Source organism: Deinococcus seoulensis (genome assembly GCF_014648115.1).
Classification (GTDB): Bacteria; Deinococcota; Deinococci; order Deinococcales; family Deinococcaceae; genus Deinococcus; species Deinococcus seoulensis.
In genome coordinates this window covers 167,415-223,881 of sequence record NZ_BMQM01000002.1, presented here as the reverse complement: position 1 = coordinate 223,881, position 56,467 = coordinate 167,415, and the positions used below count along the sequence as shown (strand labels likewise).

The following is a 56,467-nucleotide window of genomic DNA, read 5'->3' as shown; positions in this document are numbered from 1 at the left end:
GTCGAATTCGGCGGGGGAGACGTACCGCTCGACGGGTAGGTGGTGCATGGTGGGGCGCAGGTACTGCCCGAAGGTCAGGACGTCCACGCCGGCGGCGCGGCAGTCGCGCATGGTCTGCGTGAGTTCCTCGCGGGTTTCGCCCAGGCCGAGCATGATGCTGGTCTTGGTGATGACGTCCGGGCGGGCCTGCTTGGCGTGCGCGAGGACCTTCAGGGTCTGGTCGTAGTCGGCGCGGATGTCACGGACGGGGTGCGTGAGGCGGCGGACCGTTTCGAGGTTCTGCGCGTAGGTGTCCACGCCGCTGTCCAGTACCAGGTCCACGCAGTGGGTGTTGCCGCCGAAGTCGGGCGTGAGGGCCTCGACGCGCGTTTCGGGGTTGAGGCGTTTGATGGCCTGGACGGTCTTGGCGAAGTGGTACGCGCCGCCGTCCGGCAGGTCGTCGCGGTCCACGCTGGTCAGCACGACGTACTTCAGGCCCATGAGCTGCACGCTCTCGGCGACGCCCTGGGGTTCGTCCAGGTCGAGTTTGCCCATGGGGTTGCCGGTGTCCACGGCGCAGAAGCGGCAGGCGCGGGTGCAGATGTGGCCCATCAGCATGAACGTGGCGGTGCCGCGGCTCCAGCATTCGCCGATGTTGGGGCACATGGCTTCCTCGCACACGGTGTGCAGGCGGTGTTCCTTGACGATCTTGCGGACTTCCGTGAACACCTGCCCGGTGGGGATGGTGACTTTCAGCCACTCGGGTTTCTTCTCGCGGACCGGGACGCTGTCCTTGCGGTAGATGCCGTTCTTGATGAACTTGGGTTCCTTGGGGGTGGTCTCTTGGGTCATGGGTTCAGCTCCCGGCTGCCGCAGTGGCGGGCAGCGTCCAGTCGTAGGTGGCGAAGGTGTCGGTGAAAGCGCGGGTCAGGGCGTCCCTGGCGTCCTGCATGCTGGCCGTTCTGGGCTGGCCGCGCAGGTCGTACTCGCGCTGCACGCTGGTCATGTGCGTGTCGTCCAGGCCGCACGGGACGATCAGCTCGAAGTGCTGGAGGTTCGTGGTGACGTTCAGCCCCAGGCCGTGCAGGGCGACGTGGCGTTTGACGGCCACGCCGAACGACGCGATCTTCTGGTCGTACGTGCGGCCGTTGACCTCTCTGGGGTTCACGTACACGCCGGCGTACCCGGGGTTCGGGCGGGCGTCCGGGAGGCCCAGGTCGCGCAGCGCGGCGATGGTCGCCTGTTCCAGCAGGCGCAGGAAGTCCGCGACTTTCCGGCCGACGGGGAAGATGGCGTACGCGACCAGCTGGCCGGGGCCGTGGTAGGTGACGTCGCCGCCGCGTTCGACTTCCAGCACTTCTATGCCCTGTCGGGTCAGGTAGTCGCGCGTGACGATGATGTTGGTTCCCTCGCGGGCTTTGCGGCCCAGCGTGAGGACGGGAGGGTGTTCCACGAGCAGCAGCACCGGGCGGCCCCCGGCCACGACCCGCTCGTGGTGTTGTTTCTGAAGGTCCCAGGCGTCCCGGTACGGCGTGACGCCGAGGTCCAGAACGTCGAAGGGGGCGTGCGTCATGCGGCGATTGTACGCCGCGCTGCCCGGCTTTTATCGTGTCGCAGGCGGGTGTTCGGGACGTATTGACCAGCGACGCTGGTGAATCCTGCGCCCCGCGCTGGTCGGGAGCGTCCGGCCGGAATGGACGGAGCTGGTGAGGTCGGCCGGTGCCGGCACACCCGGCCCACCCCGCTCCCCGCGAAGCCCGGCGCGCGACTTGCCGAGTGCGGCCCGGAACCTGCTATACTCTTACGGTCCGGTCGACTGCCCCTGGCGGCGACCCGTTCACACAGGAGCACGAACGTCTCTGCCCGCAGACAGCGGGACGGTGGGACGGTCCGCTGCCCGAAGGAGCAAATCATGCAGCACGCAATCAAAGCGAACCGTGGCGCCATCCTGCGCGCCGTCGAGCAGCCCCACATCAAGACCGACGCCCCCGAATTCCGCCCCGGCGACACTGTCCGCGTGGAAACGAAGGTCGTGGAAGGCACCCGCACCCGCAACCAGGCCTTCGAAGGCGTCGTCATCGCCATCAACGGCTCGGGCAGCCGCAAGAGCTTCACGGTCCGCAAGATCTCCTTCGGTGAAGGCGTCGAGCGCGTGTTCCCCTTCAGCAGCCCCCTGCTGGCCAAGATCAGCGTGCTGGAACGCGGTAAGGTCCGCCGCGCCAAGCTGTACTACCTGCGCGACCTGCGCGGCAAGGCTGCCCGCATCAAGAACGACCGCAGCCGCGTGATGAAGGACGCCGCCCGCGCCCAGGCCGAGAAGGCCGCCAAGGCCGAAGCGGCCGCCGCCACCACCGAAACCCAGGGCGAGTAAACCCAACCGGTTTCACCGCGCCGCTCCCGCTCTGGGAGCGGCGCATTTTCGTGCACTTTACCGACCGTGCCGCGCTACCGTACCTGCGTGCCCACCGCACTGCTGGCCCTGGACCTCGACGGAACCCTGATCGGCCCGGACACGCAGCCCCCACCCGGCCTGCTGGACGAACTGCGGGCGTGGCAGCTGGGCGGCGCGCACGTCGCGGTCATCACGGCGCGCGGACGCCTTCCGCCACTGCTGCGGGACTGGCCGCTGCACAGCGTGTCCCGCTGCTACGGCGCGTGGCTGCGCTGCGAGGGCCGCGTGCTGTGGGAGCGCACCCTGCCGACAACGGCCGTCCACGCGGCCCTGGGCGCCCTCACGCCCACCGAGCGCGGCGGCCGTTGTAAGACCCTGATCGTCACGCCCGACCCGCGCGGCATCCTGCGGCACACCGACCCCGACTTCGAGGACCGCTGGCCGCACGCCCCCGCACCCCTGAAAGTCGTGCACGGCCAGCCGGACGCCGACCGCCTGGACGGGCTCCAGGCGCAGTGGGCGGCCATTCCGGGCGCGCAGGTCATCCGCGAACGCCGCGACCGACTGGTCCTGGTCGCAGCGGGCGCCGGCAAGGGTGAGGCGCTGCGGGACCTCGCCACGCACCTCGGCGTGCCGGCCGCGCGCACCTGGGCGGCCGGGGACGGCCCCGCCGACGCCGCCATGCTCCCGCATGCCCGGACCTTCCTGCGGGTAGGCGCACACCCGGCCCTGCACGCCGCGCACCTGAGCGCACCCGGCCCGGCGGATGTGCCCCCCGTCCTCGCGCGCTGCCGGGCGGACGCGCTAGGCTGCCGCGCGTGACCGTGACCCTGCCCGCCGACCTGCCCGTGACCCCGCCGCTCCTGATGGCCTTCGATCTGGACGGCACCCTGATCCCCGACGCGGGACGCGAGGTGCAGCCCGACGCGGCGCAGGCCCTGGCGCGGCTGCGGGCGCTGGGCGTGAAACTGGCCATCATCACCGGACGCGACACGCCGCCGTCGCAGGTGCTGCGCGTCATGCAGCCCGACGCGGTCGCCACCAACAACGGCGGCCGCATCACGGTGGGCGCGGACCTGCACGCCGAGGCGCGCTTCAGCGACGCGGACCTGGAGGCCACGCTGGCGCACGAACTGGACGGCGCGCGCGTGGTCCTGTTCACCGCCGACGGCCTGTACGTGGACCTGCCGCCCGGCGTGGAACCCGAACCGTGGATGGTGCTGCGCCAGTTCCGCCCCCTGGCCGACGCGCCCCGCGAGGGCATCCTGAAGGTCGGGTACTACCACCCGCAGGTCGCGGCGTTCGCCGGGCGGCTGCGGGCCACGCACCCGCACCTGGTCCTGACCGGCGCGCAGGACCCGTACCCGCACTTCCTGACCGTCACGCCGCAGGGCGCGCACAAGGGCGCGGCCCTGACCCTGATCGCGGACGCCCTGAACGTGCCGCACACGCAGACCGTCGCCTTCGGAGACAGCGACAACGACGAGGCGATGCTGGACGTCGCCGCGTACGCCGTGCAGGTCGGCTCGCTGCCCCTGCTGACCCCGCACGCGAACACCCGCGTGCCGCAACAGGCGGACCTGGGCGCATTCCTGCACGCCTGGGCCGACCGGCTGGCCGCGACCCGCTGATACGCAGTGGTGGCCCGGCGACCGCTGGGATCGACCGGGCCACCACTGCGTCCTGGCTTACTTCAGGGTCAGCGAGTCGAGAATGGCGCGGCCCTGCTCGATCACGTCGCCGGGCGTGCCGGTGGGCGTCATGAGGGTCGCGGTGTACAGGCGGTTGTTTTTCAGGGTGAACACCTGCGTCCAGCGGACGGTGCCGCCCTCGCCGTCGCCGGTGTACGTCCAGAGGATGGCGGGTTTGCCGCTGACTTTCACGGTCTTCTCGCCCAGCATCTTCAGTTTGGGCACCACGTCGGGCATCTTGCGGGCGTTCAGGTCGCGCACGTCGGCCAGCGTGGCTTTCAGGTCGGCGGGGATGTCCTGCACGACGACCGTGACGGTGGGGCGCAGGCTGCCGATCTTCTGGTACACGAACGCCACGTCGGTGCCGGGCACGTTCTTCAGGGGCGTCCAGCCGGCCGGTACGCGGATCGAGTAGCCTTTCTCGCTCGTGGCGGTGATGGCCTCGATGGTCCGGGTTTCCGGCGTGGCGGGGGCGGGGGTGGTCTGGGCGGACGCCGCGCCGGTCAGGGCGGGCGCGGCGAGCAGGGCGAGGGTCAGGAGGGCACGCTTCATGCGGCTCAGGGTAGTGCCTGAAGGTGAGCCGAATCTGACGCGCGGCCCGGCGTGCGCGGTCCACAGAACGCCACCCGGCCCGCCGACAGGTGCAGGTGGTGGGTCAGGCCCGCCGGGGCGTCGGACGCGCGGTGGGCGACGACCAGCAGGTGCGTGCCGCCGCGCACGAGGTCCGGCAGCAGGCCCAGGAACGCGGCGCGGGACCCGGCGTCCAGGAAGTCCAGGCCCTCGTCCAGGATCAGCAGGCGCGGGCGGTGCGCGACCGAGCGGGCCAGCAGCAGCCGCCGCAACTGCCCCTGCGAGAGCGTGTCGGCCGGGCGGTCCAGCAGGTCCGTGACGTTCAGGACGGCCGCCAGCCGGTCCACCTCGGCGTGCTGCGCGGCGTCCAGGGTGTGCGTGAACCCTTCCGTGCCGTCCCAGGCGCTGCCGATCACGTCCCGGCCCGTCCACTCGCGCCGCTGCCGGATGCCCAGTTCCGCGCTGACCAGCCCCACGCCGCGCCGCCGGTCGCTCAGCAGGTCGCGCGTCAGGAACGGCCGCGTCACCTGCCCGCCCAGCGCGGGGTGCAGTTCCCCGGCGATCAGGCGCGCCAGGGTGCTCTTGCCGCTGCCGTTCCCGCCCGTCACCAGCCAGTGCTGCCCGGCCTGCCACGACCACGAGACCGGTCCCAGGGCGCGGTGCCCGTTGCGGTACACGCTGACGTTCTCCAGTTGCACCAGCGTGGGTGGCAGGTCGCCGGTCGGCGGGGCAGGAAAGGTCGGCCAGTCGGGCGCGCTTCCTGCCGGGCCGTCCGACCGGGCCGGTGCGGGTCCGGCGCGCACCTGTCCGGTCTGCACGGTCACGGTCCGCCACGGCAGGTCCGGTGCTTCCTCCGGCCGGTGAGAGGCCAGCACGACCGTCACGCCCGAGGCGTGCAGTCCGGCAATCACGGCCCCCAGTTCCGCGCGGGCCTCGCCGCTCAGGCCGTCCGTGAACTCGTCCAGCAGCAGCAGTTCCGGCGCGGGCATCAATGCCGCGCCCAGCACCGCCCGCCGCCGCTGCCCGTGACTGAGGGTCCGCACGTCCCGCTCCAGCAGCGGCCCCAGCCCGGTCAGGGCCGCCACGTCGGCCACGCGCCGCTCCTCGGCGGGGGTGGCCTCCCACAGGTTCAGGCGCTCGCCGCGCGCTGCGCCCAGCAGCAGGTCCCGCACCGTCACCGCCCAGTCGCGCGTCAGGTAGAACGCCTCGGCGTCCGGCCCCACCACCGCCAGGGACCGCCGCGCCCGCACCGCCGAAGTCTGCTCCTGCCCGCCCAGCCGGTACACCCGCCGCCCACTGACCGGGGCGACCTCGCCCGACAGCAGCCGCAGCAGCGACGTCTTGCCGCCCCCGTTCGGGCCGCGCAGCAGCAGCGCCTCGCCCCGGCCGACCTCCAGCGTCACGTTCTCCAGCAGCGTGCGGCCCCCGGCCACCACCGTCACGTTCTCCAGGGTCACCAGCGCCGTCATGCCCGCGAGTCTAGCGGGCGCGTGCTACGACAGGGGCATGACCCGCACCCTGCACCTGATCAAGCACGGCCGCCCCCGCATCGACCCGCAGGTGGCCGCGCACGACTGGCCGCTGGCCGACGACGCCCTGACCGACCTGCCCACGCTGCTGGCGGCCCTGCACCCCCGCCCGGATCTTGTGGCGTGCAGTGTGGAACCCAAGGCGCACGCCACCGCGCAGGGACTGGCCGCCGCGCTGGGCGCACCGCTGCGGCCCATGCAGGGCCTGCACGAGCAACTGCGCTACACGGCCCCCTGGCGGCCCGATCCGGCCGCGTTCGAGGCGGATATCCGCCGGTTCTTCGATCACCCGGAGCAGGTGGTCAGCGGCGAGGAGAGTGCCCGCGACGCCCTGACGCGCTTCCATAACGCCGTCACGGCCGTCATGACCGCTCACCCGCAGCCGTGCGTGGCGGTCGTGGCGCACGGCACCGTCATCAGCCTCCTGGCCGCGCACCTGACCGGACGCGATCCCTGGACGGTCTGGCAGGCGCTGCCGCTGCTGGGCAGCGTGACCGTCGCGTGGCCGGATGCGCAGGGAACTTCCGGGCCGGGCGGCGCGTAACGACCTGTACACAGGAGGCACCATGGGATTCACTATTTTTGTCAGCGTCTTGCTGCTGCTGGTCATCATCACGCTGTTCGCCGGGGTCAAGAGCGTCCCGCAGGGCTACCAGTGGACGCAGGAACGCTTCGGGAAGTTCCAGCGCACCCTGTCGCCCGGACTGAACATCATCATTCCGTACATCGACCAGATCGGCCGGAAGGTCAACATGATGGAACAGGTCCTCGACGTGCCCAGCCAGGAGGTCATCACCCGCGACAACGCGCTCGTCACCGTGGACGCCGTCGTGTTCTACCAGGTACTCGACGCCGCCAAGGCCAGTTACGAGGTCGGGAATCTTCAGCAGGCCAGCCTGAACCTCACCATGACCAACATCCGCACCGTGATGGGCAGCATGGACCTCGACGAACTCCTCAGCAACCGCGACCAGATCAACGCCCGCCTGCTTGGCGTGGTGGACGAGGCCACCGCACCCTGGGGCGTGAAGGTCACCCGCATCGAGGTCAAGGACATCAAACCGCCGGCCGATCTGGTCGCCAGCATGGCCCGCCAGATGAAAGCCGAACGCGAGAAACGCGCCAACATCCTCGACGCCGAGGGCTTCCGGCAGGCCGCCATCCTGAAAGCCGAGGGCGAGAAACAGGCCGAGATCCTGAACGCCGAGGGCCGCCGCCAGGCTGCCTTCCTGGAATCCGAGGCCCGCGAACGGCAGGCGCAGGCCGAGGCCGAAGCGACCCGCATGGTCAGCGAGGCCATCGCCGCCGGGAACGTGCAGGCCATCAACTACTTCGTCGCGCAGCGCTACGTGGACGCCCTGAAAGACATCGCCACCGCCCCCAACCAGAAGACGCTGATCCTGCCCGTCGAGGCCGTCAGTGTGCTCGGCAGCCTGCAGGGCATCGCGGAAGTCGCGCGCGAAGCCTTCGGCGGCCGCAAGGACTAGGCGCGTGGACTGGCTGCCCACCCTGGAACGCGTGCAACCCTGGCACTGGTGGGTGCTGGGCGCCCTGCTGCTGATCCTGGAAGTCGCGGCGCCCGGCGTGTTCTTCGTGTGGCTGGCACTGGCCGCCTTCGCGCTGGGCCTCGTGGTGTTCGTGCTGCCCGTCCCGGTGGCCGTGCAACTGCTGCTGTTCGCTGCCCTGAGCGTCGTCAGTGTCCTGCTGGGCCGCCGCTACCTGAGCCGCCTGCTGCCCGACTCGCCCGAGGCGGCCACCCTGAACCTGGGCAGCACACGCCTGGTCGGGCAGACCGTGACCGTCACGCAGGCCATCGAGAACGGCGTGGGCCGCGTGCGCGTCGCGGACGGCGAGTGGCGCGCCACCGGTCCCGACACGCCCGCCGGGTCCCGCGTGCTGATCGTCGCGGCCGACGGCGCGACCCTGCACGTCCGTGAGGTCAACGGCAGCTGGACCTGAGCTGACTCAGGGAATGCGGCACGCGGCCAGGGCATCTGCTCTGGCCGCGCCTGCTGTTCCCCTTTCCCGGTCTACGCGCCGCGCCGCGCCGGGTACAGCCAGGACCGCAGTGCCCGCGACAGCAGCGGCAGCACCGGCCAGTTCAGGAACAACGTGGACAACGAGGCGGTCGCCAGCGTGGCCGCCCAAGCGGGCCAGTCGCCCGTCACGGGCGCCAGCAGCCACGCGAACAGCATGATCTGCGGGTACACGCCCACCACGCCCACCAGCACGTTCTTCCACAGCGGCGGCGCCGGCAGCCGCGAGGGCCGGTCGAACCACGCCTCCAGCCCCTGCGCCTCGCGGTACTCGACCTCGCCCGCTGTGAAGCGGTCCAGTTCCGTCAGCGCCTCGCGGTAGGCGGGCGATGACCGCCACGCCTCCAGCGACGCCCGGTCCCGGAAGCGCACCAGCGTCACGTACTCCGCGACCGGCCCGCTCAGGTCCCGCAGGACATGCAGCCCCACGAACCCCGGCTGCGCCCCCTGAAGGACGTGCAGGCGGCGTGCCCAGGCCTCGTACGCCTCCAGCTGCGAGCGGCGCACCCGCTCGGTGACGACCAGGGTAATGCCCGTCCCGGTCGGGGGAGCGCTGGTGGGTGAAGGATCGGGAGTGGCGGGGTCAAGGTGAGCAGACATCAGCCCCGCAGTCTACCGTATCCGGCCTCCACGCCCCATCCGGGCATACAAGAAACCCCCGCCCGAACAGGGGGCGGGGGTCGCAGCAGTCCGTGATTCAGCGCTTGCTGAACTGGGGAGCGCGGCGGGCCTTCTTCAGGCCGTACTTCTTGCGCTCGACTTCACGGGGATCGCGGGTCAGCAGGCCCTTGGGCTTCAGCTGGGTGCGGAAGTCGGGGTTGACCTTCAGCAGCGCGCGGGCAATGCCCAGTTTGATGGCGTCGGCCTGACCGGTAGGGCCGCCGCCGACAACGGTGATCACGGCGTCGTAACGGCCGGCAGTGCCGGTCTCACGGAACGCCTGGAGGGCGTGCACGGCGCGCAGCAGACCACGGAAGTAGGTCTGGAACTCTTTGCCGTTCACGATGATCTTGCCTTCGCCAGGGCGGAGGAACACGCGGGCCACGGCGGTCTTGCGGCGGCCGGTACCGTAGAACTGTTCAGGTTGCTGAATCGCCATGATTATTTGACCTCGAGCGTCTGGGGTTTCTGGGCGGCGTGGGGGTGCGTCTCGCCGGCGTACACCTTCAGGCGGGGGTGCATGGCGCGGCCCTGACGGCCCTTGGGCAGCATGCCGAACACGGCGTGCTCAATGACGCGCTCGGGGTGCTTCTTCAGCGCCTCGCGGGCGGTTTCCGTCTTCAGGCCGCCCTGGTAGCCGCTGTAGCGGGTGTAGACCTTGCCGTCGAGTTTGTTGCCGGTCAGGGCGACCTTCTCGGCGTTCAGCACGACCACGAAGTCGCCCTGAATCATGTTCGGCGTGAAGTCGGGGCGGTGCTTACCACGAATGCGGCTCGCAATCAGCGTCGCCAGGCGGCCCAGGGGCACGTTCGCTGCGTCGACAACGACCCAGTTCTGCTCGTCATTTTTGGGGATGTAGGTTTTCACCGTGAAACTCCATGAAGATGGGATTTGGCTGCGACACACCCCGCTCCGACGGGGAGACGAAAACGTGTGTGTCCGGGTGCCTCCCGGTCGCCTCGGCCCTACCAAGCACGAGACACTAAAGGCAAGGCTATCAGATTTGGGGGCCTGGGGGCAAGCGGTGAAGATGGATTCTACGTCCAACGTTGGATGGGAGACTGTTCAAGCCGCCAGTTCGAGTACTCCTCTGGCGGATTCCCGGTATCGCAGACGTGTTCGGGCAGGAACGCAACCTCCACGCCGGTCTGCAGGTAGTCACCGGAAGCAGTCGTTCTAGGGATAGAGTCGAGGACGCCCATGTATACGTCCCCCTCCTGCCGCGAGACGATGACCCACATGCGCTCTGTTCCGAGCATTGGCCTGCCATGCTCCTCAAACCGGATGTCGAACAGGAGTTTCGCGGCCTGTCCCCGCTGGAGACTGGACCGGACCTGAAGGGTCGGAATCCAGAAGGTGTCGGGGTTCGCCGCGTGACGTTCCTCGGCAGACAGGAGCTCAAAGCCGTCCCGTTCGTGGTCGGGCCATCTCATCCCTGGCTTTCCACCAGGGCTTCCATGCCCAGGCGGTAGCCCAGGAAGCCCAGGCCGCTGATCTTGCCGCGGCACACGGCGGCCGTGACGCTCTTATGCCGGAATTCCTCGCGGGCGTCCACGTTACTGATGTGCACCTCGATGACCGGCAGGGGTTGCCCGGCGATGGCGTCGCGCAGCGCGTAACTGTAGTGGGTGAGTGCGCCGGGGTTGATGACCACGCCGCTGAAGCCCTGTTCCTGCGCCTCGTGAATCCATTCGATCAGTTGACCTTCGTAGTTGCTCTGGCGGCAGGTGACAGAGGTGCCGAGTTCCGCGCCCCAGCTTTCGCACTGCCGTTCGAGGTCTTCGAGGGTCTGGGAGCCGTACACGCCGGGTTCACGCAGGCCGAGGCGGTTGAGGTTGGGGCCGTTCAGCACGAGCAGCATGGCTTCAGCCTACCGCCCCGGCGGGTCAGGTGAGCGCGGGGTTGTGCAGCGGGGCGGCATGTGTGGTCACGGGGGTCAGTCCCAGGTCCGCGAGGTCCGCCTGCCAGCCCGTGAATTCGTTTCTCAGGACGCTTTCGGGCATGCGGGTCAGGTACGGGTCGGCCAGGGCGCGCAGCAGCACGAAGCGCACGCCGTCCGCGTCGGCTTTCTTGTCGCGTGCCATGAATGGGGCCACGTCCTCGTAGGTCAGGGCAGGCAGGGGAGACGGCCGCTGCCAGCGCAGGAACGCCCGCGTGTGAGCAGTCAGGTCCTCGCCGCCCAGCGCCAGCGAGAGCCGCGCGGCGTAATGCAGGCCGTACCCGACTGCGTCGCCGTGCGAGACGCCGTGGTGCGTGACGGCTTCCAGCGCGTGCGCCAGCGTGTGCCCGAAGTTCAGGTAGGCCCGCTCGCCCCGCTCGGTCAGGTCGCGGGTCACCACGCCGGCCTTCACGGCGATCGCGTCGGCCACCGTGTCTTCCAGCAGGGCGCCGCCGGGCCGGAATTCGGGGTTCAGCACGCGCGCCAGCAGGCTGGGGTCGCTGATCAGGCCGTGCTTGAACGCCTCGGCGGCGCCCTCGCGGAAGACCGCCTGCGGCAGGGTCGCCAGGGTCGCCGTGTCGCACCACACGGCGCGCGGCGGCCAGAACGCCCCGACCAGATTCTTGCCTTCCGGCAGGTTCACGCCGGTCTTGCCGCCCACGGCGGCGTCCACCATGCCCAGCAGCGTGGTCGGCAGGGTGTAGAACGCCACGCCGCGCAGGTAACTCGCGGCCACGAAGCCCGCCAGGTCGGTCGCGGCCCCACCGCCCAGGCCCACCACGGCACCGTCGCGGGGGATGTTCGCCGCTGCCAGCCGCGACAGCACGCCGCTCAGGACATCCAGCGTCTTGCAGTCGTCGCGGGCGGGCACCTCGACCGTCACGGCCGGGTTCAGGGCGGCCTGCACCTGCGCCACGAACTCACGGGGCAGGTCCGCCGGGTGAATGAGTGCCACGTGCCGTTCGGGGACGCTCAGGCCCGCCAGCAGGTCCGCGCCGACCGTGACCGTGTAGGGCTGCGCGCCCTGTCCGGCCGTGCCGACCTCAATCCGCCGCACGGTGATCCCCGGCCGTTCCGTCGGACGGCGCCGCCCAGGTGTGCTGCGCGTCCGCCCAGTCCCACAGCCGCTCGATGATCTCCTCGACGATCTCCTCGCTGGGGCGCCCGTCGCTGTGCACGTGAATGGTGCCCTGCCGGTACACCGGTTCGCGTTCGTCCATCATCGAGCGGATGGTCGAGAGGGGATCCTCGACGCGCAGCAGCGGCCGGTCGCTGTGCTTGGTGCGCTGGTACACCGTTTCCGGCGTGGCCCACAACACCACGACCGGGCCGCGTTCCAGCAGTTGACGGCGGTTCTCCTCCTGAATGAAGGTCCCGCCACCCAGGCTGATCACCGCGTGCTCCAGGCGCGTGACGCGGTGCACGACCTCGTGCTCGCAGGCCCGGAAGTAACCCTCGCCCTCCTGCGCGAACACCTCGGGGATGGTCTTACCGACCACCCGCGTGATCAGCTTGTCGGTATCCACGAAGTGCAGCGCCAGCGCCCGCGACAGCTCCCAGCCGATGCGGCTTTTCCCGGTCCCCATGAAACCGGCCAGCGCCACCCACGACACGGGGCGCTCGATGAGGCCGGAACTGAACATGGGGGACAGTGTAAGGGAATCCCCGGCGAGCGGCGTGACGGATGCACCCTCCGTGAGCGCTACCTCCGGCGGAAGCTCCCGCAGGTGCCCGCTCAGGCCTTCCTCCAGGCCCGCCAGGAAGGCCGCCAGCGCCCCCGCGCCTGCCTGCTGCGTGTCGCTCAGCACGCGCCCGCCTCAGTACGCCTGGGCGAAGGCGCGGGCCGCCGCCACGCGCTCCTGCAACTCGGGCAGGGTGTCGCCGCCGAACTTCTCCAGCATCGCCTCGGCCAGCACCCACCCGATCGCGCACTGAAGCACCACGCCCGCCGCCGGGACGGCCGTCGTGTCACTGCGCTCACGGGCCGCGTCGGACGGCTCGTGCGACACCACGTTCACGGTCGGCAGCGGCTTCATCAGCGTGGCGATGGGTTTCATGGCGACCCGCACGATCAGCTCCTCGCCGTTCGTCATGCCGGCCTCCAGGCCACCCGCGCCGTTCGTGTCGCGCGCGTACGTCCCCTCGCGGTAGTACACGGCGTCATGCACGCCACTGCCCGGGCGGGTGGCGTTCTCGAAGGCCCGGCCGATCTCCACGCCCTTCATGGCCTGCACGCTCAGGCACGCCTGCGCGATCCGCCCGTCCAGCTTGCGGTCGTAATGCACGAACGACCCCAGCCCCACCGGCAGGCCCCGGAACCGGACCTCCAGAATGCCGCCCAGCGTGTCGCCGTCCCTCTTGGCCTGATCGATCCGTTCACGCATCTGCGCGGCGGCGTCCGCGTCCGGCGTGCGCAGGTCGCTGTCCTCGATGGCGTCCAGCGCGTCCCAGGAGAACGCCTCCCGCGTCTCGATCCCCGCGAGGTTCGCCACGTAGTTCGCGCCCTGCACACCCAGCTCGCCCAGCAGTTTCAGGGCCACGCTGCCCACCGCCACGCGCGCCGCCGTTTCACGCGCACTGGCGCGCTCCAGCACGTCCCGCAGGTCCTTGTGCCGGTACTTGATCCCGCCCGTCAGATCCGCGTGACCGGGCCGCGCGTCCGTCAGGGCCTTCTTGCGCGGCTCGCCGCCCGGCTCGGGCGACATGATCTCCGTCCAGTTCCGGTGATCCTTGTTGGCGATGGCCAGCGTGACCGGCGCGCCCGTCGTGCGGCCCGCCCGCACCCCACTCAGGATCTCGGCCTCGTCCGTCTCGATCACCATGCGCCGGCCCCGGCCGTACCCGCCCTGCCGCTTTCGCAGCCACGGGTCGATGTCCCCCTTGCCCAGATTCAACTGCGCAGGCAGCCCCTCGATGATGGCCGTCAATTGCGGCCCGTGCGACTCCCCGGCGGTCAAGTACCTCATACCACCGGACTGTAGCGCCCCCCCGCGCCCCGCACGGCAGGCATGACCAAACAAACACGCCCCCCGCACCGCAGTGGCAGGGGGCGCCGTGAACGGGAGGGGTTACTTGACGACGTTCCCGGTGATGACCACCAGCAACTGCGTCTTCTCCTTCTTGGTGCTCTGCGTCCCGAACAGCCCCCCGACCACCGGGATGGTCGACAGGAACGGCACGCCGTTCTTCTGGGTAGACTCGGTGTCCTTGAGCAGCCCGCTCAGCAGCAGCGTCTCGCCACTCTTGAAGGTCAGGGTCGTCTGGGCCTCGCTGTTCGTGAACTGCAACAGGTTCGGCACGGTCGATTCCGTGATCGTCGTCGAGAGGTTATTGATCTGCCCGCGCACGCGCATGGTGATCGTGCCGTCCGGCGCGACCTGCGGATCGAAGAAGTCCAGGTTCACGCCGTAATCGATCTGCTTCTGGATGGGGGCCACGTTCGCCGCCGTCGACGGAATGTTCAGTTCCAGCCGCCCGCCGCTCTTGATGGTGGCCGCCGCCGACCCCGACGCGTTCTGCGTGGCCGAACTGCCCAGCGAACGCTGACCGCTCTGCATGGTGATCGCGCCGTCGTACACGCTCTTGCTCAGCCCCTGACCTTCCAGGGTTTTGAGGGTCGCGCCCAGGTTGAAGCCCACCAGACTGCGCGTCGGATCGAAGGCCGCGCCCAGCCCGCCGCTGCCCGCACTGACCGTGAAGCCCCCGAAGCCCGCCTTCCAGTCCATGCCCAGGCTGCGCGTGGCGGTCTCCGTGATCTCCTGAATGCGCACCTGCACGTTGATCTGCGGCACCCGCTGATCCAGGTTCGGGATCAGTTCGGCCACCTGCGCCACCTGATCCGCCGTGCCCCGCACGATCAGGGTGTTCGTCCGCTTGTCCGCAATGATCGACACCGTGCTGGCCGCGCTGCCCGTGGCCGCCGCGTTCGTCCCGCTGGCCGCAGCGGTGCTGGACACGGGGTTCAGCGGCGCGTTCGCCAGCGGCCCCGTCGTGTACGGCTGCCCGGTCGTCGGGTCGATCAGCGTGGCGTTCGGTACGATCGAACTGGCTGTCAGGTCACGCGCCAGGGTGCCTTCCAGGGTCGCCTTGACCTCCTCGGCACTGGCGTTCACCAGCTGGAACACCTGCTGCGTGATCTTGGCACCGGCCACCACGGGCGCCACCCGGTCCACCTGACCCAGCAGCGCCAGGGAGGCGTCCAGCTGGTTCTGCGGTCCCGTCAGGACCAGCTGCCCGGTCTGACCGACCGGCGTGACCTTCAGGCCCGGGTACTGCGCGGCCAGCAACGCCACGATGTCCGCCTGCGCGCCCTTCACGGCGTACACGCGCTGCACGGTCTGCGTCTCAGTGCCGGCGGTGGTCGTCCCTGCGCCGGGCGTGCTGTCCAGTTGCCCCAGCAGGCGCGTGACCTCGGCCACTTCCTTGTTCGTGCCGCGGATGATCACGCTGTTGCTGCGCACGTCCGGAATGATCCGCAGGGTCGCGGAATCCAGTTTCACGTCCGCCAGGGTGCGCAGCACGCCGGTCGTGTTGCCCTGCGCGTCCTTCTGCGGCGTCTCGCTGTAGGTGGGCGTCCCGAAGAACAGTTTCACCTGCTGCGAGGCCTGCGTGGCGTCCGCGTTCTTCAGGGTCACGGTCCGCTGGATGGGCGTGTTGCTGACCCGCAGGACCGGCTCGCCACTCAGGCGCACCACATCGTAGCTCAGGCCGTACACGTCCATCAGCAGCGGCCAGACCTCATTGAAAGGCTTGTTCTGGAAGGAGTACACGACCGGGCGGGCCGTGCCCGTCGCGGCGGCCGTACCGGCGGTGCCGGTGCCTGCCTCGGTGGCGGGGGTGGGGGCTGCCGTACCGGCCGCCGAGGGCAGCGCGTCCACGTTGGTGTCCAGGATCAGGCCGTACCCGGCCGCCTTGGCCAGCGCGGCCAGCAGGCTCGACAGCGGCCCGCCGTACCGGCCGATCTCGATGGTCACGTTCGCGCCGGACAGCGCGCTGTCGGCCACGGTGGCGTCGGCCGCGCCGCTGGTCTGTACGGCCGGGGTGGCGGGAGAGGTCTGCGCGGCGGCCATGCCCAGCGCGGCGGTCAGCAGGAGGAATGCGAAGCGTTTAGTCATGGCTCACCTTTTATCCAGTTCGAGTGTCTTCGAGTTGTTGCCCAGGCTCAGCGTGGCGCTGGTCGCCGTGACTTCCTTGACGGTCACCTGCGTGTCGGGCAGCGTCTGACCGACCGACACGACCACGAAGCCGTCCTTGCTGCGGAAGATGGCGGTGTTCACGGGGCCCAGCACCACGGCGTTGAAGGCCAGGTCCTGCGCCTGCACGAAGGAATCGAGTTCATTCAGGGTCGGGACGCTGGTGTTCCCGCTGCCCAGGTCCGTGATGACCTGCGGCGTGCCGGGCCTGGGCGTACCCGTGACGGGCGCGGAGGCCAGCGTGCCGTCGCCAGCGCCGGTGCCGGTACCAGCGCCGGTACCAGTCGCGGTGCCTGCCGCGCCGGTGGTGCCGGTCTGGGGGGTCAGGGTGGGCACGCGGGTCACGCTGGGCACGCTGACACCCGCCACCGGGGGTTTGATGGGTGCGGGGGTGGGCGTGACGCTGCCGTCACCGGTGCCCACGCCGTTGCTGCCTGCACCGTTGCTGCCTGCACCATTGCTGCCTGCACCGTTACTGCCCGCGCTGTTCCCCGGCGTGATGGCCACAGGCTCGCCACCGGGAATGGGTGTGACGACCACCGGCGAGGCTGACGTGCCGGTACTGCCGTCCCCGCCAGGAATGGTCGGAACGGGCAACGGACCGGCCCCCGACACGGAACCGCTGCTGCTGCCGGGCAGCGGCGTGATGGCCAGCGGACCGTCCGCCGACCCGAAGGAACTGGGGTTCGTGGGCACCGCGACCGGTTCGGGCAGCGCGGCGCTGGGCGTGACGACCGGCGCGCCTGCGGGCGCGGTCACCGGGCTGCCGTTCCCGGCCGCCGCGTTGGCGTCCAGTTGCAGGGGCCGGAAGGGGTTGTTGCCGGGCACGGCCGCCAGTTCCGTTTCCGGGTTGATGCCGGACGGCGTGGGGGGCACGTCGGTGGTGGCCTCGCCGTCCGTGCCGGTCCCGTCGGTGGGGAAGGGCGGGATCACCTCGACCTGCACGGGCGCGTCGGGTTGCACGGCCACGCCGGGCGTGGTGGCGGCCGGCGTGCCGTCCTGGCCGGTTGCGGGGGTGGGCGTCACGGGAATGGTGTCGTCCCCCGGGCCGGTGCCGGTCACGACCGGCGGTTGCGGCTGGTTGGCCAGTTCATCGCTGGCGCTGCGGTTGGTCAGCAGGTACCACAGGCCGATCAGGGCGACCATGAGCAGCAGCAGCAGCAGCAGCTTCATCTCACGGGAGAGTTTCACGGGCGCTCGCGTCACTGGGTGCCTCCTGCCGGAGCGGCGTTCGGGGCGTCCGGAGCCTGCGGCGTTCCGCCGGCAGCCGGGGCCGCCTGGGCCGGATCGAAGGTGTAGACGGTCAGGGACAGCGTGCCTTCCAGCGTCGGGTCGAAGCTGGTCGCGGTCGGCAGTTGCAGGCTGACGTTGTTCACGGTCGTGAAGCGGCTCATGGTTTCCACCGAGCGCAGCATCTGGAACAGCTGCGCGAAGCGGCCGCTGACCGACACGTTCAGCCCGATGGGCCGCACCCCGGCCGGCAGGCCCGTCGCGTTGCCGCCCTGCACGTTGAAGCTGTTCATGGTGGCCCCGGCGGCGCTGGTCGTCAGGCGCAGCTCGTCAAGCACCCCGCCGAAGTTCGCGGTCTGCGGCAGCGCGGCCAGGAACTCGTCCTGCTGCACCTTCAGCGCCGCGACTTCCTCACGCAGCGCCGGGACCCGCTGGGCGTTCGAGCGGAGCGTGATCACGCGGCTGTTCAGGGTGTCCAGTTCGCCCTGCAGGTTGCTGATCTCGGTCTGCCGGGGCGTGAAGCGCATGGTGAAGTACAGCGCCAGAACAATCAGGCACACGCCCAGCGCCGCGAAGAACAGGTTTCTGGGAGAGAGTTTAGTTAACACTGCCGCCCCCCTGCGTGGTCCCGGCAGGCGCGGCCGGAGCGGCCGGGGCGCTGCCCGGCGTGGCCGGATCGGTGGCGGGCGCCGCCGCTGCCTGCACGATGCCCACGCTGGCGTTGAAGGAGTACTGCCCGGTTTCGCCGTCCGCCTGCATGGACCGGAAGTTCACGCCGAAGTTCGGGTTGGTCTCGAAGGTCCGCAGGAACGTCACGACCGCCTGCTGACTGGACGCCGACCCGGTCAGGTCGATCTCGCGGCTGACGTTCTTGCCGCTGTACACGCCGGTCTGCTGGAGGCTGCCCAGGGCGTTGGCGTCCAGCGACTTGATGGTCATGCTCTTGACCGACACGCCACTGCCGGTCGGCAGCTGCGCCGTGAACGCCGCGAGGTCGTTCGTCCAGTAGGTCTTGCCTTCACGTAACTGGTTGGCGATCGAGGTGATCTGCTCCAGCTGGGTCTTCTCGCCTGTCAGCTGCCGGTATTCCCGGTCGGCGGGGGCCAGCGCGGCCGCCTCGCCGTTCAGGCTGTCGATCTGCTTGCGCAGGTCCCCGGCGCGCGTGGCGGTCATGACTTCCGGAATGAGGATGGCGGCGACCGTGACCGGGATCAGGGCATACGTGGCAAAGCGCCAGGCGCTGGGTTCCGACTGCTTGCGGTACTGCTGCGGCAGCAGGTTGATTTCAACCACGGGTGGTCACCCCCCGCAGCGCCAGCCCCAGCGGCACGGTGAACTCGGGTGCGTTCGCCTGCAGGTACCCGGTGTCCACGTTCGCCTGATCGGTCTGCACGGTCAGCCAGGGGCTGGCCACCTCGACCCGGAAGCCCAGCGCGTCACTGATCGCGGCGGCCAGTCCGCGCAGTTTCGCGCCGCCGCCCGCCAGGAAGGTCCGGTCGATGACCACGTCGCCGCTCTGCACGCGGTAGAACTCCAGGCTGCGGCGGATCTCGGTGATCAGGTCGCCCAGCACCGGGCGGATCACCTCGAACACGCGCGCCGGGCTGTACTGCTCGCGGGCCATGTCGAAGTTCAGCAGGTCCTCCTCGTCCTCGGTGGGCGTGGTGGCGGTCGCGTACCCGAGTTTCACGTCCTCGGCGGCGCTGAAGTCCAGGTCGAAGGCCTTCTGCAGCGCGGTCGTGAAATCGTCGGCGGAGACGTTGATGTTACGGGCCATCAGGACGCGGTCGCCGCGTACGAGGTTGATCACGCTGCTGCTCGCGCCGATCTCCATGACCAGCGCCACCTCGCCCGCCTCGGTGTAGTTCGTGCCGGTCAGGGTGCTCTTGGTCAGGTGCTCGCCCAGCAGGTTGCCGCGCAGGGCGCGCAGCGACGCGAAGCTCTTGAGGTCCACCACGGTCGGTTCCAGACCCGCGAGGCGCAGCACCTCGATCTGCCGCGCGATCGCCTCGGTGGGCGCGGCGGCAATCACGACTTCCATCTGCCCGTCCTCGGGGATGGTGCTCAGGTCGTCGAGCAGGTCGAAATCCAGGCTGACGTCGTCGATGGGGTAGGGAATGTAGCGCTCGGCTTCCCACTTGATGGCTTCCTGCAGGTCCTTGCGTTCCATGCGGGGCACCATGATGTTACGCGTGACCGCCACCTGGTTCGGAACGGCGGTCACGGCGTAGCGGGTGGTGATGCGGTGTTCGGCCAGCAGGTTCTTCAGTTCGGTGGCGACCGCCTGCGGCTCGACCACCAGTCCGTCACGCATGCTGCCGATGGGCGTGGGCACCATCACGGCGTGCTGGAGGGACGGCGGCGAGCCGGGGCGCAGGGCCACGACCTTGATGGCACTCGTGCCGATTTCCACGCCCAGGGCGTTCGGGCGTGGGTTCAGTAGGCGTTGCAGGAAACTCGACATTCTCCCTCCAGGATCACGCGGATTTTAGCATTCACTCATCTGGCGTCGTGCAGACCCAGAGGGAGCAGAGGTGGGAAGACGGAAGTGAGGCGGCTGGACGGGCATGTAGGCACCATGCAATCACCTTCACGCTTACGGAACTCTGACACCCCCGAACGACACCGGAAACTGCGTGCAGGACGCCCCCGAACCCTCTGGGATGACCGTGGCTCAGCCGGAACGCGCCGGGAACGGCGACGCCCCTGAATCCACCCCGAACATGAAGGCGGGCTGAGGGAAGTCCCATGCAGTACACCACAAAGCGCGGCCTTCATCTTGCTCACGCGCCTGCCATTGCCCCACCCCCCCGGTCTGGCGCGCGGCCCGGCACGCAAAACGGGCGCCGGAACAGACGGCCCACCTGCACCCGGCAGCAGCGATCAGCTGCCCTGTTCGGCCCGCGCCAGATCGGGACCGAAGACCCGCACCCCGCCCGACTCCTCCACCGTCACGATCAGCGATCCCACCCGGCCCACCCGGCCCGGCCCGTGCGGCACGCTCGCCACCACCCGGCCTGTCACGTCCAGCCGCTCCAGCTGACCGCCCAGCAGTCGGTACGTGCCCCAGGGCGTTTCCACCTGCGGCGCGGCGCTGCCGACCACTCCGTCCGGCGTGACGCTCAGGAACGCCGCGCCGCGCGACAGCACCGCGCCGTCCGGCACGCGCCGCACCTCGCCCCCCACCAGCAGGTAGTCCCGCCCGTCCCCGCCCGTCACGGCCCCCGCTGCCCGGAACCCCACGCCTGGCAGGCCGGATGCGGGGGCACCCGCGAAGGTCACGGCGCTGCCGTCCTCGCGGTACACCTGCGCGCCGCTCAGGGCCGCGACCGGCCCCACCGGCACCGTCCGGGCCGCGCGGTCCAGCGTGACGATCACGCCCAGCCCCGGCACGGCCGCCCAGGCATCCCCGGCATTCCAGGCGACATCCACGGCCGCCGGAAGGCGCGGGCACTCGGGCCGGAACGACGGCGCGCGCGCCACGCAGGCCCGCCCGCTCGACACCCACGCCACGCCCTGCTCACTGAACGCCGCGCGGAACGTCGCCCCGGCCGGAAGCTCGCCCAGCGCGGCGGGCGCGCAGCCAGCCACCCACAGCGGCAGGAGCAGCAGGACAGGCAGGGCACGCGGGCGGCCAGAGCGGGAAGCGCGGGAAACCATGCCCGCATTCTGACCCACCGGCCCGGACCTCCCGTGAGGGCGTCCTGCGGCCCCGCGCGCTTACCCCGCGTCCCGCGCGGCCAGCAGGGCGCTCACGACCACGTCCAGCCCCACGCCCTCCTGCGCGCGCCGTTCGGGCGTCCAGCTGATGCCCCGGCTGCCCTTGACCAGCAGCACGTCACCGTCACGCACCTCGGCCAGCAGGGCCTCCACGAGTTCCGGCACGCTCGCGAAGGCCCGGTCACCCAGCTCGGCCGCGAACGCCCCCACCCCGAACGTCAGGTCCGCACGGGAACGCGCGTACTCGCCCACCCCGGCATGCAACTCCCGCTCGGTCGGCCCGAGTTCCAGCATGCGCCCCAGCACACTGATCCGCCGCCCCGACCAGCCGCTCAGGGCGTCCAGCGCCGCCCGCACCGCCACCGGCGACGCGTTGTACGCATCGTCAATCACCGTGAACCGCCCCGGATGCACCCGGTACCGGCCACCCGGCACGCTGACCGCCGCCAGCCGCGCCGCCGCCTCCGAGAGCGGCACGCCCGCCTCCCGCGCCAGCACCAGCGCCAGCACCGCCGCCTCGGCCTGCACCCGCGCCGCCAGCGGCAACGTGACCGGCACCCCCGCAAACCGGAACGACGCACCGTCCGGCGAGACCGTCAGTGCCTCGCCCGCATGCGTGACCTCCCCGAACCCGTAACTGTCCACCCCCGGATAGAAGTCGGCCGCCTGCGCGCCCACCAGCCCCCGCACGGACCGGCCGTCCACGCCCCGCAGGATCACGCCCTTCTCCCGAACGATGCCCTCGATGCTGCCCAGCTGCTCCAGGTGCGCCGGACCGATACTGGTGATCACGCCCACATCCGGGCGCACCAGATCCACCAGTTCCGCCATCTCACCGACGCGGTCGATGCCCATCTCGACCACCAGAGGCCGCCCCGACCCACCACACTCGATCAGAAAACAGGCAATCGCGGGCATGGTATTGAACACCGGCATGAACTGCGCGTCCAGCGCCGCCGCCACGTAACTCTTCGCCGTGGTCTTCCCGGCACTGCCCGTCACGCCCACCACCAGCGGACTGCGCGCCCGCTCGGCCCGCGCCCACGCCAGCAGCGCCCCGTGCGCGTCCGGCACCCGCACCGCACGCGGCACATCCAGGTCCGTCAGCACGAACGGCGCACCCGCCGCCAGCGCCGCCTCCACGAACCGGTTCCCGTGCATCGACTCACCCGGCAACGCCACGAACGCCACGTCCGGCGACGCCTCACGCGAATCCCACGTCAGCCGCCGCGCCGGGCGGGCCTCCGGGTGAACAGCAGCGGAAAAGGGCAGCGCGCAGAAGGGATCAACCATGACGCACCAGCATACCGGCCCGGCCCTATCCTGACCCGCATGACCCACCACCTCGGCACTGGCAACATTCACACCGTCTGGGACGGCACCCTGGCACCCGCGCTGACCATCGACAGCGGCGATACCGTCACGCTGGACACCCTGGACGCCTCGGACGGCGGCGTGGCCCGGCGGGTCGCGGGCGGGGAACTGAACGCCCCGGACGACCTGCGCGCCCTGATCGTCGCGGACGCCCACCCGGAACGCCCCGGCCCGCGCGGGCACCCGCTGACCGGTCCCGTGCACGTGCGCGGCGCGCAGCCCGGCGACGCCCTGCGCATCGAGATCCTGGACGTGAGAACCGCCGCGTGGGGCTGGACCGGCTGCCGCCCCGACGGCATCGGGCTGCTCGACGCGGCGCTGGCCGCCGAGGGCCTGACCCCCTACACGCACTTCTGGGACCTGCGCGCCGGCACGCACACCGACTTCCTGCCCGGCATCCGCCTGCCGCTCGCGCCGTTCCCCGGCGTGATCGGCGTGGCGCCCGGCGCGCCCGGCCCGCACCCCACCGCGCCGCCCCGGCAGGTGGGCGGGAACATGGACATCCGGCAACTCGTGACCGGCAGCACCCTCTGGCTCCCGGTCGAGGTGCCGGGCGCGCTCCTGTCGTGCGGGGACCTGCACGGCGCGCAGGGGGACGGCGAGGTCAGCGGCACCGGCATCGAGACGGCCGGGCAACTGACCCTGCGTGTCCACGTCGAACCGCAGGCCGGAATCACCACCCCTGAGTTCGCCACGCCCACCAGCGGCGGCCACAGCCGCGCGTGGCACGCCACCACCGGCCACCACCCGGACCTGATGACCGCCGCCCGCACCGCCCTGCGCGCCACGCTACGCCGCCTGCAAGCGCGCGGCCTGAGCCTGGAAGACGCCTACGTCCTCGCCAGCGCCTGCGTGGACCTCAAGATCAGCCAGATCGTGGACGCCCCCAACTACACCGTCAGTGCCTTCCTGCCACTGGACATCTTTGGGGAGGCGGAAGGCTGACCGCAGAAGGCTGACAGCGGTCGGCGATCCGGGTGTGCCTGATCATGCTCCCGGCGCGGGTGATCATGGGCCGCTCACGGGGGCTTTTCTACGCTGTCCTCAACTCGGCGGGCATGCCGGGAAGGAGGCAGGACTCATGCTGAACACGCGAAAGGGACTGAGGGCCGTGGTGGGTGGGCTGGTCACGTTGACGCTGCTGGGTGCGGCGGGCGCGCAGGGTCTGATGGCGCAGGGGACGGTCAATCCGCTGCAGCCGGTGCTGAACCCGAACGTGCTGCGCGCCGTGCTGGGGCCGCCACTGCTGGTGCTGCCGGACGACGGCGCGGTGACGCTGGTATGGCCCGGTGACGCGCGGGCGGCCGGGTACGACGTGTACCAGGGTGGGCAGAAGCTGACCGCGCAGCCCCTGCGGACCGGCAAGGCGGGCGGGCCGATGTCGTTCCGGGTGAAGGGCCTGAAGAACGGGCAGCGGTACGACTTCCGGGTGGTGGCGCTGGGTGATCCGAAACTGGCGGCAGCGATGTCCCCGGCTCCGGCGTCCGGCGGGCCGCTGGTGTGCGCGCGCTACCCGGTGCAGGGCACGGACATGGGCGTGCAGTCGCAGAACGTGCGGGTGGGCGGCGCGGCGACCGCGCCCATGACCGTGACCGTGAACGGCATGAACCTCGCCGCGTCGGGTGGCGGGCTGTACCAGGGCACCCTCCCGGCTCCCGTGGCGGTGGGTGCGCCGCTGAACCTGCTGACGCGGGTGGGCGAGTGCCTGGTGTTCGCGTCGGACGTCGTGCCGGAAGCGCCCGCCCTGACGGCCCCGGCGGCGGGCGGTAGCCTCGCGGCGTCGGCGGCGCTGCCGGTCTCGTGGACGTCCGCCAGCAACCCGCAGCGGTTCGTGGTGTCCGCCACCTGGGTGACGGGCGGGGCGGGGCACGCGTGGCGGTCCGGGGACCTGCCCGGCTCGGCGCGCAGCTTCAGCATCCCCGCGGGCGCGCTCCCGGCGGGGCAGACCGTGAAGGTCCGGGTGTACGCGTACAACGACGGGACGTTCGTGGGGAGCTTCACGCCGGACTCGCGCATGGCGATCCGGAACGGGAACGAGGCCGGGCGGGACGTGACGGTGCAGGCCGCCGCGCCGAACCCCCCGGCGGTCAGCTGGGGCGACCCGCACCTGATCACGCTGGACCAGACGGCCCTGGAATTCCAGGCGGTCGGGGAGTTCGACCTGACGCAGGCCACCACGGACGGGTTCCGCGTGCAGGCCCGCCAGCGCCCCTGGGGCAGCAGCCGCGTCGTCAGCGTGAACACGGCGGTCGCCACCCGCATGAACGGGCAGAAGGTCGGCGTGTACGCCGGAATGATTCCCGCGCTGCGGATCGGCGAGGCGGGCGTGCGCACGGACGTGCCCGCCGGGGGCCTGGACCTGGGCGGCGGGCACCGCGTCACGCAGAGCGGGAACGTGTACACCCTGGAGTTCCCTGGGGGGGAGCGGCTGGCCATCACCAACAACGGCGGGTACCTGGACGCCCGCCTGACCCTCCCGGACGCCCGGCGCGGACGGGTGCGGGGCGTGTGGGGGAACTTCGACGGCGTGACCACCAACGACCTGACCACGCGCGGCGGCGCGGCCCTGAGCAGCCCCGTGACGCCCGCCGACCTGTACGGCACCTTCGGGAACTCGTGGCGGGTGCCGAGCGCCGCCGAGTCGCTGTTCGTGTACGACACCGGCGAACGCTTCGGAGGGTTCGACGATCCGGCCTTCCCGTCCGCGCCAGTGGTTGTCCCGGCCAGCGCCGCAGCCGGGGCCGAGGCGACCTGCCGCGCAGCGGGCGTCACCGATCCGCTGCTGCTGGACCGCTGCGTGACCGACGTGGCCCTGACCGGCAACGCGCGCTTCGCGGCGAGCAGCGCCGATACGCAACCGGCCCGCGATCAGGTGCGCCTCGCCCTGCCGGACCTGACCGTCACCGCGTTCAGCGCCGCGTACAGCGGCACCTGCGCGGGCGGCGCGCCCCTCGTGAACGCCCGCGTGACCGTCCGGAACGTCGGCGCGGCCCCCAGCCCCGCCCGCAGCGACGTGGGCCTCGCGCAGGTCGTGGACACCCGCGACGAGACCCTGAGCGCCGGGTACCGCGGCAACGGCGTGGGCCTCCCCGCCCTGGCGCCCGGCGAGAACGTGACCGTCACGGTCCCCGTGTATTACCCCACTGCGCAGCCCACCACGGCGCCCGGCGCGCACACCTACGCCGCCCGCGTGAACTTCGGCGCGTACTTCCCGGAAGCCAGCACCGCCAACAACCGCTTCACGAGCACGCAGACCGTGACCGTGCCCGCCGGGGACTGCCGCTGAACAGGGGAGTGGGCCGTAGAGAACAGGAACAGCAGGAAGCAGGGAGCGTCGGCGGTGACCTTCGCTCCCTGCTTCTGTCCCTGAAGGGTGCAGCGGCAGCGGGTCAGGCGCCCGGCCCACTGCCCACTCACCCCACGGCGCTCACTCCAGCGTGACGAGGTAGTCGTACAGGTCGGGGCCACCGGCGTGCGCTTCGACCTCGACCATCGGGAACGCGGCGCTGATCTTCGCGCTCAGGGCGTCCAGGTCCTCCTGGGTGGTCTGGGGACCGCCGAAGACCGTGACGATCTCCTGCCCGGAGTAGTGGCGGTTGAGCATCTCCATGACGCTGTCCTCGGGGGTGCCGCCGCTCTGGGTGAGTTCGTCGTCGATCAGGCCGATCACGTCGCCCTCGGCGATGTCCAGGGTGCGGCCGTCTTTCACGGTGATGTTGGTGGTGCGGCTGGCGCGCGTGACCTCGAAGGTCGTGACGGCGCGCGCCGCGTCGGTCATGCCGTCCACGAGGTCGGCGGCGGGCACGTCCGCGCTGAAGTTCAGGGCGGCCCCGATGCCCTGCCCGAGCGTGCGGGTGGGGATCACGACGGCGCGGCCTTCCATGAGTTCCATGGCTTTCTCGGCGGCCATCAGGACGTTCTTGTTGTTCGGGAGGATGATGACCTGCTCGGCGCTGACGCTCCGCACGGCGTCCACGATGTCCTGCACGCTGGGGTTGGCGGTCTGCCCGCCGGACACGATGCGCGCCCCGAACGACCGGAACAGTTTCACGAGGCCGTACCCGTTCGCCACGGCGACCAGTCCGCTGGGCGGGATTTCCTCCTCGGCGCGGGCGGACGCTCCGGCCATGCCGAGGATCTCGGTGTGCTGCTCGCTCATGTCCTCGACCTTGGTTTTGAGCATCTTGCCGTGACGGCCGACCGTGGCGAGCAGTTCGTCGGGCTGGTTGGTGTGAATGTGGCCCTTGACGTACCCTTCGGCGCCCACGACCAGCAGGCTGTCCCCGAACGGGCTGACCAGTTCACGGATTTCCTCGATGGGCGCGGTGGCGTGGCTCATCAGGAACTCGGTGCAGAACCCGAATTCCTCGTTCTCGAACTGCTCCTGCGCGTAACTGGTGATCTCGGGGGCGGGGGGCAGCGCCTCGCCGCGCAGCGCGGCCAGCATGCCCTGCACGAGGTACAGGTACCCCTGGCCGCCGCTGTCGATCACGCCCGCCTGCTTCAGCGCGGGCAGCATGTCGGGCGTCTGGTCCAGCAGTTCCTGCCCGCGGAACAGCGCCTGTTCCAGCACGCCCTCGGCAGTGTCGGTCTCGCGGGGCAGCGCGGCTCCCTCGGCCACGCCGCGCGCGACGGTCAGGATGGTGCCCTCGACGGGTTTCATGACCGCGCCGTACCCGGTCTTCTGCGCCGCCTGGAACGCGCGCGTCAGGGTGGCGGTATCGACTTCCCGCGTGTCCTTGATGGTATCCGCGAAGCCCTTGAGCAGCTGCGAGAGGATCACGCCGCTGTTGCCGCGCGCGCCGAGCAGCGCGCCGTAACTGATGGCTCGCGCCACGCCGGGCATGGAGTTCTCGTCGCAGGTGTCCAGTTCGCGCCGCACGGACTGCATGGTCAGGTGCATGTTCGTGCCGGTGTCGCCGTCCGGGACGGGGTAGACGTTCAGGGCGTTCACCTGCTCGCGGTACACGCCGAGCCAGTCGGTGGCGTAACGCAGCATGTGCGCCAGGGTCGCGGGGGCCAGGGTCGCGTGCCCGGCGGGCTGGGGGGCCTGGTCAGACACGCTGCACCCCGACGGCATGCACGCGGATGGCGGTCAGTTCGGTGCCCGCCTGGGTTTTCAGGGTGTGTTCCACGCGTTCCACGATATTGCGCGCGACCGTGGGAATGCTGACGCCGTACGCGACGACCACGTACAGGTCCGCCGCGAACCGGGTGCCTTCGCGGCTGATCACGACGCCGTCACTGACGTTCGCGCGCCCCAGCACGCGGCTGATGCCTTCTTTCAGGTTCGCGGGGGCCATGCCCACCACGCCCGGAATCTCGTGGGCGGTCAGCCCGATAAGCGAGGCGAGGGCCGCCTCGGTAATTTGAATAGAGCCAGTCACAGTAAAGGGAAGTATACCGCCCGGCCCGGAACCCGTGCGCGGCCCGCCCGTGAAGGCGCGCTGTCCGGCAGGCCGGAACCCACGCGGCCCCGGCCGTGTTGTACTGCGCGTATGCCCCTTGTTCAGAAGCTGGAACGCCCCGACCTGACCCTCTCGTTCGTGGCGGTGGACGACGCCGACCGCGTGACCCGCGACCTGAAGCCCGGCGAGGTGCGCCTGCGTGCCCGCCGCGACTCGCACGACGAGGCTGCCGCCCTGGCCCCCGCCAGCGCCGACGAGGCCCGCGAGGTCGGCGCCGCCCTGACCCGACTGGCCCGCGACCTGCGCGCCGCGTCCGTGCAGGTCGCCGCGACCCCGCACGCCGCCGCGCTGGCCGGGGCCGCCCTGAGCGCCGCGTGGCAGGACGCCCGTTACCGCGCTCCGGCAGACCGCCCGGAACTGACCCTGGCCCTCGACGACCTGAGCAGCGCGGACGCCGCGCGCTTGACCGGCCTGCACGCCGGCGTGACGTTCGCCCGCACCCTGACCAGCGCGCCCGCGAACGTCATGAATCCCGCCACGCTGGCCCGCGAGGCCCGCACCCTGGAAACCCTGGGCCTGGACGTGGACGTCTGGGACGGCCCGGACATCACGGCGCGCGGCATGGGCCTGCTGGCCGCCGTCGCCGCCGGGAGCACGCACGGCCCGCGCCTGATCCGCGTGACCATCCCCGCGCGCGGCGAGGCGACGCACACCCTGGCGCTGGTCGGGAAGGGCATCACCTTCGATACCGGCGGGTACTCCATGAAACCCCCGGCCGGGATGTACGGCATGAAGAACGACATGGGCGGCGCGGCCGCCGTGCTGGGCGCCATGCGCGCCCTGGCGGACCTGCGCGCCCACATCCCAGAAGGCACCGAGGTCCGCGCGTACGTGGCCGCCGCCGAGAACATGGTCGGCCCGGACGCCATGCGCCCCGGCGACATCTACCGCGCCGCGAACGGCCTGAACGTCGAGGTCACGAACACCGACGCCGAGGGCCGCCTCGTGCTGGCCGACACCCTGACCGTCGCCTGCCAGGAAGGCGCGACCGAACTCGTGGACCTCGCCACCCTGACCGGCGTGAAGATCAGCGCGCTGGGCAACGACATCGCCGCGCTGTTCAGCAGCGACCCCGGCCTGACCGACCGCCTGAAGGCGGCCGCGCAGGCCGCCGGGGAACTCGTGTGGGAACTCCCGCTGCACCAGCCGTACCTGAAGGCCTTCCGGAAGGGCACGCTGGCCGACCTGAAGAACAGCGACATGCAACCGGCGGGCGGCAGCATCAAGGCCGCGCTGTTCCTTCAGCAGTTCGTCACCCGCCCCTGGGCGCACCTGGACATCGCCGGGAACGCCGCCCGCGACGAGAACGCCACCGGCTGGGGCGTGGGCACCCTCGTGGAGTACGTGCTGGCCCGCTGAGCCAGAGGGGAGTGGGTCGGGGGGTGACTGGGCTGGGGGGTGACTGGCCCGCTCCCCGGCCCGCCGCGCGGCTACATGCTGGGGTGCAGGCGGCCGCGCAGCATCAGGCGCATGCGCTGGCCCAGGCGTTTGTACGCGGGCGGGGCGTGCCGCGCGCCGAAGTCGATGGTGGCCTCCTCGCTGCCCACGTCATGCCCGTACTTCTGGGTCAGGAAGTACCGGTGGTCCATGATCCACAGGTACAGGTCCGCCTCGGTCCGGCCGGGGAAGCGGGTCATGACGTCGTGCTTCTCGATGTTCTCCACGATGCGGGCGTACATGCGGCGGTACCAGCTCTCGACGGCCTCCTCGAACGTCACGGGGGGCAGCCCGGCCCGTTCGGGTTTGCGGTCCAGGAAGTACTGACGGGTACGGATGTGTTCCAGCAGCCGCTCGTACCGGCCGGGCGTCGTGAAACGGATGTCCCGGTGGCCCGGCACGACCCGGTCCAGGTTGGTGGCCTTCAGGAACTGCGCGTACTCGCCCTTGATGATCAGGGTCTTGAGGGTGTCGTGCTCCTCGGGCGGCACGGCGACGTGCAGTTCGATCACGTACGCGTCGATGTACTTCTGCCCCTGGCGGCGCGCGACGGACACGCGGTGGTTGCCGTCCTTCACGAAGTACAGGTCCCCGACCTTGTACACCTGGATGGGCGGCAGTTCCTTGCCCTGAAGCTGCGCCGAGCGCACGCCGATCCAGCGTTCGTCCAGGTGGCGTTCCTTGGGCAGGTAATGCCGGTCGAATTCACGGTAGCGGTCCACCGACCCGATGATGTGATCCACCTCGATGGTCTGGAGGCCGCGCTGGAACTCGCCGTCCGGGGCGAGGTGACGGACCCACTCGAAGGGCAGCAGTTCGTTCGGCTGGCGGCGCAGGATGCCCAGCAGGTCACGGACATCACCCAGGAAACGGGCGCGCTCGACTTCGTGCTTGGCCTGATCAAATGCGGACATGAGGCTCAACTCTCCTTGCGCCCGCAGGTGGGCGCGACTGGGCCGGGAGCCTGCCGTCATCCAGGGGAACAGAGAAGGCCCCGGTATGCCCCACAGTTTACACCGCGCCCGGTCACGCGCGGCGGTACCCCTGTCCCTACTATGGGCCTGCGCGTCACCCGCCCGTCAGGGGGGGCGGGCCGGGCGCGCGGCGCGTCTATCGGAAGCCTTCATGTGCGCCCCGGATGGTGTGCTGCGCCCTGTGCGGCGCGGGGGCCCGGCGTGTTGAATGCGGGCATGCTCGGGAAATTCTTCAAGAAACCGGCCGACGACATGGGAGGCCGCGTGCCGCCCGGCCAGACGCTCACCACCCGCTTCCCGGTCCTGACGTACGGCCCCACGCAGCACTACGCGCCGCAGGACGTAGTGATCCGCGTGACCGGACTGGCCGACGAGAAAACCCTGACCTGGGCGGACCTGATGGCCCTGCCGCAGACCACCCTGACGTACGACATCCACTGCGTCACGCACTGGAGCAAACTGGACACCACCTGGACCGGCGTGCGCGTCGTGGACCTGATGGAACACCTGCAACTGAAACCCGGCGCCACCCACGTCATGCAGCACTCGGTGGGCGGGTACACCACCAACCTGAGCCTAGAGGACTTCACGCGGCCCGAGAACCTGCTGGCCCACACCTTCGACGGGCAACCCCTGGACGCCGAGCACGGCGGCCCGCTGCGGCTGGTCGTGCCGCACCTGTACTTCTGGAAGAGCGCCAAGTGGCTGACCGGCCTGGAATTCATGGCCGCCGACCGGCCCGGCTTCTGGGAGAAGAACGGCTACCACATGCGCGGCGACCCCTTCATCGAGGAACGCTACGACGACGACTGAACCCGAATTGCCCGCAACAGAACCCACGGGCGACCTGACCGGCGCGGGTGAGTACCTCGTGCCGGACGTGCTGCGCCCCGGCCTGACGCTGGTACTCGTCGGCACGGCGCCCAGCCGCATCAGCGCCGCCGCCCGCGCGTACTACGCCAACCCCGGCAACCGCTTCTGGCGCACCCTGCACGCCGTGGGCCTGACCCCGCGCCTGCTGGACCCGCAGGAGTACCCCCGCCTGCCGGACTACGGGATCGGCCTGACCGACGTCGCCAAACGGCACAGCGGCGTGGACGCCGCGCTGCCCGCCCACGCCTTCGCGCCCGACGAACTGCGCGGCAAACTCCGTCAGTACCGCCCAGGGCTCGTGGCGTTCACCAGCAAACGCGGCGCGGCCGAAACGCTGGGCGTGCCGACCGCCCGCCTCGGGTACGGCCCGCAACCGGACCCGCTGGAAGACGCGGAACTGTGGGTGTTGCCCAGCACCAGCCCACTGGCACGCTCGCACTTTCAGCTGGAACCCTGGCAGGCGCTCGCGGCACGGGTCGCGCAGCTGCGCCGCGAACAGCCCGCCCCCATCCGGCCGTAGGCCGTTGCAGTCAGTGACGCTGCGTCAAAGTGCTGGGGTGGCCGCGCGGATGATCTGAGAGAATGCGCCCCATGACCCGCTCCTTCGCCGTGGACCTCCGGGGCCTGATCGACCTGCTCAGCGAACACCTGTACGCCGGGCCGGAAGTGTACGTCCGTGAACTCATGCAGAACGGCGTGGACGCCATCCGCGCCCGCACCGACCTGGGCGACACCTTCAGCCCCGCCCTGACCTTCGACGTGCAGGAGGGCCGCCTGACCTTCACTGACAACGGCGTGGGCCTGTCCCCGGACGACATTCACACCTTCCTGGCGACCATCGGCCGGTCCTCCAAGCGCGGCAGCGTGGAATTCATCGGTCAGTTCGGCATCGGGCTGCTCGCCTGCTTCCTGGTCAGCGAGGAGATCGAACTGGTGTCCCGCTCGGCGCGCGGCACGCCGCCCGTGCGCTGGGTGGGCCGCGCGGACGGCTCGTACACCCTCCTGACCGGCGAGGACGCCGCGCTGCCCGCCGGGCCGGTCGGCACGCAGATCACCCTGCGCGCCCGCCCGGACCGCGCCGCGTTCCTGCTGCCCGACCGGGTGGCTTCCTGGGCCGCCGAGTACGGCGCGCTGCTGCCCTACCCCGTCACCCTGGTCGGCCCCGCCGGGTCTGTGTCCCTGAACGCCACGGGTGCGCCCTGGCTGGACCACTCGCGCGGTGAGGAGGCCCGCCGCGCCGCGACCCTCGCGTACGGCGAGGCGCTGCTGAACGCCCCCCCGCTGGACTTCGTGGACGTGAACACCCACGCCGGGGCCGTGCGTGGTGTGGCGTTCATCCTGCCCTGGACCCCCAGCCTGGACGCCCGCGGGCACCACCGGGTGTACGTGCGGCACATGCTGCTCTCGGAACAGGAGGAGCAACTGACGCCCCGCTGGGCGTTCTTCGTGAAGACCGTGCTGGACGCCGGGACGCTGCGCCCCAATGCCGCCCGCGACGCCCTGCGCGACGACGCCGACCTGCACGCTGCCCGCGAGGAGATCGCCGGGACGCTGCGCGACTGGCTGCTGGAGCTGGCGCGCGAGCAGCCGGGCCGCCTGCGGGAACTGATCACGCTGCACTACCTGAGCATCAAGGCGCTGGCCGCCGAGGACGACGACTTCCTGACGCTGTTCCTGCCGTGGCTGCCGTTCGAATCCAGCGCCGGACGGCAGACCCTGCCGGAACTGCTGGGCCGCAGCGGCGGGGAACTGCGCTTCGTGGCGGACCTGAACCTGTACCGGCAGGCGGCGCAGCTCGCGGCGCCCGGCGGGCCGCCTGTCATTCACGCCGTGTACACCTACGACCACACCCTGCTGGAACGCTACGGCGCGCTGAACCCGCAGGTGCGCGTCACGCGCCTGAGTGCCGCCGATCTGGTGCAGGACCTCGCGCCGCCCACCCCGGCCGAACGCCGCGCGACCGCCACGCTGCTGGCCGCCGCGCAGGACACCCTGGCCCCGCTGGACGCCGGGGTGCGCCTGAGTCACTTCGAACCGGCCGCGCTGTGCGCCATGGCCTTTCCCGGCGCGCAACGCGACCTGCACCGGACCCGGCAGACCGTCGGGCCGTCCGGCGGGCTGTGGGCGGACCTGCTCGACGACCTGAAGGATGTCGGCGACACCTACGCCATGGACGTTCACTTCAACCTGAACCACCCGCTCGTGCAGCGGGCCGCGCACCTGCCCGACGGGCCGCTGCTGCGCCGCGTGCTGGGCATGCTGTACGTGCAGGCCCTGCTGCTGGGCCACCACCCCCTGACCGCCCGGGAACTGGAGTTGCTCAACGGCGGTCTGCTCGACCTGATCGGCGTGGCCCTCGGCGACCCGGATGCCAGCCGTCCCGCCCCGCACCTGAACTGACCTCCACCCGCATCCACACAACCGCATCCGCACACCCCAACAGGAGTCCACCATGACCGTCCACACCACCCTGGAAGAGGCGCAGAACCTCCCGCACGGCCCGCAACGACTCGCCCTCGTCGAGGAGGCCGTCCGTCAGGCCGACCTGAGCGGCGACGGCGCGGCCGCCTACGAGGCCCGCAAGGAACTGATCTACTCGGCCAACTACGCCGGGCAGAGCGAGAAGATGCTCGTCGCGTTCGCCTGGTGCCGCGCGTACCTCGACAAGCACGAGGCCGAACTGGGCGCCTGGGAGCAGCACAGCCTCGCCTGGCGCCACAAGTGGGTGCTGATCGCCACGCACCACTTCCCGCAGATTCCGCTGGAACGCATCCAGAACCTGCACCGCGACTACACCGAACGCATCCGCGCCCTCGGGGCCGGCGGGGGCACCGTGCCGTACTTCGAACTGCAACTCGCGCTTCACCGCGGCGACGTGAACGGCGCCCGCACCGCCTTCAACATCTGGCAGTTCGCGCGGCGCGACCACCTGAGCGACTGCCCCGCCTGCGAGGCGCAGACCATCGCCGACTACCACGAGTTCACCGGGGACGACGCCGGATGCGCCGCGCAGGTGCAGCGCATGCTGGACCGCGGCATGAGCTGCTCGCACATCCCGCACTCCACGCACGGCATGGTCCTCCCGGCCCTGATCCGCCTGGGCCGCTGGGACGAGGCGCGCCGCCACCACGAACAGGGCCGCGACCTCGTGGCAGGCGACCCGGACCACGTGACCGCCCAGGCCCGTCACCTGGAGTACCTGAGCCTGACCGACCCCGCTGCCGCGCAGGACTGGTACGCCCGGCACGTCGGCTGGGCCGAACGCACCACCGAACTCGACACCCGGCTCGACTTCCACCTCGCGGCGGCCCTGCTGTTCAGTGGCCTGCGGGCCGCCGGTCAGGACACCCTCACCCTGACCCTCCCGCAGGACCTGCCGGGCCACCGCCCGGACGGCACGTACGCCACCCGAGAACGATTCGAGCATCACGCCGGGGCCGCCCGCACCCTCGCGGAGGCGTTCGACGCCCGCAACGGCCTGCCGTACCACGCCCACCGACTGGAACGCACGCTGGCCCTGGCGGACCTGCCGCGCCCCACACCCGCCTGACCCTCAACCGTGTTCCAGGCAGGAACGGCCGGACCGGACGGCACGTACTGTGGGGTATGGCGTCCCGCACCCCCACCTCCCGTCCATCAGGCCCGGCCCGCCGCGTCGTGCGTGGCGCAGCGGGAGCCGCCCGCACCCTGGTCCGCGCGGCCCGCCGTGACCCGGACGGCCCGGCCGACCCCTGGAACACTGGGGCGGCCCTGCAACCCACCGTGCGCCGTGCCGGGAGCCTGCTGGCCCTGACCGTGATCGGCTTTCTGGTCATGGGCATTCTGGTGCCCCTGGCGATCCTGCTGGGCATCGGCGTGGCGAGCGGCAGCGACGTGGCGGGCTGGCTGCTGGCGCTGGTCCTGCTGCTCCTCGTCGCGTTCGGCGTGTGGGTGTTCGGCCGCGCCCGCACCCTGACCCGCCCGGCCCCCGTCACGCTGGACGCCGCCGCGCCCCCCGAGGAGTGGACGCTGCTCGAAACGTACCGCCTGCACGAACGCCGCCTGCCCACGCCCACCCGCCCGGCCCTGCAATCGGCGGTGCAGGCCACCCGAGAGGCCCTGCGGGTCACGGCGGGCGGCACCCTGACCCGCGACGCCTTCGACGCCCGGCAGGCCGCCCGCGAGGACCTGCCGGAGCTGCTGATGGCGTGGCAGAGCGGTCCGCGCCGCCCCGAGGACCTGACGCGCGAACTGCAGGTGATCGAGGCCCGCATGCGGCAGGTCACGCAGGCACAGGCGGCCGGGCAGGACCGTGAAACGCAGGCCCGCGCCCGTTACCTGCGCGACAAGTACGCCCCAGACGATTCCAGCGACGACTGATAGGGAGTCCATTCGTTTCGCCGACAATCCGGAACTTCACCGGCCCTGCCAACTCCACGTCCGGCAGCCCGCTTCGGCTCAGATTGAACAGTCTTTGCAGCCCATTCAGTCGGGCTCCGTATGAGACTCGCCTCTGCGTCAGCGCAAGAAACGCTGCATGACACCGCAAGCCCCCTGCGTTCCCTCCGGTACGTTTGTCCGGCCGGGCCGGGGAGAGGATAGGGCATGAGTCGTCACGCCCTGCCTGCTGCCGCCGCCGTACTGGCTGCCCTGATGTTTGGCGGCCTGTCCAGCGCCGCCGGTCAGGCTGCGCCGCCCGCCTCCCTGCCTGACCTGCCCGCCCCGCAGGACGTTCTGGCGCTGGATTCTCTGGCACTGGACTCTCTGGCGCTGGACTTCGATCCTGGTGTGGTCGCCCTGACCGACCCGGCCCAGCCCACCCTGGACGCCGTGCCTGCCCGGCGCGTGGTGCGGCCCGGCGTGACCGTGCCCGGCACCCCTGCCAGCCTGAACGCCAGCATCACCGTCCGCTACGGGCCGGACGTGCCGCAGGCCGTGCTGCTGCTGATGCCCGGTTACCTGGGCGGCGCGGGCAGTTTCGACCGGCTGGCGCGGCAGATCGTGACGTTGCACCCCACCTGGGCGGTGTGGGCCGTGGATCGCCGCAGCAACCTGCTGGAGGACCACTCGGCGCTGCTGGGCCGCGACATTCCCACCCTGCAACGCATCGTGAGGAGTGGCCTGCCGCCCCGCACGGCCGCCAGCGTGCCGTTCATGAAGGACTGGGGCCTGGACACCACCCTGCGCGACTGGCACGAGGCCGTGATGGAGGCCCGCAAGCTCACGCCGAACGTGTTTATCGGCGGGCACTCCATGGGCGGCACCCTGAGTGGCCTGTACGCCGCGTACGATTTCGGCGGGATTGCCGGTGAGCGCGACGTGCGCGGCCTGGTCATGCTCGACGGTCTGCCCGGCCTGATGAGCGGCACCCCCCTGACCGCCGACGAGTACGCGCAGGCGGCCCGCAACCCACTGGGGCCACTGCCGGGCCTGAACGGCCTGACCCGCGACCCGTACGTGCAATCGGTCATATTCAGCCCGAAACTCGCCAGTCGCGCCGCCGCGCAGGCCCGGCTGGCGGCACTCGCCCCAGACGCCCCCGCGCCCACCGGCGGCCTGACCCTGTTCCCCGCCACCAACCTCGCGGCCGCCATGACGCAGCTCGAACAGCGGTACGCGCTGCTGCCCTTCCTGACCCTGAACACCGGACGGGCCACGAACGCCAGCGAGGCCCCCAACCTGGGCGCGCAGCTGCTGGGCGCGTCCTTCCCCGGTGCGGGGGACGCCCGCTGGATCGTCGGCCCGCAGGATCCTGCCCGCCCGGTCGGCTGGCAGACCGACCCGGCCGCGCCCACCGACCCGCAGGATTTCGCGCGGCGGTTCGTCACGCCCCTGAGCGACTACAGCGAATGGTATTTCCCTAACCGCCTGACCCTGGACCTCGCCGCCGCCCGCACCGACACGCGCGGCACGCCCTTCGAGAAGACCCTGCCCGTCTGGCACGGCTCCCAGATCACCCTGCCGATCCTCGGTGTGGCCGCCGCGCAGGGCGTGACCACCGAGGCGCAGTACCGCCAGTACGCCGCGACCACCCGCGCGGCCCTGACCACCCGCACCCTGCCGGACGCCGCACACCTGGACATCACGGTCACGCGCGGCGATCAGGTGGCCCGCTGGATCACCGACTGGATGCAGCCCCTGACCCGCTGAACCCCCACCTCATACGGACTCCGATTGAATGGCTTATAAAGCCGTTCAATCCGAGCGGAGCGAGTAGGAGCAAAACGGGTTCCGGACGTGGAGTTAACAGATCGGTGGTGTTCCGATCTGTTAACGAAATAAACGGAATCCGTATCACACGGAAGACGCGCAGGCCCCCGCTTTCTTGCGGGGGCCTGCGCGTTCAGGCAGGGGAGAGGGAGGCTACCCCCCGGGTCAGTCGAGATCCAGCAGATCGCTGTCGCCGGAGTTCACATACTGCTCGATGTACCGCAGGTAGCCCTGCCGCCCGGCCTCGCGCGTCCAGGTTTTCACGCTGCTGCGCAGGCGGCCCAGGCCCAGCCGGAGTTCCTCGGCGCTGGGGTGCTCGCCGGGCTGCTCCAGCATGGTGGTCAGGTTGCGCAGCGCGGCGTCGTGTACTTCGGCGCGCAGGCCGTCCAGTTTGCCGGGCCGGAACGGGTGGTTCGTCGCCTCGGCCCGGTAGCGGCGCATCAGTTCCTCGAAGGCGCTGTCCACCTGCGCGTCCGTCAGGTCCGGGTGCTCGCCGTACACGCCGAGGACCGCGAGTTCCACGGTCATCAGGTACGGCAGCAGGCGGTCGTCCGGGACGCTCATTTCAGTTTCGCCTGCAGGTACGCGGTCAGTTCGCTGATCTTCACGCGTTCCTGCGCCAGCGTGTCGCGGTCACGGACGGTCACCGTGTCGGTCAGGGTGGCGTCGTCGCCCTTGCCGACCGTGTCGAAGTCCACGGTCACGCAGTAGGGCGTGCCGACCTCGTCGTGACGGCGGTACGCCTTGCCGATGTTCCCGCTGTCTTCCAGCAGGATGCGGCCCAGGCCGAGTTTCTGCAGGTCGTTCTTGATGCTCCGGGCCAGTTCGACCAGTTCGGCCTTGTTGCGCGCCAGCGGAATCACGGCCACCTTGATCGGCGCGAGGTGCGGCCTGAGTTTCAGCACGATGCGCTCGTTGCCGTTCTCCAGCGTCTCCTTGGTGAACGCTTCGCTCAGTACGGCCAGCAGCGCGCGGTCCACGCCCGCCGACGGCTCGATCACGAACGGCACGACCGGCTTGTTCGTCTCCGGGTGCGGGATGGTCAGCTTGGCAATACTGTCCAGGTTCTCCTCGACGTTCGCCACCAGGCCCAGCTCACTCTGGTTCTTGGTGTGGGATCCGAGGTCGTAGTCGCTGCGGTTGGCGATGCCCTCGATCTCCTCATGGCCCAGGGTGGGGTAGTCGTACATCAGGTCGTACGTGCGCTTGGAGTAGTGCGCCAGGTCTTCCTTGGGCACGTCCAGAATCTCGATCTTGCTGCGCGGCACGCCCTGCGCTTCCCACCAGCTCAGGCGCTTTTCCAGCCAGTGCTCGTGCCACTCCTCGTCCGTGCCGGGCGTGCAGAAGAACTCGATTTCCATCTGTTCCAGCTCCCGCACGCGGAAGATGAAGTTGCGGGGCGTGATCTCGTTCCGGAACGCCTTGCCGATCTGCGCGATGCCGAACGGCAGGCGGCGGCTGGTGGAGTCCACGACGTTCTTGAAGTTCGTGAAGATGCCCTGCGCCGTCTCGGGCCGCAGGTAGCCGTAACTCTCGTCGTCCGCGACCGGGCCGATGGTCGTCTTGAACATCATGTTGAACGGCTTGGGTTCGGTCCAGTCGCCGACCTCACCGCTGAACGGGTCGCGCACGCCCGCGTCCTTCAGCGCCTGCGACGCCTGAGCGGGGTTGGCGTTCAGGGCCGCCACGACCGCCGGGAAGTTCTCGGCACTCTCACCCATCGCCGCCGCTACTTTCGCGATCACGTCGGCCTTCTGGTCCTTCACGAGGTGATCGAGGCGGTACCGCTTGTTGTTTTTCCTGTTGTCGATCATCGGGTCGCTGAAGGTCGCCTCGTGCCCGCTGTGACGCAGCACTTGCCGGTGCATGATGATGCTGGCGTCCAGGCCTTCCATGTCGTCACGCTCGTACACGTTGGAACGCCACCACGCGGCCTTGATGTTGTTCTTCAGTTCCACGCCCAGCGGACCGTAATCGTAGAAGCCCTGAAGGCCCCCGTAGATCTCGCTGCCCTGGAAGATGAATCCACGGCGTTTACACAGGCTGACGAGTTCTTCCATCGAAGTTGCTGGCATACGTGCTCCTTTTCGTGCGGGTACAGGAAAACGCCCCAGACGGCGGCCTTGTTCCGGCACTCGCTCGTCTGGGGACGCATGAAGTCACGCGCGGTTCCACCCCAGTTCCGGTCACCGCTGTCTGCGGCCCGACCGGCACTTTTGTGTCTGTTGAAGCTCCCCGCCGCCCTTCACGCGCGCCTCGCCCTGCCTGACTCTCACCGTCTCAGGCTCGCTCCCTGGGGGCACTCGCGTTACTCCTGCGGATCAACGCCCGTTCAGTGTGCGCCAGTCCGCCCCGGAGGGTCAAGTCAGGGCCAGCAGGTCAGGGTCAGCGGCTCAGGGCTGGGCGGGCCAGGGGAGGTCCGCGCCGCCCACCACCCACTCTGCGGGCACCGGCACGCTCTGCAACACTCCCACCGGCGGCAGGCTGGAATTCACGGTCCGCGTGAACGACACGGCGTTCCACCCGCGCAGCAGGTTCAGCCCGAACGTCACGTTCCCCCGCACGGCCGCGCCGCCCGCGTCCCGCAGGCCCGGCAGGACGCACGCCACCGTGCCCGACACCTGCACGGGCCGGTCGCTGAACAGCAGACCCCCACTCGCACGGACGGTTTCCTTCGGCACGCCGTTCACGCTCGTCACGGACCCGCTCAGGGGTGCAGCCGCCTGGGCGCCGACCGTCACGCCCGCCCGCACCGCGCGGGCGTCCGGCACGCTAAACGTGGGCGGCGCGTCGCAGCTCAGACCCAGCACCCCCGCCGACAGCGCCGCGCCCGACCCGGCCGCCAGGGTCGGCAGCGGCAACGTGAACGCCCCCGCCCCGGTCAGCGTGGCCCGCGCCAGTTCCGTACCCGCCTGCGCGTCACTCAGCAGCACGGTGCCCGCCCCGCCCGCCCAGGGCTGCGTGAGCGGCCCGCTGCTGCCCTCGCCCGCGTACTGCGCGGCCACGCCCTGCACCCCGGTCAGCCCCGGCGGGAGCGTGATGGTCACGTCAAGGAACTGCTCGGCGGTATTCCCGGCCCCGTCGGTCGCCTCGGCCCCGTAACGGTACGTGCCACCGCTGCCCAGCGGGTCCGTCCACTCGAACGGCGCGGACGTGTCCGTGCCCAGCGTCCGGCCGTCCCGCTTGAAGGTCACCTGCGTCACGCCCGAAGCGTCACTGACGCCCGCCAGCAGGTGCACGACCCCCGGCGCACTCTGAGAGAGCGGCGTGCCCAGCCCCAGCGTCACCACGGGCGGCACGTCATCCCGCACGGGCACCGAGGGCGGCGGCGTACAGGCACCCAGCGCGGCGCTCAGCAGCGCGGCGCAGAGCGTACCCCGGCGTCCCACCGGGAGGACAGCAGGAAACAGGACCGGGAAGAAAGTCATGCCACGAGTGTACTCCCGGTCATTCCGGGCAGATGAGCCGCGCTTCATGCGGCCTGCCGTCTGTTTCGTTGACGACCCGGCCGGGCACCGGGCTGCCGACTCCACGTCCGACAGCCCGCCCTGCTCCCACTCGCATCCGCTCGGATGGAGCGGGTTCCGCAACCCCTTCAATCGGAGTCCGTGTCAGAGGCCACCCCCAGGCGGCACGGTCCGGCAGGAGACTGTCAGGCTTGTCGGGCCGGGATGGTCCCGCAGGTCGTATCCTGTGCGTTATGCCTGTTGCGGAATCCCGTCCGGAAACACACCCGGATTTTGAACTTGAACGTGAGCACCTGTCCCAGACGGTCGCGGCCATGATCCGTCAGATCGAATTCTGGGAGGACCGGGACCGGCAGATGGGCGCGGACCTGGAAACCAGCATCATCCTGGGCGATCAGGCCGAGGAGTTCGCGGCGATGCTCTCGCCGCACGTGCACCAGCCGTTCTTCGGGAGCCTGAAGGTGCGCGTGGCGGGCCGCGAGCAGACGCTGTACGTCGGGAAGCACGGCTTCCGGGACGTGAAGGGACCGTACTCGGTGGTCAGCTGGGACAGCGAGGTGGGTAGCCTGTTCTACTCGGACGCGCTGGGCTGGACGCCCCGCAAGGGCAGCGCCGGGGTCATCAAACGCCGCCGTCAGCTGGACGTGCACAGCAAGAAACTGCTGCGCGTGACCGACCTGTACGACGACGAGCACGGCGGCGACACCGGCGGCCGCGAGGAGGTGCTGCTGCGTCGCCTGCAGGAGGACAGCACCGCCGGGATGCGTGACGTGGTCGAGACGCTGCAACCCGAGCAGAACGCCGCCATGCGCGCCCCCGCCGGGACGCCCGTGATCATTCAGGGCGCGGCGGGCTCCGGGAAGACCACCATCGGCTTTCACCGCCTGACCTGGATGACCAACCCTGACCGGGGCGTGCACCGCGCCCGCCCGGAGGCGTGCATGGTCCTGATGCCCAACCGGGTGCTGGCCGCGTACGCCGCGCGCATCCTGCCGGAACTGGGCATCGAGCGGGTCGTGGTGACCACCCCCGAAGCCTGGGCGACCGGTCTGCTGGGCCTGGAGAAGCTGGAGGTCACGGACCGCACCCTGAGCCTGCTGCTGACCGACCGGGACAACACCCGCCGGGCGCTGGCGTGGCGTAAGGCGAAACTGCTGGGTGACGCGCGCATGCTGGACGTGGTTCGCACGCACCTGTGGGGCAAGTTCAACGCGGGCCTCGCCGGGCAGAGCATCCGCGAGAGCATCGAGGTGCGCGGGCGCGAACCGGTCGTGCTGCACTTCCCGGAAACCGAACTGGCCGCCATGCTGCGCGACGTGTTCGCCGCCGACCCACTCGCCGGGTACCGCGCCGGAATGCGCCGCGCCATCGAGACCGAGGCCCTGTCGCGCCTGAACGTCCCGGAAGGCGAGGAGGCGGGCGTGCTGCGGCAACTGTCCGCGCCGCTCACGACCTTCCTGGGCCGCGTGTTCGCCTCGACCACGCCCATCACCGAGGCCCGCCGCCTGCTGGGCAGCGCGGACGCCCTGGCGGCCAGTGGCCTGCTGACCGACCGCGAGATTCAACTGCTACTGACCGACCCCCTGAGCGGCATTCCCACGCCACGCCGCGCGAACGCGGACGTGACTGAAATTCCCGTCATGCTGGCCGTGCAGGCCTTCACGGGCGGCATCGGGCGACTGGACGGGCGCACGCTGGAACCCTTCGATCACGTGGTCCTGGACGAGGCGCAGGATTACTCGCCGCTGCTGTACGCGCTGCTGGGCCGCGCCACCCGCCCCGGTCACATCACCGCGCTGGGCGACCTGAACCAGGGCATGCACGGCTACAAGGGCCCCAGTTCCTGGGAGGCCGTGCAGGCGCAACTGCCGGGCGCGCAGGTGCTCACGCTGGGCCGCACGTACCGCTCGACCCGGCAGATCACGGAACTCGGGGCGCGGATCGCCGCCACGTACAACCGCGCTGCCGCCGTGCAGGGCGTGGACCGCGACGGCGCCGACGTGCAGCGTTACGTGGCCCCCGCCGACGCACCGCACGGGGAACTGCCCCTGATCGCGCAGGCCGTCAAGGACGCGCAGGCCGCCGGGCACAGGAACATCGCCATCGTCACGCGGCGCGGCGTGGACGCCGACCGCCTCGCCGAGGCCCTGCGGGAATTCGACACGGACGCCCAGCCCATCACCACCCAGGAGCACCGCTTCCGGGGCGGACTGGTCATCCTGCCCGTGAACCTCGCCAAGGGCCTGGAATTCAGCGCCGCCATCGTCGCCAGCGCCAACGCGCAGACGTACGACGAGAGCACCGAGTACGAACGCCGCCTGCTGTACGTCTCAGCCAGCCGCGCCCTGCACTGGCTGGGACTCGTCAGCGCCGGAGACCTGCACCCGCTGATCGCCTGAACGTCAAGGTTTGCGCACGCAACGTTCATCCCACCCCGGGTGGGGCGGGGGAGAGTGGGGTCATGAGCGACGATCAGAAGACCACTGGCCAGGGCGGCCTGCCGGACGACGCCGGGAACGGCATGAGCGAACGCAGCGGCCACTACGACGAGTCCGGCACGGGCGCGCAGGACACGGGGCTGGGCGGCGCGGCACCCGCCACGCCCGGCGCGGTGCCGGAAGATCAGGCGTCCGGGACCGGCACGACCTTCGGCGCCGACCCGAACGACGACCAGCGTCCCTGACCCCACCCTCCCTCTCTTTCCGGGCCTCCGCCACCTTTGGGGCGGGGGCCTTTCCCGTACACTGATCGGCTGATGAGCGCTCCTGCCCGCCCGCCCCTGACGCTGTCCGTCGCGCCCATGATGGACTGGACGGACCGGCACTGCCGGGTCTTTCACCGCGCCCTGACCCGCCGGACGCTGCTGTACACCGAGATGGTCACGACCGGCGCGATCATTCACGGGGACCGCGACCGGCACCTGGGCTTCGACCGGGTCGAGCATCCGGTGGCGTTGCAGCTGGGCGGCAGTGACGCCGCTGCCCTGGCCGAGTGCGCCCGCATGGGCGAGGACTTCGGGTACGACGAGATCAACCTGAACTGCGGCTGCCCCAGCGACCGCGTGAGCAGCGGGTCGTTCGGCGCGTCCCTGATGGGCACGCCGGACACCGTGGCCCGCGCCGTGGAGGCCATGCGCGCCGCGACGCGCCTGCCCGTGACGGTCAAGCACCGCATCGGCATCGACGACCTCGACAGTTACGAGCACCTGACAGGCTTCGTGCGCACCGTGGAGGCCGCCGGGTGCGACACGTTCATCGTGCACGCCCGCAAGGCGTGGCTCTCGGGCCTGTCGCCCAAGGAGAACCGCGAGATTCCGCCGCTGCGGTACGACGTGGTGCGGCAGTTGAAGGCGGACTTCCCGCACCTGACGGTCGTCCTGAACGGCGGCGTGCTGACCCTGGACGCCGCGCAGGACGCCCTGGCCTGGGCGGACGGCGTGATGATCGGCCGCGCCGCGTACCACGACCCGTTCATCCTGGCCCGCGCCGACCAGGACGTGTTCGGCGAGAGTGCGCCCCCCGTCACGCGCCGCGAGGCCATCGAGGCCTTCGTGCCGTACGTGGCCGCGCAACTGGAAGCGGGTCAGCCGCTGCCGCGCATGATGAAACACACCCTGGGCCTGTTCGCCGGTCAGCCCGGCGCCCGCCACTGGAAACGCACCCTCAGCGAGCAGGGTTACAAACCCGGCGCCGGCCTGGAAGTGGTGCGCGCCGCCCTGGAAGGCGTGCCCGCCGAGGTGCTCGACGCCCGCCCCGGCGCCTTGCAGCCTCAGCCCGCCTGACCCGCGACCCGCAGAGAGCAGGGCGACACCGGAATTCCGAGTGTCGCCCTGCTCTCTGCGAAGGGGCTGTCAGGCCGTTCCTCCTGTTCCCTCAGCCCCGGCGCGTGAAGTCCGGGGTTTCCGGCAGCGCCCTGATCCACGCGGCAATGATGTCCGTGCAGGCTTTCACGTCATGCTCGTCGACCATCTCGCTCGGCGAGTGCATGTACCGGTTGGGGATGCTGACGACGGCGCTGGGCACCCCGGCACGCACCAGGGTCAGGGCGTCGGCGTCCGTGCCGGAGTAGCGGCCGGTCGCGCCCAGCGTGAAGGGAATCCCAGCCTCGCGCGCCGCGTCGGTCATCTGGCGCGTGATGACGGGGCTGACCATCGGCCCGACCGTCAGGTTCGCACCGGACCCGAACGGCGCCACGCCGTACTTCTTCTCGCTCACGCCCGGCTGCTTGGTCTCGTGCGTGACATCCACCGCGACCCCGGCGATGGGATCGAGGCGGTAGCCGCCGACCTGCGCGCCGAAGCAGCCGATCTCCTCCTGGCTGGTCCCGACGGCCACCACGCGGTACTTCAGGTCGTGGTCCTTCAGGGCGCGCAGGGTTTCCAGGACGATGAACGCCCCCACGCGGTTGTCCAGCGCGCGGCTCACGACGCGCGTGCCGACCATGACGGGACCCTGCTCGATCACGCCGTACGTGCCGACCGGAATCAGGCTCTGCACCTCCTCCTTGGGGAGGCCCACGTCGATCCAGAGGTCCTCCAGTTTGCTGGCCTTGCTGCGCTCGTCGGCCTCCATGACGTGAATGGCTTTCTTGCCGATCACACCGATCACGTCCCCGCCGGGCGCAAGCAGGCGGATGCGCTGCCCGACCAGCACCTGCGGGTCCCAGCCGCCGACCGGCAGCACCGCCAGGAAGCCCTCGCTGTCCACGTGCGACACGATCAGGCCGATCTCGTCGAGGTGACCCATCAGCGCGATGACCGGCGCGTCCTCGGGGCCGATCTCGGCGTAGGCGTTGCCGTAGTGGTCCTCGCCCGTGCGGGCGAAGGTCGCGGCCTCTTTCAGCCACACGTCGGCGGCGCGGCGTTCCAGGCCGCTGGGCGCGGCGACTTCCAGCAGGCTGAACAGGAATTCACGGTTGATGACACTCATGCCTGCGAGTCTACGCCGCGCCCGTTATGCTGGGCCGCATGAATTCCCCCATCCGCTCGGACGGGCCGGACAGCGCCGGTCCGGACATCCGCGTTCAGGTGAACGTGCAGTACATGGCGGACCACAGCACCCCGGAACGGCACCTGTTCATGTACGTGATTCACATCGAGAACCGCAGCGACGACACGTGGCAGTTGCTGGCCCGCCACTGGGACATCATGGACGCCACGGGCCGCGTGACCCACGTGGACGGCGAGGGCGTCGTCGGCGAGCAACCCGTCCTGGCACCCGGCGGGACGTTCCTGTACGACTCGTTCGTGACGCTGGAAGCCGCGCCCGGCCACATGGGCGGCCACTACCTGATGCAGGACGCCTGGGGCGTGCAGGCCCGCGTGCCCATCCCGACCTTCGCGCTGATCCTGCCGGGCCGCACCCTGAACTGACCCGGGCGCCGGGGCCGCTAGCGCAGCAGGTCTTCCACGCCGTACTGGTGTGGGTCAAGCAACTCCATGACGGCTTCCGGCGTCAGGGCGTTGAAGTCCACTGGCACGGCCCGCCCGGAAAAGCGCAGCCCGTGCGCCTCGCAGCTCTGCATCAGCCCCTCCCACAGCACCTCGTAGTCCGCCAGGGTCACGGGCGTCCCGTCCTCGCGGGAGACCAGGCCCATCACGGCCCAGGTGTCCGCCTCGAACCGGTGGGGAGCAGTCGGGTTTGGATTCATACCGTCCACTGTGCACCCCGCCGTCTGTCAGAGGCCTGACAACGCCAGGAGGGGTCATACGGATTCCGCTGACCGCCTGACAGACTTTATGAGAGGAATAGGAAACCGACGCGAAAGTCACTCCGCCTCTCGAACCTGCGCTGGGATCTCTCGTTGCAGGCAGCGAAAGCGGCGAGGGAACTTGAAAACCCATTTGCGCAGGAGGTCTACTATCGTAGAGATGCCAGAGCGGCTTGCGGGGCAGGGTGGTGTAAATCTGCATTGAGAGGCGAGTTGATCAATGGGGCTACTGATCTCATTCAAGCGAAGGTGAAGCCGATTGACGTCAAATGTGCTACGATATTTAATTATGGCATGCTAATAAAACTCGATCTCAAGGATGAAATTGATTTCGACGCTATTGTCATTGAAGGTGATATGTCCTACAACTCTGACACACGATTTCGCAGCAATTGCTATGCCCGACAGAGGTCACCATGGTGACCCTTTTTGATAGATTGTACCCTGGCTACACTTTTACTTCATTCAAAGATGAAAGGATGGTGACAGACGAGCAGATTGACTTAGATCTGGATTGTATGGTAGCCCTTGACGGATTTAATGATGTTCCTGCGGTTATGTTGCTTTATTCTCAAAGTTTGGTATTGTTGAGTTCCGATATGCATCTTTGAATGTTGCAATACGTTTGCGGCACCCCGTGGAAGCTTACGAATTCTCTTTCACTGAAGAAAACGGCAGGCGGCTGCCAGAAGATTCATTCCCAATTTCCTATGGTGATGGTAGAGATACTATATGGCATAGTAATATAAATGGTGTTCGCGGCCTATATCTTATTGATGATAGCGATCCTATCCCCGAGGAAGCCATTTACATAAGCCCCTCACTTTCTGCGCTTTTGTTTGACGGCATTGGACTGGAGGTGTTGGCCAAGAAATTTAGTGCGGATGATGATTCGGTTGAGCGGTTTATCGATAAGAGAAAAATCTACTTAAATCGGCATCGAAAGTTTGTCGAATAGTTAAATATTAGTTTGAATCGAAATTGTTGAGGGAGGGAATTCACGACGAATTCCCTCCCTCTTTCGAGCCAGGGCGGATTTTCTACTATCTCGGTTTTTTAGTGGCCTCGAACCTGACGGCCGGACAGATCTTACGAGATGAAGTGAGAAATGACGTGCCAGCCGTTCTTGAGTGCTTATAACGAGGACGGCTAGCCACGCTGTCTGGGCTTCGGTGGCTCGGAGTCCGTATCAGGCCTGCGGCATCTCGGCCTCGACCAGCGTGCCGTGGCCGGGGCTGGACAGCACGCGGTACAGGCCGCCGCGCGCCTCGACCCGCTCACGCATCTGCAGCAGGCCCAGCCCCCCGGCGCTGCTGACCCGGCCCGTCACCTGACCCGGATCGAAGCCCGCGCCGTCGTCCTGCACGCGCAGCGTCACGCGCGATCCGCCGTGCAGGGTCACGCGGACCTCCTGCGCGCGGGCGTGCTTGGCGACGTTGTTCAGGCTTTCTTGCAGGATGCGGAACACCACCGCCTCGTCGCCGGGCGACAGGTGCACGTCGCCGCTGATGTCCAGCGTGGCCCGCAGCCCGTTCTGCTCGCCGAAATCCAGCACGTAACGCCGCACGGTTTCCAGCAGCCCGTAGCGTTCCAGATCGATGGGCCGCAACGCGAAGATCGAGCGGCGCACCTCGCGGATCTGTTCGCGCAGCAGTGTGGTCGCCGCGCGCACCTCGCTCTCGGCCTTGGCGGGATCGTTGTGCAGTTGCCGGGCCACCACGTCCAGTTTCAGCGCCGCGAACGCCAGCGACTGCGCCACACCGTCGTGAATCTCGCGGGCAATGCGGGCGCGTTCGTCACTGATCGCCAGTTCCTCCGAGTACAGGTACGCGCGGGCGTTCCGGACGGCCAGCGTCGCCTGCCCGGCCATCAGGGCCAGCAGCGACACGCGCGCGTCGTCGAAGGCGTTCGGGCGGGCGTCGCCCAGCATCAGCACGCCCACCAGTCCCTCGTCGTCCCGCATGGGGATGCCCAGCACGCTGCGCGCGTCCGGGAAGACCTCGCCGGCGTCGTCGGCGGTCGTGATCAGCGGCCCGTCCGCCTGCGCGACCCGCAGCGCGAACGGCGGCGCGACCCCACCGCCGCGCGCCTCGCCCTGCCGGTCCTGCGCGTACTCCAGGCGCAGCACGCTGTCCTGATCGGTCAGGAACACCGCGCGCGCCTCGGCTCCCACGCGGTCGGCCATGGTGCGGGTCACGCGGGACAGCAGGCGGCGCATGTTGCGCTCGGCGCGGATACTCTGATCCACCGAGTACAGCGTCATCAGGTCCAGTGTGCGCTGCCGCACGGCCTCCACGCCGCGCGCCACCTCGGCCGCCAGCGCCTGCGCCAGCGACTCGGTATCCGGGGTGGGCGGCGAATCGAAGTGCAGCGCCAGCGCCCCACCCCCCGGAATGGACACCCGCAGCGGGAACAGCGCCGCGCTGGGCGCCGAGAGCAGCGTCGCGCCGCGCGCCGAGCCGCTCAGGCCGCCGGGCACGGTCAGGGTCGCGTGGGTCGCGCCGGTCACGCGGACCGCGCCGCGCGCCGCGACGTCCAGCACCGCGCCCATGTCGGCGGCGTCCGTCAGGTCCCGCATCAGCGCCTGCACCGCGCCCAGTTGCGCGTGCGACGCCCGCAACTGCCCGTACAGGTCCCGCAGTTCCCGCTCGGCCCGCTCACGCGCGCGGGTGCCTTCCGCGATCCACTCGACACTGAAGTACGTGACGGCCGGCCCGACCAGCCCGTAGAACAGCAGGTGCGCCCACAACTCCTGCCCGGCCGGCAGCAGCGAGATCAGGAACTCCACGGCGCCCACCACCAGCACGATCAGGGGCGGCAGGACGTTCCGCACCAGTTTCACGCGGTCCGACAGCCGGAACGTGCGCGGCAACTGCCCCGCCACCGCCGGGTCCAGGTCCGCCGGGTCCAGCGCGTCCGGGTCTTCCAGCAGTTCGTTCACGGGCAGGTCATCCAGCGCCCCCGGCCGCGCGGCCGCCCGGTCGGCAGGCGCCCCGGACGCAGCGGGGGAGGGCGAGGAGGCGTCCGGTCTGGACGGAGGAAAGGCGTCCGACATGCCCGGCAGTCTAGTGCAGGCCCGCCCCGCGTCACCGCGACGGACGCCGCAGACCTGCCCGGTCAGGAACGGGGGAGACCGTCCGCGCCGCCCTGACCCTGATCCGCCTCGACCTGCTCCAGCTCGGCGGCCTCCGGCCCGTCCAGTTGCGGCCCGGTCTGGTCGGCGCTGCGGGGTTCGGCCGTGCCGCGCGCGGCGGCGTCCGCGACCTTCCACTGCACCTGCCGCAACAACCCCCGGAACAGGCGGCTCTCGGCGCTGCTCATCAGTGCGCGGTCCAGCAGGGCGCGCCACAGCCGCAGCGTGTGCCGCGCCCGCACCGCGTCCGTGTACCCGATCAGCTGCATGGCCTCGTGCAGGTGCCCGTACATGGACTCCATCTCCTCACGCGTGGCGGTCTTGCGCTGCCGTTCGGGCAGGTCCTCCTGCCCCTGCAGGAACTCGTAACACACCAGCAGCACCGCCTGCGCGAGGTTCAGACTCGCGTAATCCCCGGTCGGGATACGCACCGCCACCTGACACTGCTCCAGGTCACTGTTGATCAGCCCGGTCTCCTCCGGGCCGAACACCAGTGCGGGCGCCGCCGCCGCGCGCACCAGCGGCCGCACGTACGCCGGATGCTGCGGCGGCGCCAGGTCCGCCCGCAGCCGCGCGGTGGTGCCCACACTCAGGTCACGGTCGGCCAGCGCCTCGCGCAGCGTGGGGTACACGCGCGCGCCGCGCAGCAGGTCGGCGGCGTGCACGGCCATCGCGACCGCCTGCGAATCCAGGTGATCGCAGCGCGGCGCGACCAGCCGCAGGTCCTGCGCCCCCATGTTCAGCATGGCGCGCGCCGCCGAACCGATGTTGCCAGGAGTTTTGGGGGAGACAAGAACGACGGCCAGATTCACAGCGGGGATGTTAGCGCATCCGCCCCGGCGTCACCGTGCCCACCCGCAACTCCTCTGACGGGCCTACGGCGAGGCGAGGATGGGCGTCTCGTCGACCACGTGCAGGCCCAGCCGCAGGTCATGCGCCAGTTCCTCCGGCGTGTCCCCCCAGGAATCCACGCTGACGCGCGTGATCCCGGCCGCCCGCAGGCGCGCGTTCACGCTGTTCAGCAGCGCCGCCCGCAGATTCGTGTGCCGCCACGCGACCGCCACACCCGGCGAATCCAGGCGACCCAGGCCCTCCTCGATGGCCGCCCGGCAGATACCGATCCCGCGCCCCTGGGCGTCCAGCGCCACGTGACTCAGGTGCGAGTCGAACCCCCCGGCGCCGTCCTGCGCCGCCTCCGGCAGGGCCGCGTGATGCCCCACGCGGTCCTCGACCGTCCGCAGCGCCTCCAGCCGCGCGGCCTCGCTCACCTCGGCCAGCGGGCGCAGCGTCACGCCGTCCGGGGCGTCCACGTGCCGGTACGGCACCCGGCCCTCCAGGCGGCGGTACGCGCCCACCTCACGGAACCCCGCCTGCACCAGCGCCTCGGGCGGAAACAGGTGCCCCTCGGCGAAGGCGTACACGCGGCCCACCTCCTGCCACGCGGCGCGCGCCAGGGCGGCCGCCACCTCCGCACGGCGCGGCCCGGCGAACACGCCGCCCACCAGCTCGGACCCATGCGCCGGACTGGGACGGGTGCCGACCGCGCCCAGCACCACCTCACGCACCCCGCCCGGCTCCTGACCCTCCGGGTCCAGCGTGTCGTCCGGCGCGGCCTGCACCTCGAACGCCACCCAGGCGTGCGTGCAGACCTGCGCCATCCACGCGACCGCCTCACGCGGCGCCTCGTACAGCGCCGCCAGGACCAGCTCCAGTTGCTCGGTCGCCATCGGTTCCACCTGCACGGGACCGCCGGGGGGTTCCAGGACATCACCGCTCATGCGTGCCCCTGCGCGTCCAGGCCCGTCAGGGGTGCCGGGGGGCTGCTCAGCACCCGCGCGTACAGGCCCAGGTACGACCGGGCCGGACCCTCCCAGCTGAACGTCAGGTTCATGGCCCGCTCCGCGCGCGCCGCCCAGCCCGCCCGGTCCTCGAACGCCACGCGCGCCTCACGGCACGCCCCGGCCAGCGCCGCCACCGACGCCTCCCCGAACGTGAACCCCACGTCACCCGGCACGGTATCCACCAGTCCGCCCGTCAGGCGCACCACCGGCAGCGTCCCGTAGCGCATGGCGATCATCTGCGACAGCCCGCACGGCTCGAAGCGGCTGGGCATGGCGAACGCGTCCGCCCCGGCATAGATGCGGTGCGCCAGCGGTTCGTTCATGCCCTGCGCGAACACCACGCGCGGATGCGCCGCCCACTCCCGCAGGCCCGCCTCCAGCGCCGGATCACCGCCGCCCAGCACCACCACGTTCCAGTCCTGCACCAGTTGCGGCAACGCCCCGATCAGCAGGTCCATGCCCTTCTGATCGGCCAGCCGACTGACACTCGCCAGGATCGGCGCGCCGTCCAGCCCGAACTCCGCGCGCAACGCCGCCACCGCCGCCGCCTTCCCCGCCGCGTCCGAGAACGACGGCACGTCCTGATCGGTCCGCGGATCCCAGCGTTCCTGATCCAGGCCATTCAGAATGCCGCTCAGGCGACCCTCGGCCCGCAGGCGGGTCATCAGGCCCTCCAGACCCTCCCCGAACTCCGGCGTGGTGATCTCATGGGCGTACGTGGGACTGACCGTCGTCACCTGCGACGCGAACACCAGCCCCGCCTTCATCAGGTTCACGTCCCCGTGGAACTCCAGCCCCTCGGGCGTCAGCGTCCAGTCGGGCAGGCCCGTCCAGGGCGCGCCGTCCCGCAGGTTCCAGCGACCCTGGTACTGCAGGTTATGCACGCTGAACACCCCCCGCACACCCGCCAGTCGCGCCCGCGCCACCACCAGCCCCGCCTGCCAGTCATGCCCGTGCAGCACGTCCGGCACGACCCCCAGCCCCGCCAGCACCGGCAGCACCGCCCGCCCGAACTGACTGAACCGCCACACGTCATCCGGATGGTACAGACCCGGCCGGTCAAAGAACGGCAGGCCCACGAACACGAACCGCACCCCGCCGCGCCGCACCTCACCCACCCGCACCGGCGGCAGCACCGGCAGACCCGGCACGTCCGGCAAGGTTCCCCGCCACACCTCGGCCACCTCGTCCGGCACGTCCGCATACCACGGCGACACGACCGTCACCTCCGCCCCCAGCCGGGCCTGCACAGCGGGCAGCACCCCCAGCACATCACCCAGCCCACCGGACCGCGAGAACGGGAACACCTCGGACGCCACGTGCACGACTTGCATACCCCGCACTGTACCCGCCAGACCCACCCACACCCCACAATTTGACAACGCACGCCCCCGTTGCTACACTTCCCCTCGCCTGAACGACGGGCACAGCGCAGGCGCCTGAGGGCTCTTAGCTCAACGGTCAGAGCAGTCGGCTCATAACCGATTGGTTGCCGGTTCAAATCCGGCAGGGCCCACCAAACTCCGGGCGGTTAGCTCAGTGGTAGAGCATTCGCTTCACACGCGAAGGGTCGTAGGTTCAAATCCTATACCGCCCACCAGAACAGAAAAACACCCCGCTCCGGCGGGGCTTTTTCTTATGCGTCCGTGGATGGCTCAAGCGCACGGTCCGGACGGACCTGGTCACTTCATGCCGGCGTTCCCGGTCCGCTTGACCGCCTCCATGCGGCCCAGGGCCTCCAGCCAGTCGGCCTCGTTCACGCTGTCCAGCGGCCGCCCGTCAAAGCGTTCCGCCAGCACCTCACGCATCGCCTCGGCCTCCAGCAGACTGGTGCCCTGACGGCCCATGCGTTCCAGAATCGACTCCAGACTCATCGAGCGGCTGATCATCATGCCCCACGCTACCCGCCCCCACCGTGCCCGCAGATGAACGCCGACCCCGGCAGCCCTTCACGCGCGGCGCGCCCGGACCAGCCGCATCCCGTATGCTGAGCAGAGATGAGCGCCGTGATTCACCTGCAAGCGCTCGGGCTGACCGAGTACGAAGCCCGGGCCTACACCGCCCTCCTGGCCCTCGGGCGCGCCGTGCCCGCACGCGTGGCCCGGCAGGCCGGTATTCCCCGACCCAAAATCTACGAGACGCTCGAACGCCTCGAAGGACGCGGCCTGGCCGCAAAGGTCGGCCAGAACCCCCTGGAATACGCGCCCCTCAGCGCCCGCGAGTACCTCGCCCGCGCCCGCCGCTCCTTCGACGACCGCCTCGGCGCCCTCGACCGGGACCTGTCCCGCCTCGCCCCGGACCCCGCCCCGGAAGCCGTGTACCACCTGCACGGCGAGGCCGCCATCCGCAGCCTCTGCGAGGACCTGACCCTCAACGCCCGCCGCAGCCTCTACATGGCCGGCGAGGCCAGCTTCGCCGACCGACTCGAACGCCTCACCCCACGCGGCGTCGAACTGCACCGCACCGCCCTCGACCACGTCCCCAGCATCGCCGCGCACGGCCAGCGCGCCTTCCTGCTCGCCCGCGACGGCGAAGCCGCCCTGATCGCCCACTTCATCGAAGAAGGCGGCGCCGGAGACGCCCACGGCGTCCACACCCACAACCCCGTCATCATTCACCTGATCGAAGGGTACGTGCAACTCGCCGCGCAGCACCCCGCCCAGCCCGGCACCCCGCCCGACCCCACCCGCACGCCCTGACCCCCGCCACACCTGTTGACAGCTCGCAGGACCGCTGTTAATCTATCTGAGCCTCGAAAGAGGCAAGAGGGAAAAAGCGGGGCTGTGGCGCAGTTGGGAGCGCGTCTGAATGGCATTCAGAAGGTCAGGGGTTCGAATCCCCTCAGCTCCACCAGAGAACGCCCCCGCCCCAAGGCGGGGTTTTTTCAAGGCGATGTAGCTCAGCTGGTTAGAGCGAACGACTCATAATCGTTAGGTCCCCGGTTCAAGTCCGGGCATCGCCACCAAACACAAGAATCCTCGTCCTGGACGGGGATTTTTTGTTTTGCTTCCACTCGCTCTGCTCCGCAGCTCTGCGAGTCCGCTCGGATTGAAGGGGGTTTGCAGCCCCATTCAATCCGAGTCCGTATCAGTTGCCGGGTTCGGTGCGGTTGACGGGCAGGGCGGGGATGGTCTGCGGTGTGATGGCGGGCGGGAGTGCTTCGGTGGGTGCGGCGGGTTCGGTGGTGGGCGTGTCTGTCGGAACGGTGCTGGTGGGGATGGTGCTGGTGGGGATGGTGCTGGTGGCGGCGTCGGCGACGGCGTCGGGGGTTGTGGTGGGGTCGTCTGCCGTGGTGTCTGTGGTGGCGCTGTCCGGCGCGTCGTTCACGCCTGCCGTGCTGGTGGTGTTGCCGATCGGGGTTCTGGGTGTTGCGGGGGTGGTCGCGGCGGGTGCTGGTGCGGGCCGGGCTGGTGTGGGCTGGACCGTTGCAGGGCGGGCAGTTGTGGGGCGGGGCGCGGGCGGCGCCGGTGTCCTGGCCGGGGTGGCCTGCGGGGCGGGCGCGCTGCCTGTCACCTGCGGGACCGGGGGGGTGGGTGCGGGGCCGGGTGCGGGCGTGACCGTGACGGTGGGCGTGACCTTTCCGGGTGCGGGCTGCGGGACGACGGCCGGAGCCTCGGCTGGGGTGGGTTCCAGGGGTTCGAGGATCGGGTCGACCATGTTGGGGGTGGGTGCGGTGGTTGCGGCGCTCGGCTGAGTGCTGGGCTCTGGCGCGGCGCGGCGGTTCAGGGTGGTGGCGGCCAGCGCGGCCACCAGCAAGGCCCCGGCGGCCAGCCACACCACGGGGCGGGTGCTGGCGCGTGGGCGCGGGTGGGCGTCTGCGTTGCGGGCGATGATCAGCGGTCCCTCCTGGATGGGGGCGGGCTGGAGGCTCGGCGCGGGCGTCCCGGACGTGACCGGTTCGGGGGTGACTGGTGGTGTGGGGTCATGGGTCGCGGCGGCCAGGGAGGCACGGTCAGGTGCGGCCGTGCCTGCGTCTACGGTGTCTGCGTCTGCGGTGTCTGTCGCTGCCAGTGCGGCCTGAGCCTCGACCGGCCCGTGTGCCAGCGGCGCCGTGATGGCCGCCGGGGCGACCACCAGTTCCGTGACCGGTCCTTCTGTGGGTGCGGCGGCCGGCGCTGCTGGCAGCGGGTCGGTGATGTCCGGCAGGGCGGGTGGCGTGCGCGGCGTGGTCTGGGCGTCACGCAGGGGCAGCAGGCTGGCCTGGGTGCGGCGCTGCTCGCTGCTGCGACTGGCGGTCACGTGCGTCAGGGTGTCGATGGTGCGCTGCACGGCCTCCTGCTGCGCCGTGGCCTCTGCCTCGCTGGTGGGGGGATGGGCGTGCGTGCTCCGCAGGTCGTGCCGGGCACGGTCCAGCGTGGCGTGCTGGGAGGCCAGCACCTGCCGGTCGGCGGCGTGCCGCACGCGCACGCTCAGGGGCGCGGTCTGCGGGTCGTCTGCCTGCGCCAGGGCCGCCTGCCGCTCCTGCACGTGTTCCTGCGCGGAACGCAGCTGGTCGTGTAGGTCGTCCACGATGGCGTCCAGCTGACGGGTAGGGTCCGTCCAGGCGTCCGGGGACTGCGCGAGTTTCGCCTCCAGCCGCGCCTGCATGGCCTGCATCATCAGGGTGCGGATGTCGTCCTCACCCAGCCGCGACACCCGTTCGGGCAGCCGCACGGACTCCAGGTGCAGGTGCGCGTGCCCGGGGGTCAGGCGCAGCACGTCCGGCTCGCGGTACCGTTCGGGCGGCACGAACCCCACCTGCACCGTCTGACCCGTCTGCGCCGTGAACGCGTACTGCCCCTGCGCGTCCGTCACGGTCCGCACCTGCTGACCGTCCGCCTCGGCCCACACCTGCACGCCCGCGACCGGCTGACCTTCCAGGGCGCTGAGCACGCGGCCCTGCACGAACGACAGGTGCGCCGGACGCAGGTTCAGCAGCCCCGGCAGGCGCGCGGCGTCGGCGGGCTGCCAGTCCGGGCGGTGCCACGCGCCCCCCTGATCCTGAAGGCTGGCGTGCAGCGCGCCGGGCAGCGTGTCGTCGGGCGGGCCGGTCAGGGCGTGGACGGGAACCGCCGCGTACCCGTG

The 56,467-nt window shown here is 70.3% G+C and carries 54 protein-coding genes and 4 tRNA genes (2 of these 58 only partly in view); 25 read left to right on the top strand and 33 right to left on the bottom strand.

The genetic code is table 11. From position 1 onward, the window contains the following. Window positions 1-831, bottom strand: partial view of a lipoyl synthase gene (gene lipA / locus IEY70_RS02930; RefSeq protein ID WP_189063480.1) — the 5' portion only. 162 nt of this gene lie to the left of the window's left edge; only the first 831 of its 993 coding nucleotides appear in the window; the start codon lies at window positions 829-831; its stop codon lies beyond the left edge, outside the window. A gap of 4 nt (window positions 832-835) precedes the next feature. Beyond that, complete coding sequence (lipB, locus tag IEY70_RS02925) at window positions 836-1,552, bottom strand: lipoyl(octanoyl) transferase LipB (RefSeq protein ID WP_189063479.1); 717 nt, start codon at window positions 1,550-1,552, stop codon at window positions 836-838. A gap of 339 nt (window positions 1,553-1,891) precedes the next feature. Between lipB and rplS the strand changes: the two genes are divergently transcribed. The 3 genes from rplS (at window position 1,892) to IEY70_RS02910 (ending at window position 4,002) form a co-directional block, all read left to right on the top strand. Continuing rightward, complete coding sequence (gene rplS, locus IEY70_RS02920) at window positions 1,892-2,350, top strand: 50S ribosomal protein L19 (RefSeq protein ID WP_189063478.1); 459 nt, start codon at window positions 1,892-1,894, stop codon at window positions 2,348-2,350. An 87-nt stretch (window positions 2,351-2,437) separates the two neighbouring features. Beyond that, complete coding sequence (locus IEY70_RS02915; protein ID WP_189063477.1) at window positions 2,438-3,193, top strand: HAD family hydrolase; 756 nt, start codon at window positions 2,438-2,440, stop codon at window positions 3,191-3,193. Beyond that, entirely contained in the window at window positions 3,190-4,002 is an 813-nt protein-coding gene (locus IEY70_RS02910; protein WP_229777577.1) for an HAD hydrolase family protein, read from the top strand. Before IEY70_RS02915 ends, IEY70_RS02910 begins: the two co-directional genes overlap by 4 nt. Before the next feature lie 57 nt (window positions 4,003-4,059). Here the strand turns inward: IEY70_RS02910 and IEY70_RS02905 are convergent, their stop codons facing one another. Next, a complete protein-coding gene (locus IEY70_RS02905; protein ID WP_189063476.1) occupies window positions 4,060-4,614 on the bottom strand; it encodes a PsbP-related protein in 555 nt (184 codons plus the stop codon). Window positions 4,615-4,619: 5 nt separating this feature from the next. Further along, a complete protein-coding gene (locus tag IEY70_RS02900; protein WP_189063475.1) occupies window positions 4,620-6,101 on the bottom strand; it encodes an ATP-binding cassette domain-containing protein in 1,482 nt (493 codons plus the stop codon). 37 nt (window positions 6,102-6,138) lie between these two features. Between IEY70_RS02900 and IEY70_RS02895 the strand changes: the two genes are divergently transcribed. The 3 genes from IEY70_RS02895 to IEY70_RS02885 are packed head-to-tail and all read left to right on the top strand — an operon-like array spanning window position 6,139 to window position 8,120. Next, complete coding sequence (locus tag IEY70_RS02895; RefSeq protein ID WP_189063474.1) at window positions 6,139-6,705, top strand: histidine phosphatase family protein; 567 nt, start codon at window positions 6,139-6,141, stop codon at window positions 6,703-6,705. 22 nt (window positions 6,706-6,727) lie between these two features. Then, window positions 6,728-7,648: an SPFH domain-containing protein gene (locus tag IEY70_RS02890; protein ID WP_189063473.1), complete on the top strand. Its 921-nt coding sequence runs from the start codon at window positions 6,728-6,730 to the stop codon at window positions 7,646-7,648. A 4-nt stretch (window positions 7,649-7,652) separates the two neighbouring features. Beyond that, entirely contained in the window at window positions 7,653-8,120 is a 468-nt protein-coding gene (locus tag IEY70_RS02885; protein WP_189063472.1) for an NfeD family protein, read from the top strand. Between the two features lie 71 nt (window positions 8,121-8,191). Here the strand turns inward: IEY70_RS02885 and IEY70_RS02880 are convergent, their stop codons facing one another. The 15 genes from IEY70_RS02880 to murF form a co-directional block, all read right to left on the bottom strand. Then, window positions 8,192-8,797: an antibiotic biosynthesis monooxygenase gene (locus IEY70_RS02880; protein WP_189063471.1), complete on the bottom strand. Its 606-nt coding sequence runs from the start codon at window positions 8,795-8,797 to the stop codon at window positions 8,192-8,194. 97 nt (window positions 8,798-8,894) lie between these two features. Beyond that, entirely contained in the window at window positions 8,895-9,296 is a 402-nt protein-coding gene (rpsI, locus tag IEY70_RS02875; RefSeq protein WP_189063470.1) for a 30S ribosomal protein S9, read from the bottom strand. Between the two features lie 2 nt (window positions 9,297-9,298). Then, the gene (rplM, locus tag IEY70_RS02870; protein ID WP_189063469.1) at window positions 9,299-9,724 is read right to left on the bottom strand and encodes a 50S ribosomal protein L13; all 426 of its coding nucleotides are present in this window, start codon (window positions 9,722-9,724) and stop codon (window positions 9,299-9,301) included. Between the two features lie 170 nt (window positions 9,725-9,894). Next, a complete protein-coding gene (locus IEY70_RS02865; protein ID WP_189063468.1) occupies window positions 9,895-10,290 on the bottom strand; it encodes a hypothetical protein in 396 nt (131 codons plus the stop codon). Further along, window positions 10,287-10,718 carry a type II 3-dehydroquinate dehydratase gene (gene aroQ, locus IEY70_RS02860; protein WP_189063467.1) on the bottom strand — a complete coding sequence of 144 codons (432 nt, stop codon included), beginning with the start codon at window positions 10,716-10,718 and terminating at the stop codon, window positions 10,287-10,289. Before aroQ ends, IEY70_RS02865 begins: the two co-directional genes overlap by 4 nt. A gap of 25 nt (window positions 10,719-10,743) precedes the next feature. Then, entirely contained in the window at window positions 10,744-11,853 is a 1,110-nt protein-coding gene (aroB, locus tag IEY70_RS02855; RefSeq protein ID WP_189063466.1) for a 3-dehydroquinate synthase, read from the bottom strand. After that, entirely contained in the window at window positions 11,840-12,523 is a 684-nt protein-coding gene (locus tag IEY70_RS02850; protein WP_229777589.1) for a shikimate kinase, read from the bottom strand. Before IEY70_RS02850 ends, aroB begins: the two co-directional genes overlap by 14 nt. 90 nt (window positions 12,524-12,613) lie before the next feature. Beyond that, window positions 12,614-13,762 (bottom strand): chorismate synthase, encoded by a 1,149-nt coding sequence (gene aroC / locus IEY70_RS02845; RefSeq protein ID WP_189063465.1) that lies wholly within the window; start codon window positions 13,760-13,762, stop codon window positions 12,614-12,616. Between the two features lie 102 nt (window positions 13,763-13,864). Then, window positions 13,865-15,910: a secretin N-terminal domain-containing protein gene (locus IEY70_RS02840; protein WP_189063464.1), complete on the bottom strand. Its 2,046-nt coding sequence runs from the start codon at window positions 15,908-15,910 to the stop codon at window positions 13,865-13,867. A 3-nt stretch (window positions 15,911-15,913) separates the two neighbouring features. After that, window positions 15,914-17,194, bottom strand: coding sequence for a hypothetical protein (locus tag IEY70_RS02835; protein ID WP_189063463.1), 1,281 nt, complete (start codon window positions 17,192-17,194; stop codon window positions 15,914-15,916). Then, complete coding sequence (locus IEY70_RS02830; protein WP_189063462.1) at window positions 17,191-17,826, bottom strand: type IV pilus inner membrane component PilO; 636 nt, start codon at window positions 17,824-17,826, stop codon at window positions 17,191-17,193. Before IEY70_RS02830 ends, IEY70_RS02835 begins: the two co-directional genes overlap by 4 nt. Continuing rightward, window positions 17,816-18,511, bottom strand: a complete 696-nt coding sequence (locus IEY70_RS02825) for a fimbrial assembly protein (RefSeq protein ID WP_189063461.1) — start codon at window positions 18,509-18,511, stop codon at window positions 17,816-17,818. Before IEY70_RS02825 ends, IEY70_RS02830 begins: the two co-directional genes overlap by 11 nt. After that, entirely contained in the window at window positions 18,504-19,682 is a 1,179-nt protein-coding gene (gene pilM, locus IEY70_RS02820; RefSeq protein ID WP_189063460.1) for a type IV pilus assembly protein PilM, read from the bottom strand. The genes IEY70_RS02825 and pilM overlap by 8 nt, the downstream gene beginning before the upstream one ends. A gap of 419 nt (window positions 19,683-20,101) precedes the next feature. Continuing rightward, window positions 20,102-20,878: a hypothetical protein gene (locus IEY70_RS02815; protein WP_189063459.1), complete on the bottom strand. Its 777-nt coding sequence runs from the start codon at window positions 20,876-20,878 to the stop codon at window positions 20,102-20,104. 60 nt (window positions 20,879-20,938) lie between these two features. Then, window positions 20,939-22,231 (bottom strand): UDP-N-acetylmuramoyl-tripeptide--D-alanyl-D-alanine ligase, encoded by a 1,293-nt coding sequence (murF, locus tag IEY70_RS02810; protein ID WP_189063458.1) that lies wholly within the window; start codon window positions 22,229-22,231, stop codon window positions 20,939-20,941. 39 nt (window positions 22,232-22,270) lie between these two features. On the opposite strand from murF, the gene IEY70_RS02805 reads away from it, so the two are divergent. Both IEY70_RS02805 and IEY70_RS02800 read left to right on the top strand, forming a co-directional pair. Beyond that, entirely contained in the window at window positions 22,271-23,257 is a 987-nt protein-coding gene (locus IEY70_RS02805) for an acetamidase/formamidase family protein (protein ID WP_189063457.1), read from the top strand. Between the two features lie 136 nt (window positions 23,258-23,393). Next, a complete protein-coding gene (locus tag IEY70_RS02800; protein ID WP_189063456.1) occupies window positions 23,394-25,598 on the top strand; it encodes a VWD domain-containing protein in 2,205 nt (734 codons plus the stop codon). A 141-nt stretch (window positions 25,599-25,739) separates the two neighbouring features. Here IEY70_RS02800 and fakA read toward each other — a convergent pair whose 3' ends face one another. Continuing rightward, complete coding sequence (gene fakA / locus IEY70_RS02795; protein ID WP_189063574.1) at window positions 25,740-27,311, bottom strand: DAK2 domain-containing protein; 1,572 nt, start codon at window positions 27,309-27,311, stop codon at window positions 25,740-25,742. A 55-nt stretch (window positions 27,312-27,366) separates the two neighbouring features. Then, complete coding sequence (locus IEY70_RS02790; RefSeq protein ID WP_189063455.1) at window positions 27,367-27,699, bottom strand: Asp23/Gls24 family envelope stress response protein; 333 nt, start codon at window positions 27,697-27,699, stop codon at window positions 27,367-27,369. Between the two features lie 111 nt (window positions 27,700-27,810). Here IEY70_RS02790 and IEY70_RS02785 point away from each other — a divergent pair, with 111 nt between their 5' ends. Beyond that, complete coding sequence (locus tag IEY70_RS02785) at window positions 27,811-29,139, top strand: M17 family metallopeptidase (protein WP_189063454.1); 1,329 nt, start codon at window positions 27,811-27,813, stop codon at window positions 29,137-29,139. 71 nt (window positions 29,140-29,210) lie between these two features. On the opposite strand, the gene IEY70_RS02780 is transcribed toward IEY70_RS02785, so the two are convergent. Then, complete coding sequence (locus IEY70_RS02780; RefSeq protein ID WP_189063453.1) at window positions 29,211-30,131, bottom strand: DUF4032 domain-containing protein; 921 nt, start codon at window positions 30,129-30,131, stop codon at window positions 29,211-29,213. A 276-nt stretch (window positions 30,132-30,407) separates the two neighbouring features. On the opposite strand from IEY70_RS02780, the gene IEY70_RS02775 reads away from it, so the two are divergent. From IEY70_RS02775 to IEY70_RS02750, 6 genes are all read left to right on the top strand, one after another. Next, window positions 30,408-31,004 carry a sulfite oxidase-like oxidoreductase gene (locus tag IEY70_RS02775; protein ID WP_189063452.1) on the top strand — a complete coding sequence of 199 codons (597 nt, stop codon included), beginning with the start codon at window positions 30,408-30,410 and terminating at the stop codon, window positions 31,002-31,004. A 7-nt stretch (window positions 31,005-31,011) separates the two neighbouring features. Then, complete coding sequence (locus IEY70_RS02770) at window positions 31,012-31,584, top strand: mismatch-specific DNA-glycosylase (protein WP_229777576.1); 573 nt, start codon at window positions 31,012-31,014, stop codon at window positions 31,582-31,584. Window positions 31,585-31,655: 71 nt separating this feature from the next. Continuing rightward, the gene (locus tag IEY70_RS02765; protein WP_189063451.1) at window positions 31,656-33,464 is read left to right on the top strand and encodes an HSP90 family protein; all 1,809 of its coding nucleotides are present in this window, start codon (window positions 31,656-31,658) and stop codon (window positions 33,462-33,464) included. Window positions 33,465-33,516: 52 nt separating this feature from the next. After that, window positions 33,517-34,614: a hypothetical protein gene (locus tag IEY70_RS02760; protein ID WP_189063450.1), complete on the top strand. Its 1,098-nt coding sequence runs from the start codon at window positions 33,517-33,519 to the stop codon at window positions 34,612-34,614. 56 nt (window positions 34,615-34,670) lie between these two features. Then, complete coding sequence (locus tag IEY70_RS02755; RefSeq protein WP_189063449.1) at window positions 34,671-35,423, top strand: hypothetical protein; 753 nt, start codon at window positions 34,671-34,673, stop codon at window positions 35,421-35,423. Window positions 35,424-35,648: 225 nt separating this feature from the next. Beyond that, window positions 35,649-37,193 carry an alpha/beta fold hydrolase gene (locus IEY70_RS02750; RefSeq protein ID WP_229777575.1) on the top strand — a complete coding sequence of 515 codons (1,545 nt, stop codon included), beginning with the start codon at window positions 35,649-35,651 and terminating at the stop codon, window positions 37,191-37,193. Between the two features lie 225 nt (window positions 37,194-37,418). On the opposite strand, the gene IEY70_RS02745 is transcribed toward IEY70_RS02750, so the two are convergent. The 3 genes from IEY70_RS02745 to IEY70_RS02735 all read right to left on the bottom strand — a co-directional run bounded on the left by IEY70_RS02745 (window position 37,419) and on the right by IEY70_RS02735 (window position 40,681). Beyond that, window positions 37,419-37,817, bottom strand: coding sequence for a hypothetical protein (locus IEY70_RS02745; RefSeq protein ID WP_189063448.1), 399 nt, complete (start codon window positions 37,815-37,817; stop codon window positions 37,419-37,421). Further along, window positions 37,814-39,328, bottom strand: a complete 1,515-nt coding sequence (locus IEY70_RS02740) for a glycine--tRNA ligase (protein ID WP_189063447.1) — start codon at window positions 39,326-39,328, stop codon at window positions 37,814-37,816. Before IEY70_RS02740 ends, IEY70_RS02745 begins: the two co-directional genes overlap by 4 nt. A gap of 318 nt (window positions 39,329-39,646) precedes the next feature. Beyond that, a complete protein-coding gene (locus tag IEY70_RS02735) occupies window positions 39,647-40,681 on the bottom strand; it encodes an Ig-like domain-containing protein (protein ID WP_189063446.1) in 1,035 nt (344 codons plus the stop codon). Between the two features lie 272 nt (window positions 40,682-40,953). Between IEY70_RS02735 and IEY70_RS02730 the strand changes: the two genes are divergently transcribed. From IEY70_RS02730 to dusA, 3 genes are all read left to right on the top strand, one after another. After that, a complete protein-coding gene (locus IEY70_RS02730; protein ID WP_229777574.1) occupies window positions 40,954-43,119 on the top strand; it encodes a HelD family protein in 2,166 nt (721 codons plus the stop codon). A gap of 62 nt (window positions 43,120-43,181) precedes the next feature. Next, a complete protein-coding gene (locus IEY70_RS02725) occupies window positions 43,182-43,403 on the top strand; it encodes a hypothetical protein (RefSeq protein ID WP_189063445.1) in 222 nt (73 codons plus the stop codon). Window positions 43,404-43,475: 72 nt separating this feature from the next. Further along, the gene (dusA, locus tag IEY70_RS02720; protein WP_189063444.1) at window positions 43,476-44,501 is read left to right on the top strand and encodes a tRNA dihydrouridine(20/20a) synthase DusA; all 1,026 of its coding nucleotides are present in this window, start codon (window positions 43,476-43,478) and stop codon (window positions 44,499-44,501) included. Window positions 44,502-44,592: 91 nt separating this feature from the next. On the opposite strand, the gene IEY70_RS02715 is transcribed toward dusA, so the two are convergent. Next, window positions 44,593-45,648: a M20/M25/M40 family metallo-hydrolase gene (locus IEY70_RS02715; RefSeq protein ID WP_189063443.1), complete on the bottom strand. Its 1,056-nt coding sequence runs from the start codon at window positions 45,646-45,648 to the stop codon at window positions 44,593-44,595. A 38-nt stretch (window positions 45,649-45,686) separates the two neighbouring features. Here IEY70_RS02715 and apaG point away from each other — a divergent pair, with 38 nt between their 5' ends. After that, entirely contained in the window at window positions 45,687-46,091 is a 405-nt protein-coding gene (gene apaG / locus IEY70_RS02710) for a Co2+/Mg2+ efflux facilitator ApaG/CorD (RefSeq protein ID WP_189063442.1), read from the top strand. A gap of 17 nt (window positions 46,092-46,108) precedes the next feature. Here the strand turns inward: apaG and IEY70_RS02705 are convergent, their stop codons facing one another. Continuing rightward, complete coding sequence (locus IEY70_RS02705) at window positions 46,109-46,369, bottom strand: hypothetical protein (protein ID WP_189063441.1); 261 nt, start codon at window positions 46,367-46,369, stop codon at window positions 46,109-46,111. A gap of 697 nt (window positions 46,370-47,066) precedes the next feature. Here IEY70_RS02705 and IEY70_RS02700 point away from each other — a divergent pair. Then, entirely contained in the window at window positions 47,067-47,387 is a 321-nt protein-coding gene (locus IEY70_RS02700) for a hypothetical protein (protein WP_189063440.1), read from the top strand. A 231-nt stretch (window positions 47,388-47,618) separates the two neighbouring features. Here IEY70_RS02700 and IEY70_RS02695 read toward each other — a convergent pair whose 3' ends face one another. The 4 genes from IEY70_RS02695 to IEY70_RS02680 all read right to left on the bottom strand — a co-directional run bounded on the left by IEY70_RS02695 (window position 47,619) and on the right by IEY70_RS02680 (window position 52,737). Next, window positions 47,619-49,271 carry a GAF domain-containing sensor histidine kinase gene (locus IEY70_RS02695; RefSeq protein ID WP_189063570.1) on the bottom strand — a complete coding sequence of 551 codons (1,653 nt, stop codon included), beginning with the start codon at window positions 49,269-49,271 and terminating at the stop codon, window positions 47,619-47,621. Window positions 49,272-49,546: 275 nt separating this feature from the next. Then, the gene (locus tag IEY70_RS02690; RefSeq protein ID WP_189063439.1) at window positions 49,547-50,374 is read right to left on the bottom strand and encodes an RNA methyltransferase; all 828 of its coding nucleotides are present in this window, start codon (window positions 50,372-50,374) and stop codon (window positions 49,547-49,549) included. A gap of 63 nt (window positions 50,375-50,437) precedes the next feature. Next, window positions 50,438-51,340, bottom strand: coding sequence for a hypothetical protein (locus tag IEY70_RS02685; protein ID WP_229777573.1), 903 nt, complete (start codon window positions 51,338-51,340; stop codon window positions 50,438-50,440). After that, the gene (locus IEY70_RS02680; RefSeq protein WP_189063438.1) at window positions 51,337-52,737 is read right to left on the bottom strand and encodes a glycogen synthase; all 1,401 of its coding nucleotides are present in this window, start codon (window positions 52,735-52,737) and stop codon (window positions 51,337-51,339) included. The genes IEY70_RS02685 and IEY70_RS02680 overlap by 4 nt, the downstream gene beginning before the upstream one ends. Window positions 52,738-52,846: 109 nt before the next feature. Between IEY70_RS02680 and IEY70_RS02675 the strand changes: the two genes are divergently transcribed. Then, window positions 52,847-52,922 (top strand) — tRNA-Ile (locus IEY70_RS02675). 6 nt (window positions 52,923-52,928) lie between these two features. After that, a tRNA-Val gene (locus tag IEY70_RS02670) sits at window positions 52,929-53,003 on the top strand. Between the two features lie 82 nt (window positions 53,004-53,085). Here IEY70_RS02670 and IEY70_RS02665 read toward each other — a convergent pair. Beyond that, on the bottom strand, window positions 53,086-53,295 hold the full coding sequence (locus IEY70_RS02665) for a hypothetical protein (protein ID WP_189063437.1): 210 nt from the start codon (window positions 53,293-53,295) through the stop codon (window positions 53,086-53,088). Between the two features lie 105 nt (window positions 53,296-53,400). On the opposite strand from IEY70_RS02665, the gene IEY70_RS02660 reads away from it, so the two are divergent. The 3 genes from IEY70_RS02660 (at window position 53,401) to IEY70_RS02650 (ending at window position 54,368) form a co-directional block, all read left to right on the top strand. Next, window positions 53,401-54,102, top strand: a complete 702-nt coding sequence (locus IEY70_RS02660; RefSeq protein ID WP_189063436.1) for a TrmB family transcriptional regulator — start codon at window positions 53,401-53,403, stop codon at window positions 54,100-54,102. 78 nt (window positions 54,103-54,180) lie between these two features. After that, window positions 54,181-54,256 (top strand) — tRNA-Ala (locus IEY70_RS02655). A gap of 35 nt (window positions 54,257-54,291) precedes the next feature. Next, window positions 54,292-54,368: transfer RNA gene (locus tag IEY70_RS02650), tRNA-Met, on the top strand. Window positions 54,369-54,490: 122 nt separating this feature from the next. Here the strand turns inward: IEY70_RS02650 and IEY70_RS02645 are convergent. Then, window positions 54,491-56,467 carry the 3' portion of a transthyretin-like family protein gene (locus IEY70_RS02645; protein WP_189063435.1) on the bottom strand. 255 nt of this gene lie beyond the right edge of the window, so the window shows 1,977 of its 2,232 coding nt (coding positions 256-2,232); its start codon lies beyond the right edge, outside the window — the gene reads right to left on this strand; it ends in the stop codon at window positions 54,491-54,493.

Coding starts and splice junctions, on each gene's coding strand:
- lipB (WP_189063479.1), bottom strand. CDS start 1,552: ATGACGCACGCCCCCTTCGACGTTCTGGACCTCGGCGTCACGCCGTAC.
- rplS (WP_189063478.1), top strand. CDS start 1,892: ATGCAGCACGCAATCAAAGCGAACCGTGGCGCCATCCTGCGCGCCGTC.
- IEY70_RS02905 (WP_189063476.1), bottom strand. CDS start 4,614: ATGAAGCGTGCCCTCCTGACCCTCGCCCTGCTCGCCGCGCCCGCCCTG.
- IEY70_RS02900 (WP_189063475.1), bottom strand. CDS start 6,101: ATGACGGCGCTGGTGACCCTGGAGAACGTGACGGTGGTGGCCGGGGGC.
- IEY70_RS02895 (WP_189063474.1), top strand. CDS start 6,139: ATGACCCGCACCCTGCACCTGATCAAGCACGGCCGCCCCCGCATCGAC.
- IEY70_RS02890 (WP_189063473.1), top strand. CDS start 6,728: ATGGGATTCACTATTTTTGTCAGCGTCTTGCTGCTGCTGGTCATCATC.
- IEY70_RS02880 (WP_189063471.1), bottom strand. CDS start 8,797: ATGTCTGCTCACCTTGACCCCGCCACTCCCGATCCTTCACCCACCAGC.
- rpsI (WP_189063470.1), bottom strand. CDS start 9,296: ATGGCGATTCAGCAACCTGAACAGTTCTACGGTACCGGCCGCCGCAAG.
- IEY70_RS02865 (WP_189063468.1), bottom strand. CDS start 10,290: ATGAGATGGCCCGACCACGAACGGGACGGCTTTGAGCTCCTGTCTGCC.
- aroQ (WP_189063467.1), bottom strand. CDS start 10,718: ATGCTGCTCGTGCTGAACGGCCCCAACCTCAACCGCCTCGGCCTGCGT.
- aroC (WP_189063465.1), bottom strand. CDS start 13,762: ATGAGGTACTTGACCGCCGGGGAGTCGCACGGGCCGCAATTGACGGCC.
- IEY70_RS02840 (WP_189063464.1), bottom strand. CDS start 15,910: ATGACTAAACGCTTCGCATTCCTCCTGCTGACCGCCGCGCTGGGCATG.
- pilM (WP_189063460.1), bottom strand. CDS start 19,682: ATGTCGAGTTTCCTGCAACGCCTACTGAACCCACGCCCGAACGCCCTG.
- IEY70_RS02815 (WP_189063459.1), bottom strand. CDS start 20,878: ATGGTTTCCCGCGCTTCCCGCTCTGGCCGCCCGCGTGCCCTGCCTGTC.
- murF (WP_189063458.1), bottom strand. CDS start 22,231: ATGGTTGATCCCTTCTGCGCGCTGCCCTTTTCCGCTGCTGTTCACCCG.
- IEY70_RS02805 (WP_189063457.1), top strand. CDS start 22,271: ATGACCCACCACCTCGGCACTGGCAACATTCACACCGTCTGGGACGGC.
- IEY70_RS02800 (WP_189063456.1), top strand. CDS start 23,394: ATGCTGAACACGCGAAAGGGACTGAGGGCCGTGGTGGGTGGGCTGGTC.
- fakA (WP_189063574.1), bottom strand. CDS start 27,311: ATGCTGCGTTACGCCACCGACTGGCTCGGCGTGTACCGCGAGCAGGTG.
- IEY70_RS02785 (WP_189063454.1), top strand. CDS start 27,811: ATGCCCCTTGTTCAGAAGCTGGAACGCCCCGACCTGACCCTCTCGTTC.
- IEY70_RS02780 (WP_189063453.1), bottom strand. CDS start 30,131: ATGTCCGCATTTGATCAGGCCAAGCACGAAGTCGAGCGCGCCCGTTTC.
- IEY70_RS02775 (WP_189063452.1), top strand. CDS start 30,408: ATGCTCGGGAAATTCTTCAAGAAACCGGCCGACGACATGGGAGGCCGC.
- IEY70_RS02765 (WP_189063451.1), top strand. CDS start 31,656: ATGACCCGCTCCTTCGCCGTGGACCTCCGGGGCCTGATCGACCTGCTC.
- IEY70_RS02760 (WP_189063450.1), top strand. CDS start 33,517: ATGACCGTCCACACCACCCTGGAAGAGGCGCAGAACCTCCCGCACGGC.
- IEY70_RS02755 (WP_189063449.1), top strand. CDS start 34,671: ATGGCGTCCCGCACCCCCACCTCCCGTCCATCAGGCCCGGCCCGCCGC.
- IEY70_RS02750 (WP_229777575.1), top strand. CDS start 35,649: ATGAGTCGTCACGCCCTGCCTGCTGCCGCCGCCGTACTGGCTGCCCTG.
- IEY70_RS02745 (WP_189063448.1), bottom strand. CDS start 37,817: ATGAGCGTCCCGGACGACCGCCTGCTGCCGTACCTGATGACCGTGGAA.
- IEY70_RS02740 (WP_189063447.1), bottom strand. CDS start 39,328: ATGCCAGCAACTTCGATGGAAGAACTCGTCAGCCTGTGTAAACGCCGT.
- IEY70_RS02735 (WP_189063446.1), bottom strand. CDS start 40,681: ATGACTTTCTTCCCGGTCCTGTTTCCTGCTGTCCTCCCGGTGGGACGC.
- IEY70_RS02730 (WP_229777574.1), top strand. CDS start 40,954: ATGCCTGTTGCGGAATCCCGTCCGGAAACACACCCGGATTTTGAACTT.
- IEY70_RS02725 (WP_189063445.1), top strand. CDS start 43,182: ATGAGCGACGATCAGAAGACCACTGGCCAGGGCGGCCTGCCGGACGAC.
- dusA (WP_189063444.1), top strand. CDS start 43,476: ATGAGCGCTCCTGCCCGCCCGCCCCTGACGCTGTCCGTCGCGCCCATG.
- IEY70_RS02715 (WP_189063443.1), bottom strand. CDS start 45,648: ATGAGTGTCATCAACCGTGAATTCCTGTTCAGCCTGCTGGAAGTCGCC.
- apaG (WP_189063442.1), top strand. CDS start 45,687: ATGAATTCCCCCATCCGCTCGGACGGGCCGGACAGCGCCGGTCCGGAC.
- IEY70_RS02705 (WP_189063441.1), bottom strand. CDS start 46,369: ATGAATCCAAACCCGACTGCTCCCCACCGGTTCGAGGCGGACACCTGG.
- IEY70_RS02685 (WP_229777573.1), bottom strand. CDS start 51,340: ATGAGCGGTGATGTCCTGGAACCCCCCGGCGGTCCCGTGCAGGTGGAA.
- IEY70_RS02680 (WP_189063438.1), bottom strand. CDS start 52,737: ATGCAAGTCGTGCACGTGGCGTCCGAGGTGTTCCCGTTCTCGCGGTCC.
- IEY70_RS02665 (WP_189063437.1), bottom strand. CDS start 53,295: ATGATGATCAGCCGCTCGATGAGTCTGGAGTCGATTCTGGAACGCATG.
- IEY70_RS02660 (WP_189063436.1), top strand. CDS start 53,401: ATGAGCGCCGTGATTCACCTGCAAGCGCTCGGGCTGACCGAGTACGAA.